This window comes from Pseudomonas sp. Ga0074129 (assembly GCA_001465025.1).
Classification (GTDB): domain Bacteria; phylum Pseudomonadota; class Gammaproteobacteria; order Pseudomonadales; family Pseudomonadaceae; genus Aquipseudomonas.
Genome location: LNDO01000082.1, coordinates 1 through 44,438 on the forward strand (window position 1 = coordinate 1; position 44,438 = coordinate 44,438).

At 60.0% G+C, this 44,438-nt stretch carries 41 protein-coding genes and 2 tRNA genes; 19 read left to right on the top strand and 24 right to left on the bottom strand.

Features of this window, described 5'->3' with window-relative positions; all coding sequences use genetic code 11:
• Positions 1–272 precede the first annotated feature (272 nt).
• The 9 genes from ychF to AUK77_RS11315 form a co-directional block, all read right to left on the bottom strand.
• Positions 273–1,373 (bottom strand): redox-regulated ATPase YchF, encoded by a 1,101-nt coding sequence (gene ychF, locus AUK77_RS11275; RefSeq protein WP_296129649.1) that lies wholly within the window; start codon positions 1,371–1,373, stop codon positions 273–275.
• A gap of 32 nt (positions 1,374–1,405) precedes the next feature.
• Positions 1,406–1,996, bottom strand: coding sequence for an aminoacyl-tRNA hydrolase (gene pth / locus AUK77_RS11280; RefSeq protein ID WP_296129652.1), 591 nt, complete (start codon positions 1,994–1,996; stop codon positions 1,406–1,408).
• A gap of 69 nt (positions 1,997–2,065) precedes the next feature.
• Complete coding sequence (locus AUK77_RS11285) at positions 2,066–2,671, bottom strand: 50S ribosomal protein L25/general stress protein Ctc (RefSeq protein ID WP_296129655.1); 606 nt, start codon at positions 2,669–2,671, stop codon at positions 2,066–2,068.
• Positions 2,672–2,784: 113 nt separating this feature from the next.
• Positions 2,785–3,726, bottom strand: a complete 942-nt coding sequence (locus AUK77_RS11290) for a ribose-phosphate pyrophosphokinase (RefSeq protein WP_296129740.1) — start codon at positions 3,724–3,726, stop codon at positions 2,785–2,787.
• A gap of 46 nt (positions 3,727–3,772) precedes the next feature.
• Positions 3,773–3,847: transfer RNA gene (locus AUK77_RS11295), tRNA-Gln, on the bottom strand.
• 51 nt (positions 3,848–3,898) lie between these two features.
• A tRNA-Gln gene (locus AUK77_RS11300) sits at positions 3,899–3,973 on the bottom strand.
• A 42-nt stretch (positions 3,974–4,015) separates the two neighbouring features.
• Positions 4,016–4,891: a 4-(cytidine 5'-diphospho)-2-C-methyl-D-erythritol kinase gene (ispE, locus tag AUK77_RS11305; RefSeq protein WP_296129658.1), complete on the bottom strand. Its 876-nt coding sequence runs from the start codon at positions 4,889–4,891 to the stop codon at positions 4,016–4,018.
• Positions 4,888–5,490, bottom strand: a complete 603-nt coding sequence (gene lolB, locus AUK77_RS11310; RefSeq protein WP_296129742.1) for a lipoprotein insertase outer membrane protein LolB — start codon at positions 5,488–5,490, stop codon at positions 4,888–4,890. Before lolB ends, ispE begins: the two co-directional genes overlap by 4 nt.
• A gap of 14 nt (positions 5,491–5,504) precedes the next feature.
• A complete protein-coding gene (locus AUK77_RS11315) occupies positions 5,505–7,235 on the bottom strand; it encodes a tetratricopeptide repeat protein (RefSeq protein ID WP_296129660.1) in 1,731 nt (576 codons plus the stop codon).
• 260 nt (positions 7,236–7,495) lie between these two features.
• Here AUK77_RS11315 and hemA point away from each other — a divergent pair, with 260 nt between their 5' ends.
• The 6 genes from hemA (at position 7,496) to AUK77_RS11345 (ending at position 13,001) form a co-directional block, all read left to right on the top strand.
• Positions 7,496–8,791: a glutamyl-tRNA reductase gene (gene hemA, locus AUK77_RS11320; protein WP_296129663.1), complete on the top strand. Its 1,296-nt coding sequence runs from the start codon at positions 7,496–7,498 to the stop codon at positions 8,789–8,791.
• A gap of 9 nt (positions 8,792–8,800) precedes the next feature.
• Positions 8,801–9,883: a peptide chain release factor 1 gene (prfA, locus tag AUK77_RS11325; protein WP_296129665.1), complete on the top strand. Its 1,083-nt coding sequence runs from the start codon at positions 8,801–8,803 to the stop codon at positions 9,881–9,883.
• An 85-nt stretch (positions 9,884–9,968) separates the two neighbouring features.
• Complete coding sequence (gene prmC / locus AUK77_RS11330) at positions 9,969–10,802, top strand: peptide chain release factor N(5)-glutamine methyltransferase (RefSeq protein ID WP_296129668.1); 834 nt, start codon at positions 9,969–9,971, stop codon at positions 10,800–10,802.
• A gap of 19 nt (positions 10,803–10,821) precedes the next feature.
• Positions 10,822–11,577, top strand: a complete 756-nt coding sequence (locus tag AUK77_RS11335) for a molybdopterin-synthase adenylyltransferase MoeB (RefSeq protein WP_296129744.1) — start codon at positions 10,822–10,824, stop codon at positions 11,575–11,577.
• Positions 11,567–12,358, top strand: a complete 792-nt coding sequence (gene murI / locus AUK77_RS11340) for a glutamate racemase (protein ID WP_296129670.1) — start codon at positions 11,567–11,569, stop codon at positions 12,356–12,358. Before AUK77_RS11335 ends, murI begins: the two co-directional genes overlap by 11 nt.
• Positions 12,359–12,485: 127 nt before the next feature.
• Entirely contained in the window at positions 12,486–13,001 is a 516-nt protein-coding gene (locus AUK77_RS11345; RefSeq protein WP_296129673.1) for an acyloxyacyl hydrolase, read from the top strand.
• Positions 13,002–13,111: 110 nt separating this feature from the next.
• On the opposite strand, the gene AUK77_RS11350 is transcribed toward AUK77_RS11345, so the two are convergent.
• The 12 genes from AUK77_RS11350 to AUK77_RS11405 all read right to left on the bottom strand — a co-directional run bounded on the left by AUK77_RS11350 (position 13,112) and on the right by AUK77_RS11405 (position 23,347).
• On the bottom strand, positions 13,112–13,423 hold the full coding sequence (locus AUK77_RS11350) for a YkgJ family cysteine cluster protein (RefSeq protein ID WP_296129678.1): 312 nt from the start codon (positions 13,421–13,423) through the stop codon (positions 13,112–13,114).
• Between the two features lie 175 nt (positions 13,424–13,598).
• Positions 13,599–14,126: a DUF2878 domain-containing protein gene (locus AUK77_RS11355; RefSeq protein ID WP_296129681.1), complete on the bottom strand. Its 528-nt coding sequence runs from the start codon at positions 14,124–14,126 to the stop codon at positions 13,599–13,601.
• Positions 14,119–15,393 carry a cyclopropane-fatty-acyl-phospholipid synthase family protein gene (locus AUK77_RS11360; protein ID WP_296129683.1) on the bottom strand — a complete coding sequence of 425 codons (1,275 nt, stop codon included), beginning with the start codon at positions 15,391–15,393 and terminating at the stop codon, positions 14,119–14,121. Before AUK77_RS11360 ends, AUK77_RS11355 begins: the two co-directional genes overlap by 8 nt.
• Positions 15,380–16,192: a DUF1365 domain-containing protein gene (locus AUK77_RS11365; protein WP_296129685.1), complete on the bottom strand. Its 813-nt coding sequence runs from the start codon at positions 16,190–16,192 to the stop codon at positions 15,380–15,382. The genes AUK77_RS11360 and AUK77_RS11365 overlap by 14 nt, the downstream gene beginning before the upstream one ends.
• Positions 16,192–17,439, bottom strand: coding sequence for an FAD-dependent oxidoreductase (locus AUK77_RS11370; protein WP_296129688.1), 1,248 nt, complete (start codon positions 17,437–17,439; stop codon positions 16,192–16,194). The genes AUK77_RS11365 and AUK77_RS11370 overlap by 1 nt, the downstream gene beginning before the upstream one ends.
• Before the next feature lie 9 nt (positions 17,440–17,448).
• Complete coding sequence (locus tag AUK77_RS11375; protein WP_296129691.1) at positions 17,449–18,216, bottom strand: SDR family NAD(P)-dependent oxidoreductase; 768 nt, start codon at positions 18,214–18,216, stop codon at positions 17,449–17,451.
• Positions 18,213–18,635: a nuclear transport factor 2 family protein gene (locus AUK77_RS11380; protein WP_296129694.1), complete on the bottom strand. Its 423-nt coding sequence runs from the start codon at positions 18,633–18,635 to the stop codon at positions 18,213–18,215. Before AUK77_RS11380 ends, AUK77_RS11375 begins: the two co-directional genes overlap by 4 nt.
• Positions 18,632–20,071 (bottom strand): deoxyribodipyrimidine photo-lyase, encoded by a 1,440-nt coding sequence (phrB, locus tag AUK77_RS11385; protein WP_296129747.1) that lies wholly within the window; start codon positions 20,069–20,071, stop codon positions 18,632–18,634. The genes AUK77_RS11380 and phrB overlap by 4 nt, the downstream gene beginning before the upstream one ends.
• Positions 20,072–20,085: 14 nt before the next feature.
• Positions 20,086–21,012 (bottom strand): MerR family transcriptional regulator, encoded by a 927-nt coding sequence (locus AUK77_RS11390; RefSeq protein WP_296129748.1) that lies wholly within the window; start codon positions 21,010–21,012, stop codon positions 20,086–20,088.
• Positions 21,013–21,023: 11 nt separating this feature from the next.
• Positions 21,024–21,989 carry a 2-thiouracil desulfurase family protein gene (locus tag AUK77_RS11395; protein WP_296129696.1) on the bottom strand — a complete coding sequence of 322 codons (966 nt, stop codon included), beginning with the start codon at positions 21,987–21,989 and terminating at the stop codon, positions 21,024–21,026.
• A gap of 123 nt (positions 21,990–22,112) precedes the next feature.
• The gene (locus AUK77_RS11400; protein WP_296129699.1) at positions 22,113–22,358 is read right to left on the bottom strand and encodes a TIGR02450 family Trp-rich protein; all 246 of its coding nucleotides are present in this window, start codon (positions 22,356–22,358) and stop codon (positions 22,113–22,115) included.
• The gene (locus AUK77_RS11405; protein WP_296129701.1) at positions 22,355–23,347 is read right to left on the bottom strand and encodes an NAD(P)/FAD-dependent oxidoreductase; all 993 of its coding nucleotides are present in this window, start codon (positions 23,345–23,347) and stop codon (positions 22,355–22,357) included. Before AUK77_RS11405 ends, AUK77_RS11400 begins: the two co-directional genes overlap by 4 nt.
• Before the next feature lie 189 nt (positions 23,348–23,536).
• Between AUK77_RS11405 and AUK77_RS11410 the strand changes: the two genes are divergently transcribed.
• The 3 genes from AUK77_RS11410 to AUK77_RS11420 all read left to right on the top strand — a co-directional run bounded on the left by AUK77_RS11410 (position 23,537) and on the right by AUK77_RS11420 (position 26,961).
• Positions 23,537–24,442: a TIGR01777 family oxidoreductase gene (locus AUK77_RS11410; RefSeq protein ID WP_296129704.1), complete on the top strand. Its 906-nt coding sequence runs from the start codon at positions 23,537–23,539 to the stop codon at positions 24,440–24,442.
• Between the two features lie 8 nt (positions 24,443–24,450).
• Positions 24,451–25,473 (top strand): ferrochelatase, encoded by a 1,023-nt coding sequence (hemH, locus tag AUK77_RS11415; protein ID WP_296129706.1) that lies wholly within the window; start codon positions 24,451–24,453, stop codon positions 25,471–25,473.
• 156 nt (positions 25,474–25,629) lie between these two features.
• Positions 25,630–26,961 (top strand): MFS transporter, encoded by a 1,332-nt coding sequence (locus AUK77_RS11420; protein ID WP_296129708.1) that lies wholly within the window; start codon positions 25,630–25,632, stop codon positions 26,959–26,961.
• Between the two features lie 111 nt (positions 26,962–27,072).
• On the opposite strand, the gene AUK77_RS11425 is transcribed toward AUK77_RS11420, so the two are convergent.
• Together AUK77_RS11425 and upp are read right to left on the bottom strand one after the other, a co-directional pair.
• Positions 27,073–28,341, bottom strand: coding sequence for a uracil-xanthine permease family protein (locus tag AUK77_RS11425; protein WP_296129709.1), 1,269 nt, complete (start codon positions 28,339–28,341; stop codon positions 27,073–27,075).
• A 5-nt stretch (positions 28,342–28,346) separates the two neighbouring features.
• A complete protein-coding gene (upp, locus tag AUK77_RS11430) occupies positions 28,347–28,985 on the bottom strand; it encodes a uracil phosphoribosyltransferase (RefSeq protein ID WP_296129712.1) in 639 nt (212 codons plus the stop codon).
• Between the two features lie 258 nt (positions 28,986–29,243).
• Between upp and AUK77_RS11435 the strand changes: the two genes are divergently transcribed.
• Entirely contained in the window at positions 29,244–29,801 is a 558-nt protein-coding gene (locus AUK77_RS11435; RefSeq protein WP_296129714.1) for a hypoxanthine-guanine phosphoribosyltransferase, read from the top strand.
• A 140-nt stretch (positions 29,802–29,941) separates the two neighbouring features.
• On the opposite strand, the gene dauA is transcribed toward AUK77_RS11435, so the two are convergent.
• The gene (dauA, locus tag AUK77_RS11440; protein ID WP_296129717.1) at positions 29,942–31,684 is read right to left on the bottom strand and encodes a C4-dicarboxylic acid transporter DauA; all 1,743 of its coding nucleotides are present in this window, start codon (positions 31,682–31,684) and stop codon (positions 29,942–29,944) included.
• Positions 31,685–31,858: 174 nt separating this feature from the next.
• Between dauA and AUK77_RS11445 the strand changes: the two genes are divergently transcribed.
• From AUK77_RS11445 to hrpA, 9 genes are all read left to right on the top strand, one after another.
• Positions 31,859–32,146, top strand: coding sequence for a PA4642 family protein (locus AUK77_RS11445; RefSeq protein ID WP_296129718.1), 288 nt, complete (start codon positions 31,859–31,861; stop codon positions 32,144–32,146).
• A 154-nt stretch (positions 32,147–32,300) separates the two neighbouring features.
• On the top strand, positions 32,301–32,894 hold the full coding sequence (locus AUK77_RS11450; protein ID WP_296129721.1) for a TetR/AcrR family transcriptional regulator: 594 nt from the start codon (positions 32,301–32,303) through the stop codon (positions 32,892–32,894).
• A gap of 51 nt (positions 32,895–32,945) precedes the next feature.
• The gene (locus AUK77_RS11455) at positions 32,946–34,055 is read left to right on the top strand and encodes an NADH:flavin oxidoreductase (protein ID WP_296129724.1); all 1,110 of its coding nucleotides are present in this window, start codon (positions 32,946–32,948) and stop codon (positions 34,053–34,055) included.
• 171 nt (positions 34,056–34,226) lie between these two features.
• Positions 34,227–35,183 (top strand): alpha/beta fold hydrolase, encoded by a 957-nt coding sequence (locus tag AUK77_RS11460; RefSeq protein WP_296129726.1) that lies wholly within the window; start codon positions 34,227–34,229, stop codon positions 35,181–35,183.
• 88 nt (positions 35,184–35,271) lie between these two features.
• Complete coding sequence (locus AUK77_RS11465) at positions 35,272–35,805, top strand: cytochrome b (protein WP_296129728.1); 534 nt, start codon at positions 35,272–35,274, stop codon at positions 35,803–35,805.
• A gap of 210 nt (positions 35,806–36,015) precedes the next feature.
• Positions 36,016–36,939 (top strand): ABC transporter ATP-binding protein, encoded by a 924-nt coding sequence (locus AUK77_RS11470; protein ID WP_296129730.1) that lies wholly within the window; start codon positions 36,016–36,018, stop codon positions 36,937–36,939.
• On the top strand, positions 36,936–37,670 hold the full coding sequence (locus AUK77_RS11475) for an ABC transporter permease subunit (RefSeq protein WP_296129732.1): 735 nt from the start codon (positions 36,936–36,938) through the stop codon (positions 37,668–37,670). Before AUK77_RS11470 ends, AUK77_RS11475 begins: the two co-directional genes overlap by 4 nt.
• A gap of 8 nt (positions 37,671–37,678) precedes the next feature.
• Positions 37,679–39,514: a Gldg family protein gene (locus AUK77_RS11480; protein ID WP_296129736.1), complete on the top strand. Its 1,836-nt coding sequence runs from the start codon at positions 37,679–37,681 to the stop codon at positions 39,512–39,514.
• 251 nt (positions 39,515–39,765) lie between these two features.
• Positions 39,766–43,833 (top strand): ATP-dependent RNA helicase HrpA, encoded by a 4,068-nt coding sequence (hrpA, locus tag AUK77_RS11485; RefSeq protein ID WP_296129738.1) that lies wholly within the window; start codon positions 39,766–39,768, stop codon positions 43,831–43,833.
• Positions 43,834–44,438 lie beyond the last annotated feature (605 nt).

Genomic DNA, 44,438 nt, shown 5'->3' on the forward strand with positions numbered 1-44,438 from the left:
GGTGTCCGGATGCTCGTGGAATGAGTGTCCGGATCAGCGTGGAATCACTGTCCGGATGTGCGTGGAATGGGTGTCCGAGTCAGCGTGGAATCCGCAGCTTACGCGCTGCGCCACTGTGGTGGGGAGTGTGGCGTCGCTAGCCTGTGCGCTGATTCTGATCCGTCGCAGCGTCATCGTGCGGTATGCAGGCATCGCCAATGAAAAACCCCTTGGACTGGTAAAGTCCAAGGGGTTTGGCGTACAGCAAGATCCGCTAGGATCTGAATGTCTGTTTAGACGTTAAAGCGGAAATGCATCACGTCGCCATCTTTTACGATGTATTCCTTGCCTTCCAAGCGCCATTTGCCAGCTTCCTTGGCACCGGCTTCGCCCTTGTATTGGATGAAGTCGTTGTAGGCGATGACTTCGGCGCGGATAAAGCCTTTTTCGAAGTCGGTGTGGATCACGCCAGCGGCCTGCGGGGCAGTAGCGCCGACTTTGACGGTCCAGGCGCGGACTTCTTCGACGCCAGCGGTGAAGTAGGTTTGCAGGTGGAGCATTTCGTAGCCGGCGCGGATGACGCGGTTCAGGCCGGGTTCTTCGAGGCCGAGGGCTTCGAGGAACATGTCTTTTTCTTCACCGTCGTCGAGTTCGGCGATTTCCGCTTCGATCTTGTTGCACACCGGCACCACAATCGCGCCTTCTTCATCGGCAATGGCGCGCACAACGTCGAGCAGCGGGTTGTTCTCAAAGCCATCTTCGGCGACGTTGGCGATGTACATCACCGGCTTGGTGGTGAGCAGATGGAAGCCACGGATCAGCGCTTTTTCGTCCGCACTCATGTTCTTCATCAGGCTGCGTGCAGGCTTGGCTTCGGTGAAGTGGTTGATCAGCTGTTCCAGCAGGCCTTTTTGCACAACGGCGTCTTTATCGCCGCCTTTGGCGTTGCGGGTGACTTTCTGCAGTTGCTTCTCGCAGCTGTCGAGGTCGGCGAAGATCAGTTCCAAGTCGATGATTTCGATATCGCGCTTGGGGTCGACGCTGTTGGCGACATGGATGACGTTTTCGTCTTCGAAGCAGCGCACTACGTGGGCAATGGCGTCTGTCTCGCGGATGTTGGCGAGGAACTTGTTGCCCAGGCCTTCACCTTTCGACGCGCCTGCTACCAGGCCGGCGATATCGACGAACTCCATAGTGGTGGGCAGGATGCGTTTGGGGTTGACGATGGCCGCCAGCGCCGCCAGGCGTGGGTCGGGCATTGCAACGATGCCGCTGTTCGGTTCGATGGTGCAGAACGGAAAGTTTTCGGCCGCAATACCGGATTTAGTGAGGGCGTTGAACAGGGTGGACTTGCCGACGTTGGGCAGGCCGACGATGCCGCAGTTGAATCCCATGGTGTGTCCCTCGCGCGAATGGCGGTAAAGAGTTAGGAGGTGGCTTTCTGGCTGTGCAGTTTGCGCATGGCGACGGTCCAGTCGCCGGCGAGTATTTCCGGCAGTACATCCAGGGCGAAGCCAATGCTGGTGTCTAGCAGCTCTTGTTCGCTGCGCGGGGCGCGACCAAGCACAAAGTTGGAAACCATACTGCTGTGCCCCGGATGGCCAATGCCAAGCCGTAGGCGGTGAAAGTTATTCTGATTGCCGAGCTGGGCGATGATATCTCGCAGCCCGTTATGTCCGCCGTGCCCGCCACCCTGTTTGAGTTTGGCGACGCCGGGGGGCATATCGAGTTCGTCGTGAGCCACCAGAATGGCTTCCGGCGCGATGCGGAAGAAATTCGCTAACGCCGCTACGGCTTGGCCGCTGCGGTTCATAAAGGTGGTGGGGATCAGTAGACGAACATCCTGGCCTTGATGGCTAAATTTACCCACCAGACCGAAATATTTTTTGTCGAGGCTTAGGTTGATGCGTTGGCTATCGGCCAAGCGCTCAACAAAAAGGGCCCCTGCATTATGCCGGGTCTGGTCGTATTCAGGACCTGGGTTACCCAAGCCAACGATCAGTTGTACGGCAGTCATGTCAGGAACCCTTATGTGGAAATGGCTCGGTAGAATCGCATACCGAGCCGGTTTCCGATGCTGCGAGATTTACTCGGCAGCGCCTTCTTCTTTGGCAACGCGGGAGGCGTGGATGTTAGCCACGGCCAGGTCGTTGCCGTGAGCCAGTGCAACCAGCTCAACGCCTTGCGGCAGTTTCAGGTCGGACAGGTGAACGATCTGGCCAACTTCAACGTTAGCCATGTCGACTTCGATGAACTCAGGCAGGTCTTTCGGCAGGCAAGCTACTTCAACTTCAACCAGTACGTGGGAAGCTTCGCCACCTTGCTGCTTCACGCCAACCGAAGTCTCTTGGTTGATGAAGTGCAGGGGTACGTGAGCGGTCAGTTTCTGGTCGGCCACTACGCGGATGAAGTCAGCATGCAGAACGAAGCCTTTAGCTGGGTGACGCTGCAGGGCTTTGATGATCACGCTTTCGTTGGTGCCGGCTACGTTCAGGTTCAGCACGTGGCTGTACGCTGCGTCGGTTTCCAGCAGTTTGGCCAGTTCTTTGGCCAGCAGGCTGATCGATTGTGGGGCTTTGTCGCCACCGTAAATTACGGCAGGAACCATGGCGACGTTACGACGCAGGCGGCGGCTCGCACCTTTCCCCAGGTCGGAACGCACTTCAGCATTCAGGGCAAATTCAACAGTCATTTCACTTCTCCAAAATAACCAAACCGTCCGTTACGCTTGCGACCAGCGACGGGACGGTTGGTTGTAAGGCCTTGCCATCAGGGCAGGGCGTTTGCGTTCAGGGTGTGTTCCGCTTAACGGAACATCGCGCTGATCGATTCTTCATTGCTGATGCGGCGAACCGCTTCAGCGACTACCGGGGCGATATCCAGTTGGCGGATGCGCGAGCAAGACTGCGCGGCGGCTGACAATGGGATGGTGTTGGTCACCACCAGTTCGTCCAGTACGGATTTTTCAATGTTCTCGATTGCACGGCCGGATAGAACCGGGTGTGTGCAATAGGCGAATACTTTCGATGCGCCATGTTCTTTCAGGGCTTTTGCCGCATGGCACAGGGTGCCGGCGGTATCCACCATGTCATCGACCAAAATGCAGGTGCGGCCTTCTACATCACCGATGATATGCATCACTTCGGAGTGGTTGGCTTTTTCGCGGCGCTTGTCGATGATCGCCAGGTCAACACCCAGGGATTTGGCCACGGCGCGTGCACGCACTACGCCGCCAATGTCTGGGGAGACAATCATCAGGTTTTCAAAGCGCTGATCTTCGATGTCGTCCACCAATACAGGTGAGCCGTAGATGTTATCTACCGGGATATCGAAGAAACCTTGAATCTGGTCAGCGTGCAGGTCGACAGTTAAAACCCGGTCGATGCCTACAACGGTGAGCATGTCAGCCACAACTTTGGCGCTGATTGCCACGCGAGCGGAACGCGGACGGCGATCCTGGCGGGCATAGCCAAAGTAGGGGATAACAGCAGTAATTCGGGTGGCTGATGAGCGGCGGAAGGCGTCTGCCATCACGACCAGTTCCATCAGGTTGTCATTGGTTGGCGCGCACGTCGGTTGAATCAGGAAGACGTCTTTACCGCGGACGTTTTCGTTGATTTCAATCATGATCTCGCCGTCGGAAAACTTACCGACAGAAGCATCACCGAGGGGAATGTGCAGCTGACGTACGATACGTCGCGCCAGATCGGGGTTAGCGTTCCCCGTAAAGACCATCATCTTGGACACGCGCAGTACCTGCCGGCTGAGGGTATACCTGGATGAGTACAGAAAATGGCAGGGGCGGCTGGATTCGAACCAACGCATGGCAGGATCAAAACCTGCTGCCTTACCGCTTGGCGACGCCCCTGTATCCTGTGTAACCAAATGCTTTAAGTTGTGTATCCGCTCCAGGACGGAATGGCAGGGGCGGCTGGATTCGAACCAACGCATGGCAGGATCAAAACCTGCTGCCTTACCGCTTGGCGACGCCCCTACATGTACAACCCGTTGCTCTATTTAACTGCAGAGCATGCATTTACTTCCTGTCCAATATTTCCAGCTTGCGGTGCAACATCGAGATGTTACTGCCTTGGGCAATGAAACTTGGCAAAGTGGCTGGAAGTTGGCGGGCGACTTTATCAGCATCGTCCTCGTTTGGGAAGCTCCCAAACACACAAGCTCCAGTGCCGGTTAATCGAGTTGGAACAAATTTGTTCAACAAGATCAAAGCGTTACGTACTTCTGGGTAACGCTTCATGACCACCGGCTGGCAGTCATTACGACCACCCCCCTCAAGAAGGTTGCGAACTTTAATGGGCGGCGTATCGCGTGTCAACTCAGGGTCGGAGAAAATTTCCGCTGTGCTGACAAGCACTTGCGGAATGGCCACGAGAAACCAGGGTTCTGGCAGGGTCACCGGCTGCAACTTTTCGCCTACGCCTTCAGCAAAGGCTGCGCGGCCACGCACAAATACCGGCACATCTGCGCCTAGGCTCAGTCCTAGAGAGGCCAATAGATCTTCGCTGCAGTTGAGCTGCCACAGGCGGTTTAGGCCGAGCAGGGTGGTGGCGGCATCCGAGCTGCCCCCGCCGATGCCTCCGCCCATGGGTAGGCGTTTGTCTAGCCAGATATCTGCGCCTAATGGGCATTGGCTGTGTTGTTGCAGCAGGCGAGCGGCACGCACGATTAGGTTGCTGTCGTGGGGCACGCCCTCAATGGCGGTGTGCAAGTGGATCTCGCCATCACGGCGCAGCGCAAAACCCAATTCGTCACCAGCGTCGAGAAACTGAAACAGGGTTTGCAGTTCGTGGTAGCCATCGGCGCGGCGGCCCAGGATATGCAGCATCAAGTTGAGTTTGGCCGGTGCCGGCAGAATCAATTCGGCAGCGGCTGGGATTGCTGTGCTGCTCATTGGCCGAGCTGGCGGGGTTGCCAGTCCTTGATCACCAAGGTGACCTGCAGGTCGTAGCCGCTGACTTTGATCCGTTCAGGCAGCCAAAAGCCGTTCTGTTCGGCGTAACTCAGGTATTCAACAAACCAACCATCTTGGCTCAGTTGCGCCAAATGGCTTTGGCTGTCGAGGTTCAGGCGGCTTTTGCTGTTAGGTGAGGGCAGCCCGCGAATCCACCAGAGCAAGTGAGAAACCGGCAGGTTGAGGCCAAGCTGATCCTGCAGTAGCTCCTCGGGGGAGGCGGCTTGGTAGCGGCCTTGATTGGCCACTTCCAGCAGAATGGCGCCAGGGCGGCCGGTCAGGCGTGCTGCGCCACGGCCCAATGGGCCAGACAGGCGAATGTCGTAATAGTCTTGGCGTTGCAGCCAGAACAAGGTGCCGCTGCCGGAATCTTTCGGGGCGCGGATGCCAACCTTGCCATTGATTTGCCAGGCGTCGAGGCGGCTGATTTGCTCTTTGTGGGCCTGCCAGCGCTGTGCATCGCCCTTGCCTTCAAGGGCTTCTTTGGATGTCAGGCCCGCGCAGCCCGCGAGCAGGGTGATCAACCCAAGGGTGATCAGGTAACGAACAGCCTTCAAGGTGTTTCTGCTCCGGTCAGGCGCTGCAGGGTGCTGCGCAGAATTTTACTGTCGGGTTGGGCTTTCAGTGCGTCTCGCCAGACTTGCCGCGCTTCTTTTTGCTTGCCCTGTGCCCACAGTACTTCGCCTAAATGAGCGGCGACTTCTTGGTCGGGAAACTGCTTTAACGCCTTGCGCAGTAAGCGCTCGGCCTCAGTGAGATTGCCTAGGCGATAATTGACCCAACCCAGGCTGTCGATGATGGCCGGGTCATTCGGGTCAAGCTGGTGGGCTTGCTCAATCAGTGCTTTGGCTTCGCTGAAGCGCGTGGTGCGGTCAGCCAGTGTATAGCCGAGGGCGTTGAGCGCCATGGCATTGTCTGGCTCACGCTCGAGGATAAAGCGCAGGTCACTTTCCAGCAGCGCCAGGTCGCCACGTTTTTCGGCCAGCATGGCGCGGGTGTAAAGCAGGTTGAGGTCTTCAGGGAACTGTTCCAGGCCCTGCTTGATCACTTGCCAGGCCCGCTCGTTGTTGTGAGCCTCAGACCACGCCTCGGCTTCGATCAAGAACAGCTGAATGGCGTAATCGGGCTGATTTTCGCGGTTCTTGCGCAGCTGTTCGGCGGCCTCTTCCCCCCGTTGCTGAGCAAACAGCAGCTCTGTTTGTCGTGCTTGGGCTGGCAGGAAGTCATTGCCGGGGCCCACGAGGCCGTATTCGATCAGTGCGCTTTCGCCTTCGCCAAGTGCTTCATAGGCGCGCGCCATGTTGTAGTGCGCTGCATCAACATGACTGCCACGCTCAACCAGTTCTTCCAGATAAACGATGGCCTCTTTCCAGGCTTCAGCTTCCAGGCATACCAGTGCCAACGAGAAGCGCATGTCATCGTCTTCAGGATGCTGTTGCAGCAGTTCAACAAACTCCCCTTTGGCGTCATCAAGGCGATTTTCGCTCACCAGCAGGCGCGCATAGGTGAGGCGCAGGCGCTTATCGCGAGGGTGCTTTTTGATGCCGGCTTCCAGCAGTGGCAATGCCTCTTTATTGCGCTGCAGGCTTTGCAGCAGGCGCGCATGCAGAAGAATGGAGGCGATTGGACGGTCTTTGCTGGGCTGTTGCTCCAGCAGGGCCAGGGCTTCTTCCGGGCGGTCGTCCTGTTGCAGTAACAAGGCTTTGCCAAACTGCAGTTGGCTGTTGTCTGGGTATTTGCTTTGCAGGCGATCAAAGCCTTGCAGCATGCCTGCACGGGTTTCACTGTCGGTTTCTGCCGCCGACAGGGCGAGGAAATCAAAGTGGGTGTTGCCCTGGCGTTGCAGCACGGTCTCCATAAATTTCATGGATTCGTCGTATCGGCCGGCGCGCGCCAGTTGCACGGCGGCGGCGCGCAGTGCATCGATATTCTCGGGGGCGGTTTTGGCCCACAGCAGGCTGGTTTCTAGGGCGGCTTGTTCCGCGCCCAGGTACTCCGCGATGCGGAAACCGCGCTCGGCGACGCCAGCATCTTGGGTGGCATTGGCCTGCTGGAGGTAATTATCCAGGGCAATGTCAAACCGGTTGCGTTGTCCCGCCAGCTCAGCGGTCAGCAGTGCCAGCACGGTTTCCTGACTAAAGGCCCGGTAAACCTGAGGCTGCGCCGGTTGCTCGGTGATGGCGGGGTCTTCGACTGGCGCAACACCGTCAGGCGATGAAGGTGCAAACGTCTGGCAGCCGCTCAGTAGAGCAGCGGCAGTGAGCAAGGCTAAGGATCTGTTCATAGGGGAAATATGTGGCCAACCTGCGTTTTGGGCATCATGACACAAGCGCTGGGGCAAGCCCATGGGCCGTCATGATCCTGATTGAGAGCGGTGTCTGTGCCGTGTTTAGCAGCATGGCAGTGCGTTGAGCCAGCCTTTTTATGCATCTGCGGTTGCTCGGCATGTCGCGTGTGGCTATTGAGACAATAGGCAGCAGTGGTTGTTCTCGCTTTGCCGAAGTAGGACAATTGCCGGCTTCCACTCCCTGTCAGCGATCCTGCATGGCCTTTATTGCCCTTGGTATCAACCACAAGACCGCCTCGGTGGATGTTCGCGAGCGTGTGGCATTTACGCCAGAGCAGTTGGTTGAAGCTTTGCAGCAACTTTGCCAGCGCACCAGCAGCCGCGAGGCGGCGATTCTTTCTACTTGCAACCGCAGCGAACTTTACCTTGAACAGGATGGGTTAGGCGTTGACGAGGTGCTCAACTGGCTGGCCACTTATCATCGCCTGAGTCTGGATGAACTGCGTGCTTGCGCTTACATCCATACCGATGATGAAGCCGTGCGGCACATGATGCGCGTGGCTTCGGGGCTGGACTCCATGGTGCTCGGCGAGCCGCAGATTCTTGGTCAGATGAAGTCCGCGTTTGCCGTGGCCCGTGAGGCTGGCACCCTTGGACCGCTACTCGGGCGGCTGTTTCAGGCCACCTTCAGTACGGCCAAAACCGTGCGCACCGACACGGCTATCGGCGAAAACCCGGTGTCGGTGGCCTTTGCTGCTGTCAGTCTGGCCAAGCAGATTTTCGCTGATCTGCACCGCAGTCAGGCCTTGCTGATTGGCGCCGGTGAGACTATCAGTCTGGTGGCTCGGCACCTGCATGATCAGGGCATCAAACGCATCGTGGTGGCCAACCGCACACTGGAGCGTGCCAGCAGCCTGGCGGAGCAGTTTGGTGCGCATGCGGTGCTGCTTTCTGAAATTCCGGATGAGCTGGTCAACAGCGACATCGTCATCAGCTCGACGGCCAGTCAACTGCCGATTTTGGGTAAGGGTGCGGTGGAACGGGCGCTCAAGCAGCGCAAACACAAGCCGATTTTTATGGTCGATATCGCCGTGCCGCGCGACATCGAGCCGGAAGTTGGCGAGTTGGACGACGTGTATCTGTATACCGTTGATGACCTGCACGAGGTTATTGAGGAAAACCTCAAGAGCCGTCAGGGCGCAGCGCAGGCCGCTGAAGAGTTGGTCAGCGTCGGTGCCCGTGATTTTATGCAGCGTTTGCGCGAGCTTGCGGCCGTTGACGTGCTCAAGGCCTATCGCCAGCAGGCTGAGCGTTTGCGTGATGACGAGTTGAATAAGGCGCTGCGCTTACTGGCCAATGGCAGCAGCCCAGAAGAGGTGCTGGCGCAATTGGCGCGTGGCCTGACTAACAAGCTGCTGCATGCTCCCAGTGTGCAGCTGAAAAAATTCTCTGCTGACGGCCGCGTCGATGCGCTGGGCGTCGCTCAAGAACTGTTTGCCCTCGACGAGGGCGTGCCGTCCGCTTCGTCCCAAAGCGGTTCGGCCAATCAATAAAGGTCTGCAATGAAAGCGTCACTGATCAACAAACTCGACCTGTTGCAGGATCGTTTCGAAGAACTGACCGCACTGTTGGGTGATGCTGAAGTCATCAGCAATCAAACCCAGTTTCGCGCCTACTCCAAGGAGTACGCCGAACTTGAGCCTGTGTATCAAGCGTTCAGCGCCTTTCGTAAAGTGCAGGCCGATTTGGAAAGTGCCCAGGCGCTGCTCAAAGACAGCGACCCGGACATGCGTGAAATGGCCGAGGAAGAAGTCGCGCAGGCCAAGGAACAACTGGTCGAGTTGGAAGCCACCTTGCAGCGCATGCTGCTGCCCAAAGACCCGAATGACGGGCGTAACGTCTTCCTTGAAGTGCGCGCCGGGACGGGCGGCGACGAGGCGGCGATTTTCTCCGGCGATCTGTTCCGCATGTACTCGCGCTATGCCGAAAAGCAGGGCTGGCGTGTTGAAGTATTGTCGGCCAGCGAAGGCGAGCATGGCGGTTTTAAGGAAGTGATTGCGCGGGTGGAGGGCGACAACGTCTACGGCAAACTCAAGTTCGAGTCGGGCGCACACCGTGTGCAGCGCGTGCCGGAGACCGAATCTCAGGGCCGTATCCACACCTCGGCCTGTACTGTTGCCGTGCTGCCTGAGCCGGATGAGCAAATGGCCATCGACATCAATCCGGCGGACCTGCGTGTGGACACTTACCGCAGCTCCGGTGCCGGTGGTCAGCACGTTAACACCACCGACTCAGCCATCCGCATCACCCACATCCCCACTGGCACCGTGGTGGAATGTCAGGAAGAGCGTTCGCAGCACAAGAACCGCGCCAAGGCCATGGCCTGGCTGGCGGCGAAGCTCAAAGACCAGCAGGAAGCCGCCGCGCACAAGGAAATTTCCGACTCGCGTAAATTGCTGGTGGGTTCCGGCGACCGCTCCGAGCGCATTCGCACCTACAACTTCCCGCAGGGGCGGGTGACCGATCACCGCATCAACCTGACCTTGTATTCGCTCAATGAAGTGATCGCCGGCGGCGTTGAGGCGATCATCGAGCCGCTGTTGGTCGAATACCAAGCCGATCAGTTGGCTGCGTTGGGCGATTGATGCGGCTGTTCGCGTAGCCCGGATGCAATCCGGGAGTGACCGCTGAAGCATGTCCCGGATGCATCCGGGCTACGGAATAAATGCCATGGCCACCATTGAATCCCTGCTCAACCACGCCGCCTTACCTCATTCGCCGACCCCACGGTTGGACGCTGAGCTGTTGCTTGCGGACGTTTTGGGTAAACCGCGCAGCTACCTGCACACCTGGCCGGAGCGCGAGCTGGAGGCTGAGCAGCTTGAGCGCTATCAGGCGATGTTGGCGCGGCGACAGGCCGGTGAGCCGGTGGCTTATATCCTTGGCCAGCAGGGCTTTTGGAGCCTGGAGCTGGAAGTGGCGCCGCATACGCTGATTCCTCGCCCCGACACTGAGCTGCTGGTGGAAACAGCTCTGGCGCTGCTGCCGGGCACACCGTCGACCCTTCTGGATCTGGGCACTGGCACCGGGGCGATTGCCTTGGCCTTGGCCTGCGAACGCCCTGCGTGGCGTTTGACCGGGGTGGATCGTGTTCCTGAAGCGGTGGCCCTGGCAGAGCGCAATCGAGCGCGGCTTAAACTGAGCAATGTGCGGTTTATCGAGAGCCAGTGGTTCAGTGCGCTGGCGGGCGAGCGCTATCAGCTGATCGTCAGCAACCCCCCCTATATTGCAGCCGATGATCACCATCTGGCCGAAGGCGATGTGCGTTTCGAGCCGAGCAGCGCTTTGGTGGCGGGCGCAGATGGGCTCGACGATATTCGCCTGATCATTGCGCAGGCTCCGGAACATCTGGAAGCCGGTGGCTGGCTGCTGCTGGAGCATGGCTTTGATCAGGCTGTAGCGGTGCGTGAGCTGCTGAGTGCGCGTGGCTTTAGCGCGGTGGAAAGTCGGCGTGACCTCGGCGGCCATGAGCGCATCAGTTTGGGACGCTTTTTCCATGAGTGAAGCCATGGACACAGAGAACATGCTGAGCGACGAAGAACTGCTGCGCTATAGCCGGCAGATCCTGCTGCAACAGATCGATATCGCCGGGCAGCTGCGCCTGAAAAACAGCCGTGCGCTGATCATCGGCCTTGGCGGCTTGGGTTCGCCAGTGGCACTGTATCTGGCGGCTGCAGGTGTCGGAGAGTTGCATCTGGCGGATTTTGATACGGTCGACCTGACCAACCTGCAACGGCAGATCGCCCACGACACTGCCAGCATCGGTCAGAGCAAAGTCGACTCGGCCAGCAAACGCTTGTTGGCGATCAATACGCAGTTGCGCTTGCACGCGCATCGCGAGGGCCTGGACAGCGACTCTCTGGCGGCAGCCGTGGCGGCTGTCGATGTGGTGCTGGATTGCTCGGACAACTTCACCACCCGCGAAGCGGTCAATGCCGCGTGCGTGGCGGCCAAGGTGCCACTGGTCAGCGGCGCGGCGATCCGCCTAGAAGGTCAACTCTCGGTATTCGACCCGCGTCGTGACGACAGCCCCTGCTACCACTGCCTCTATGGTCATGGCAGTGAAGCCGAGCTGACCTGCAGCGAAGCCGGTGTGGTTGGCCCGCTGGTCGGTCTGGTCGGCAGCTTGCAGGCACTGGAGGCCTTGAAGCTGCTGGCGCAGTTCGGTGAGCCGCTGGTGGGGCGTTTGCTGCTGATTGATGCCTTGAACAGCCGTTTCCGTGAACTGCGGGTCAAGCGTGATCCGGGCTGCGCCGTGTGTGGTGTGCATGCCCAGTAACGCGCCGATTGGCGTATTCGACTCCGGCGTCGGCGGGCTGTCGGTGCTGCGTGAGATGCGCGCGCTGCTGCCCAATGAGTCGCTGCTGTATATCGCCGACAGCGGCCATGTGCCCTACGGCGAGAAAAGCCCGGAATTTATCCGTGAGCGCTGCCGGGTATTGGCTGAGTTTCTGCTCGCCCAGGGAGCTAAGGCGTTGGTGTTGGCCTGCAATACCGCCACAGTGGCTGGTGTGGCCGAGTTGCGAGAGTTATATCCGCAGCTGCCCTTAGTGGGCATGGAACCGGCGGTTAAGCCAGCGGCTGCCGCCACCCAGAGCGGCGTGGTGGGTGTGCTGGCCACCACCGGCACGCTGAAAAGCGCCAAGTTCGCCGCCTTGCTCGACCGCTTTGCCAGTGATGTGCGGGTGATCACCCAGCCGTGTCCGGGCTTGGTCGAATGTATCGAGGCGGGTGAGTTGGATAGCCTCACCACCCGGCAGTTGCTGCAGGGTTTTGTCACGCCGCTGCTGGATCAGGGCTGCGACACGCTGATTCTCGGTTGCACCCATTACCCCTTTATCAAACCGTTGCTGCGCACTCTGGTGCCGGATTCGATCAGCTTGATCGACACCGGTGCAGCGGTGGCGCGGCAGGTGCAACGGTTGTTGGCCCAGGCCGATCTGCTCGCCAGCGGCCCGGCGCAGCCCGCGCAGTTTTGGTCGAGTGGTGATCCGGCCGCCATGCAGCGCATCTTGCCTCTGCTGTGGGGCGAGCCAGGCGCTGTGCGAGCATTGCCTTAGGCCTGGGCGGCCTCGTTTTGCTTGCCCACTATGAAACGCCAACAGCCCATCAGCTCACTTCGCGCTAAAGCTACCTATACTCGTGCTGTTACAAATGGTTTCTAACTTGGCCTGAAAGGAAATTGGCATGAGAAAAGTACTGACCTTGGCCGCTGCGGCGGCGTTGGCATGGGGGCAGTTGGGTGCTGCGCAGGCGATGGACCTGAGTGTGGCCATTGGGCAAACCGGTGACTCGATCATGACCTACCGGCTGGGGGCGCAGTTCGATTTCAAGCGCAGTTGGTTTGCCAGTGATGTGGGTCGCCTGACCGGTTATTGGGATGCCGGCTACACCTACTGGGAAGGCGATCTAACTGCTAGTAACCACAGCGTCTCGTTCAGCCCGGTGTTCGTTTATGAGTTTGCCGGCGAGCGTTTCAAACCCTATATCGAGGCTGGGATCGGTGTGGCGGCGTTTAGCAGCACTGAATTGGAAGATAACGACCTGGCCACTTCATTCCAGTTTGAAGACCGTCTCGGCGTGGGCGTGCGCTTCGCCGGCCAGGAAATCGGTATTCGTGCGCTGCACTACTCCAATGCGGGCATCAAACAGCCGAACCAAGGTGTCGAAAATTACACCCTGCATTACCGCATGAGCTTCTGACGCCTGCAGTCATTAAAAAACCGGATCACAGTCCGGTTTTTTAATGACCTTTTCCCGTCTCAGCGTTCCACTGTCTCCTGGCTGGCGCAATGCTAGGTAGCCCAGCAGCTTTAGCGGTAGATGCTGCCCATGCCTTTGCGCTCGTCGAGGCATTCCGGCGAGGCGGTTTCAAATTCGCGGCAGATCAGTGGGCGAACTTCGTAGATGGTGCAGCGCATGCTGTTACGGTCCAGCGCAGCGCACCAGCCATCGTCCAAGCGCAGCATCACTTCGCCACCCCAGTCATCCGTGTCGATATAGCGGGGCGGTACGCCGGTGTCGGTGATCAGCATGACTTCCAGCTGGCAGCAGCAAGCGGCGCAGTTGGAGCAACTGACGGCTTCTTCGTTAGGCAACTGGGTATGGGGGATGTTCTCGCTCATGCCGCGCAGTTTACGCCAATGGTGTGAGTGCGGCGTAGCGGTCGATGTTGGGTGGATGGGTGAAGCCTCATCCACCCAACCAAGTCACGGGATTTGCGCAGAAGCATAGGACTCAATAGGGAATGCCTGTTTATTGCGCCTTCGTTGCGCTCAACCAATGCGGCCCCAGCTTAGCCTAGGCCGATTGACGGGTTCTCAGCGTCTGCTCGTATTGCGCTCGATAGAGTTTGGCAAAGCCATGCAGCACGGGCATCACCAGCGCCCAAATTACGGCGAGCAGCAGCAGGGTCTGCCAGGTGCCATAGGGCAGGCCGACGCCAGCAATCTGTGCACCCGCGTAATAGGAGAGCGGGGCTACAATCGCGCCAAGCAGGCTGCCACGCCACCAGGGTTGGGCTGTCCAGGCCATGCAGTGGTTTAGAGTGGTGGCCAGCAGCAGCCACAGGCTGGCCAGCCAGAGTGGGACCAGCACGCGTGGTTCACCGAAATCAAACACCCCCATGTTCAGTAAAAAACTGTCCAGGGCGCTGCCAACAATAAACACGCTGACCAGCAGTTTGCCTTCGGCCGCCCAACTGCTGGTCCACAGCAGGTGCACCAGTACGACGGCCAAGGCCACCAACAGCCACAGGCTGTCGCCACCAAACACGCTGGCGAACCAGCCAAGCTGAAACAGCAGGGTGTTGACGATCAACTTAGCCATCAAAGTTTCCTAGCAGAGGGGCAGGGCGCGCGGCGGGTTTGGCCAGCAGCAATTGCGCGGTGCCGATGGTGCGCTCGATAAAGCCGCCCTCGCAATAGCACAGGTAGAACTCCCACAGGCGGAAGAAGTAATCGTCGTAGCCCTGTTGCTCCAGCTTGTGCCGGGCATGGCGCAGGTTGTCGTGCCAGATGCGCAGCGTGCGCGCGTAGTGCAGGCCGAAGTCTTCCATGTGGTGCAGGTTCATGTCGGTCTTGGCAGTGATGATTTCCAGCATTTTGTTTACCGACGGCAATGCGCCACCGGGGAAAATGTAGCGCTGGATAAAATCGACGGCGTTCTTCGCCTGCTCATAGCGCTGGTCACGAATGGTGATGGCCTGCAGCAACATCAGCCCGTCGGGCTTGAGCAGGTTGGCGCATTGCTGGAAGTAGGTGGGCAGGAAGCGATGGCCCACGGCTTCGATCATCTCGATGGACACCAGCTTGTCGTACTGGCCGCGCAGGTCGCGGTAATCCTCCAGCAGCAGGGTGATTTGCCCTTCCAGCCCTTGCTGTTTGATGCGTCGTTCGGTGTAGGCGAACTGCTCGCGTGACAGCGTGGTGGTGGTGACTTTGCAGCCGTAGTGGGTGGCCGCGTAGATGGCCATGCTGCCCCAGCCGGTGCCGATTTCCAGCAGGTGATCACTGGGCTTGAGCGCGAGCTTCTGGCAGATGCGCTCAAGTTTATTCAACTGCGCCTGCTCAAGGCTGTCGTCAGCGCTTTTAAACATGGCCGCCGAGTACATCATGGTTGGGTCGAGGAACTGTTCAAACAGGTCATTGCCCAGGTCGTAGTGCGCCGAGATGTTCTTGCGCGAACCTTTGCGCGTGTTGCGATTGAGCCAGTGCAGCCCTTGGACAAGCGGGCGACCGAGCTGCGCCAGGCCGCTTTCCATGGCGTCGAGTACATCCAGGTTGCTGACAAATACGCGAACCACCGCCGTCAGGTCTGGCGATGTCCAGTAACCGTGGATATAGGCTTCACCCGAGCCAATCGAGCCATTACCCGCGACCAGGCCCCACACTGCACCATCCTGCACGTGGATTTCTGCGCACAGGTTGGAGTGAGGGTCGCCGAACTCCATGCGCTCGTCGCCTTCCACAATCACCAACTGGCCATGACGCAGCTGCTTGAGTTGGCGCATCACGGCGCGGCGCAACAGGCTGGCACCGATACCGCTGCCGGCACGCACAACATGTTTGGCGGAGGTCAGGCTAGAGCTTTTCATGGGATACATCCTTTGATGCGGTGCGGGCAACGCGGAAATCACCTTCTGCGGCCCGATGAGTGAAAAGGGGAATGCGTTTGAGCAGCAGGCGCAGCGCTTGCCAGTAAATGGCGGCGACGGTCTTGCCGGTCATCCAGGGGAACTGCAGCAGGTAGTGATGCAGGCTGCTGCGGTTGAGCGGTGTACGGTGCAGACTGAGGCTGGCATCGAAGAGTTTTTCATCGGCTTGCCAGTCGGCCATGTGAATACCTAAGCGCTCGCCGGCTGGGCTGAAACTCATGCGGTATTCCAGCTCGCGCGGTAAAAACGGCGAAACATGAAACGCCTTGGCCACGGCCACGTGCAGATGGCCATCGCCCTCGGCGGGCAGCACATAGTGGTAGCGCTCACGGAACGGCGTGTTGCTGACTTCGCAAAGAATCGCCGCCAACCGCCCGTCCGCCTCGTGGCAGTAGAAGAAGCTGGCCGGATTAAAACTCAAGCCCCAGCTACGCGGTTGGGTCAGCAGGCAAATCGCGCCCAAAGGCGTGCGGCCAAGCGCTTGAGTCACGCGCTGCCGAACGGCATCGATCAGTGACATGCCAACCGTGGTGAACTGCGGCAGGTAGTCGGTTTCACGAAAGGCAAACGGCGCAAAGCGTCCACGGCCGGCCAGCGGCGACAGGGCCAGCACCGCGTCTTGCTCGCTCAGGTCGAGGTACAGCAAGCCCATGCGATAGCGGAAGTTGTGCTGGCGCGGCGCAAATCGCCGGTGCTGCACCCAGCCGCTGTACAAGGCGCTGTTGACGATCGTGCTCATTACAACGACTCACCAAATTCACGGGCCACGCGCAATGCGCTGACCACGCCGTCTTCATGGAAGCCGCTGGCCCAGTAAGCACCGCAGAAGTAACTGTGGTTGGCGCCGAGCAGTTCTTGCCAGCGCGCTTGCGCCGCCATGCCGTCCAGGCTGTATTGCGGGTGAGCGTAGGTAAAGCGCGCGAGAATTTTGTTTGGGTCGATGGCGGCTGTCTGGTTCAGGCTGACGCAGAAGGTGCTGTCACTCTGGATGCCTTGCAGGATGTTCATGTCATAGGTGACGGCGGCGGGCTGATCCACAGGCCCGCCCAATCGGTAGTTCCAACTGGCCCAAGCCATCGGCCGTTTGGGCAGCAGGCGGGTATCGGTGTGCAGCACCACGTCGTTATCGGCATACGGCAGCGCGCCGAGGATGGATTGCTCGGTGTCGCTCGGCTGCGCCAGCAAGCCAAGTGCTTGATCGCTGTGGCAGGCAAACACCACCTTGTCGAAGCGCTCAATGCCAGCATTGCTGTGCACGATCACGCCATCGGCGTCGCGCTCTACGCGTGTGACTGGGCAGTTGAGGCGGATCTTCTCGCGAAATGACTCGGTCAGGGGCGCGATGTAGCTGCTGGAGCCGCCTTCAATCACACACCACTGCGGCCGGTCGCTGACCGAGAGCAGGCCGTGATTCTTGAAAAAGCGCACGAAGAATTGCAGCGGAAAACCAAGCATGTCCGCCAGTGACATCGACCAGATCGCCGCGCCCATAGGCACGATGTAATGCTGGATAAAACGCTCGCTGTACGCATTGGCCTTCAGGTAGTCACCGAGGGTCATGTCGGCGGCGATGCGCTGGTTGTTGAGGTCCAGCAGGGCTTCGCGGTTAAAGCGCAGGATGTCGCGCACCATGCCAATAAACTTGGGTGAAAACAGGTTGCGGCGCTGGGCAAACAAGGTGTTGAGGCTATGCCCGTTGTACTCCACGCCAGTCAGCGGATCGCTGACCGAAAAGCTCATTTCGGTGTCCTTGAACCCTACGCCCAACTGGCTAAGCAGGCGGATAAAGTTCGGGTAGGTCCAGTCGTTGAACACAATAAAGCCGGTGTCCACGGCGTACCGCTGCCCGTTCACCTCAACATCAACGGTGTGGGTATGACCGCCAATCCAGTCGCTGGCTTCAAACACCGTGATCTCGTGGCGGCGGTTGAGCAGGTAGGCGCTGGTGAGGCCGGCAATGCCGCTGCCGATAATGGCAATTTTCATGGGCTGTCCTTAGGTCTTGGCTTCTGCGCGGGCCATGCGGGCGCCGATGGCCACCTGCATACGCTTGGGAAGATGGCCGAGCAGTTTGAGAATGACAATAAATGGGCCAGGGAAGGCGATTTCAAAAGGTTGCTGATCCAGGCGCTGGGCTATGTAGCCAGCGGCCTTGTCCACCGGCCAGCGCATGGGCATGGGGAAATCATTTTTCTGCGTCAGCGGGGTGTCGACGAAACCAGGGCTGACCAAGGTGACGGCGATTTTTTCTGCCTTCAGATCGATGCGCAGTGCTTCAAACAGGTAACGCATGGCCGCCTTGGATGCGCCATAGGCTTCGGCGCGTGGCAGCGGCATAAAGGTTACTGAGCTGCTAACACCGACCAAGTGCGGACTGTTACCCAAACGCAGCAAGGGCAGGGCGGCCTCGATGCAGTAACTGGCAGAAAACAGATTGGCGCGCATTACACGCTCGACCATGGCTGCTTCAAATGCGCTGACCTCAACATATTCACAAGTGCCTGCATTGAGAATGGCGCAGTCCAGCGCACCCCAGACTTGGGCAATGTGCTCGCCAATAGCGCGGACTTGAGTGGCGTCACTGAGGTCGCCAGCGACTACCAGCACCTGCTGCGGATAGCGCTTGGCAAGCGCTTGCAGCGGTTCGACGCTGCGTGCGCTGAGTGCCAGTCGATGACCTTGGGCGAGCAGTTGTTCGGCCAGTGCCGCGCCAATGCCGCTGCTGGCCCCTGTTAACCAAATACGCCGTGCGTTTGCGTTCATGCCAACCTCCGTTTCAGCCAGCGTATTGCCGAGCCGAGTAAGGGCAGGTGCTCATAGAGCAGGCTGCCGGCGTCGAAATAGTCTCGGTGACGATAGACCTTATCCTGCCACAAGAGGTGCGAGCAGCCTTCAACCCGGATCAGTTGGCCGCCAGCCAAACGCGGATGGCGGTAACTCATGGTCCAGCGCAGGTAGCCTTCACCGTCGCGCACCTGATCAAAGCCATAGAAGTCGAAGCGCAGTTCGCTGACATTGGCGTACATCTCGCCGAAGTAACGCTGCATATTGCTTAGGCCACGCACCTCATGCAGCGGGTCGCAGAACAGGGCGTCGTCGCTGTAGAGCTTGCCGAGTAAATGCAGGTTGTCTTTGTTCAGCGCGGCAAAGTCGTGGGCGAACTGGCGCAGGTAATCGCTCATAACACCTCCTCGCCGGCAAAGTGCGGCAGGTTTTTGAATGCGGCCAGGGCGCGCGCGCGGCTTTTGCTCAGGTCGACAATCGGCGCTGGGTAATCAGCAATGCCAAACAAACCGCCCATGGCCGCAGGATTGTGGATATTGCTTTTGTTCAGGCCAACCAATTCGGGTATCCAGTGGCGGATAAAGCGGCCATCCGGGTCGAATTTCTGCGACTGGCTGAGCGGGTTGAAAATGCGGAAATAGGGCGCTGAATCGGTGCCGGTGGACGAACTCCACTGCCAGCCACCGTTGTTCGCCGCCAGATCGCCATCGATCAGATGACGCATAAAAAAGCGCTCGCCTTCGCGCCAATCGATCAGCAGATTCTTGGTCAAGAACATGGCCACAATCATGCGCAGGCGGTTGTGCATCCAGCCGGTTTCCAGCAACTGGCGCATGGCGGCATCGATGATGGGGAAGCCGGTGCGGCCTTCCTGCCAGGCTTTCAGTTCGCGCGGGGCGTCACGCCAAGCCACGGCTTCGGTTTCCGGGCGAAAGGCGCGGTGCATGGAAACGCGCGGGTAACCCACCAGAATGTGTTTGTAGAACTCGCGCCAGAGCAGCTCGTTAATCCAAGTCACCACGCCACTGCTGCCGGTGTCGAACTCGCCCTGATTCACCTCCAGAGCAGCATGTAGGCACTGGCGCGGTGAGATCACGCCCGCTGCCAGGTAGGCCGAGAGCTGGCTGGTGCCGGGCTGTGCGGGGAAGTCTCGGGCGGTTTGGTAGAAATCAATTTGCTCATCGGCAAACGCAGTCAGGCGGCGCTGCGCCTCAAACTCACCCGCTGGCCAGAGGTCGCGCAGTGCTTGCGAGGGCGTGGCAAAACCGGCGATCTGGCTGGGGATGGCATCGCTGGTCACCTGCAGGGCCGCTTGAGGGTGGGGCGTGGCCACGCGCGCGGGCAGCTGAGTGTGCAGGCGCTGATAGCAGACCTTGCGGAACTGGCTGTACACCTGAAAGTAGCTGCCAGATTTGGTCAGGACGCTGCCAGGGGTGAAGAACAGCTGATCCAAGTGGCTGCTAAAGCCAACATCCTGCGCTGCCAATGCTGCCGCCACCGCCTGATCACGACGGGTTTCGTGTACACCGTATTCCTGATTAACGTGTACCTGCGTGACGCGCAGGGTTTGGCACAGCTCGCCAATTACCGACGCGGCTTCGTGCCAATGATCGGCTTGGCGAACCAGCAGGGGGACATTGAGTTTGCCCAGTTCGACTGACAACTCTTTAAGGTTGCGCAGCCAGAAATCAACTTTGCTGGGCGCGTCGTCGTGAATCATCCACTGCGCCGGGCTGAGCAGGTAGACCGCCACCGTAGGGCCGTTGGCCATGGCCGCCGCCAGTGCGGTGTTGTCTTGCACGCGCAGGTCGGTGCGCAACCACATTAATTGCAGCATGGGGAATCCTGTCAGCTGTGCAGCAAATTAAGGTCGGTAAGGCTGTGCAGCGCGGCCAGCGGGTCGGCGGCCAGGCTTAGCTCGGCATTCTGCTGAGTGATGCCCTGCAGTTCATCCGCGTGGATTTGCACCACCTGGCCGACCAGCAGACATGGGCAGTCGTAACCGCCCAGCAGGCGTTGCAGGTGAGTGCCATTGAGCGCCTGGCTTGAATACAACAGCACTGCACGCGGCTGGATATGCTCAACCGCCAGAGCCAGTTCGGTGGGCGGTAGTGGCCAGTCAAACACATCAACGGCGCAGCCGGCGCTACTGGCCAACCAGGCGGTCAACCACAAGCCGGGGGCCATGGGCAGGTCGGAGACGTTGATCAACAGCAGCGGTGCGCCGTTGTACTGGCGGTTGTTGTGGTACAGGCGTGCGCCGAGTTTGCTGCGCAGCCAGGAGTAAAAAAACACCCGCTCGGCTTGTGCGCCGAACTGGTTTCGCCAGCGCAGTTCAAGGTCTTCGAGCAAGGGCATAAGCAATTGCTGGCAGAGGGTATGCGGCGGGTAGAGTGCCAGCTCGCTGTTAAAGCAGTCGTCGAGGCGGCGCTCATTCAGGTTGCAGATAGCCTGTTGCAACAGCTGGCGCTTGCTTTCCCATTGCGAGCTGGCCTCAGCGGGTGCGGCTTGATTAGAACGCAATAAGCCTTTGACCTGGCTGACGGAAACACCACGGTTAAGCCAGGTGAGGATCGCCTGGATACGCGCTACGTGTTCATCCGAATACAGCCGATGCCCTTTGGGCGTGCGGTGCGGCACGATCAGCCCGTAACGGCGCTCCCACGCACGCAGGGTAACGGCGTTGACGCCGGTAATACGCGCCACATCACGGATCGGCATAAAGCCTTGGGCAATGGCCGCTTGATAGTCATCGGCAGCTGCGCCGTCGATCATTGGTTCAAGACTCATAGGGCATTACGCAGACTGAGGTTTTCCGGGTGCGGTTGCAGATAAACCTGCTGCGCAATGTACGTATCGGGGTGGCGGCGGAAGTGGTGCTTGAGCAGCGTCATGGGCACCACCAGTGGCACCACACCATGGCGGTACTGGCCGATCAGTTGCTGCATTTCCTGCTTCTCTTCGCTGCTCAGCGCTTGTTTAAGGTAGCCGCTGAGGTGTTGCAGCACATTGCTGTGGGTGCGGCGGGTAGCGCAGCTTTTCAGGGCGCTCATCAGTTCGCTGAAGTACCGCGTGGCTATTTCACCGAGGTCTTGCTGGCCGATGTTGCCGAGCATGCGCCCCAGTTGTTTGTACTGCACTGGGTTGGTGGCCATGAGCAGGTATTTGTAGCGCGAGTGGAACTCAATCAAGCCTTTACGGCTGATGCCGTCACGCAGCAATTGTTGCCATTCGGAGTAGGCGAACACGCGGGTGATGAAGTTTTCACGCAGGATTGGGTCGTTCAGGCGGCCGTCTTCTTCCACCGGCAGGTTAGGGTGGCGCGCGCAGAATGCTTGGGCGAACAAACCGCGACCAGGCTCGCTGGGACGACCATTGTCCTGATAAACCTTGACCCGGTGCAGGCCGCAGGAGGGCGACTGCTGCATAAAGATGTAGCCACAAATGTCGGTGAGTTCGCCGGCCATTTGCTCGCCATAAGCCGTGAGCGGGGCGGTAACATCCATCTCACGGTTGACGGTGCCTACAGCGCGCGGAGCGTTCGGGTCGCCGACCAGGCGGATGGGCTCACGCGGCACGCTCATGCCGATGCCGACTTCCGGGCAAACCGGTACGAAGTCAAAGTGCTCTGTCAGGGTGCGGCTGCACAGTCGCGACTCCTTATGACCGCCGTTGTAGCGAACTTCGTTGCCCAGCAGGCAGGCACTGATGCCCAGTTTGGGTTTGGCGGTGGCAGGTAGGGATTGACTCATGGCGACCTCTGATCTCGACTTGTACAGATTCAGATAAATGTACAACTTGAGTTCATAATAGGTCTGTAATTGTACAAGTCAATATATTTGTACAACTACTGTATGGCTTTGTGTGTGGTCGTGTTACGCCCAGCCCATGCGCCAGTGCTCGGGGTTTTCCAAGGTGCGCCAGTCCATTTGCTCGGTGCGTTTGCTGAGCACGGCCTGTAATTCGACAGCAAGCACCGTGCCTTCCTCATCACAAATCAGTTCGGTGACGAGGAAGTGCTTTTCACGGTTCTTGGGCTGCGTGGCTGTCCATTTGGACAGCAGCAGCTTGCGCGGGTTGAGCCGGTGCCGGGCAGCGGCGGAGGTTGCCCGGCCGCTCATTGCAGGTGATCCAGCAGGCGACGTGCCGCCTCATGGCCACTCAGCCAGGCCCCTTCGACACGCCCGGAAAGGCACCAGTCGCCACAGGCATAAATGCCCAGGTCAGCATCCGCCAACACGCCCCACTGGTGTGCGCTGGCTGGGCGCGCGTAAAGCCAGCGATGCGCCAGGCTGAGCGTCGGTGCCAGTACTGTGCAGCCGATCAATTCGGCAAAAGCGCCCAGCAACTGTTCAATCACCGTTTCTTTAGAAAGATCCAGGTGCTGCTTGGTCCATTGGCTGGTGGCATGCAGCACCCAGGTATCAAGCTGGCTGTCGCGGCCGGGTTTGCTGCGGTTGCGCGCCAGCCAATCCAACGGCCCGCCACGTACAAAGCAACCTTCGACCGGGGTTTGCAGCGGTGTGGAGAATGCCAGTGCGACGGCCCAGGTCGGATCCATGGCCACGCTGGCCGCAGCGGCCGCCAGTTTCGGTGCGCTGGACAATAACGCACTGGCCTGAGGGGCGGGCGCGGCGACGATGACATGGCTGAACGGGCCGTGGCTGTTGCCGTTGGCGTCTACCAACTGCCAATGTTGCTCACCACGAAACACCTCGGTGATGCGGCAATCAAACGTCACAGGCAATGCGCCGAGCATGGCGCGAGTGATGGCGCTCATGCGTGGGCTGCCCACCCAGCGCACTTGTTCGTCGGGCGATGCGCCCAAGGTGCCGTCGTGCGAGTTGTAAAGGCTGGGCGACCACTGCGCGACCCAGCCGCGCGTCTGCCAGTCTTGCACCACATCGACAAAACGCCGGTCACGCGCGGTGAAGTACTGTGCGCCCAGATCCAGCGCACCGGCATCGCTGCGTTTGCTGGCCATGCGTCCACCGCTGCCACGGCTTTTATCAAACAACTGCACGCTGTGGCCTGCGGCATGCAGGGTTTGGGCGGCGGATAAACCGGCAATGCCAGTGCCAATAATGGCGATGGGTAGAGCAGTGTTCATGACGTACCTCACTAAGTCTTTCGCTAGGCTACGCTTTAGACAAAAGCTATACAATATGGATTTTATGTATAAGCTGTGCCGTAACGACTCGGCTACCTACAGTTAAGACAATCTGCCGCTGGCTGAAGCCACAAAGGCGCAAACAACGGTGTCGGGCGACGTATGTCGCGGTCTCATGAGGGCATTGTCATGCACATTCTTATCACGGGCGGTACGGGTCTTATTGGTCGCGCGCTGTGTCAGCACTGGTTGCAGCAAGGCCATCAATTAACCGTTTGGAGCCGTCGCCCGCAGCAGGTGTCCAGCCTATGCGGGGCTGCAGTGCGTGGCATTGCACAGCTCGATGAATTGGCCGATGAGCCGCTCGATGCGGTTGTGAACCTGGCGGGTGCGCCGATTGCCGACCGCCCCTGGACGCGCAAACGCAAAGCCATGTTGTGGGCCAGCCGTATCGGCCTGACTGAGCAATTGTTGGCCTGGCTTGAAACCCGTGCACACAAACCCAGCGTGCTGCTCTCGGGTTCGGCGGTGGGCTGGTATGGCGATGCTGGCGAGCGTGAAATGAGTGAAGACTGCCCCCCGGTTAGCGAAGATTTTGCAGCGCAACTGTGCAGCGCCTGGGAAGAAACGGCCCAGCGGGCTGAATCATTTGGTGTGCGCGTAGTGTTGCTGCGTACGGGGCTGGTGCTGGCGCGCGAGGGCGGTTTTCTCAAGCGCCTGTTGTTGCCGTTCAAGCTGGGCTTGGGTGGCCCGCTGGGTAATGGCCGGCAGTGGATGCCTTGGATTCACCTGGCCGATCAAATAGCCCTGATTGATTTTCTCCTCACCCATGAGGCCGCCAGCGGCCCTTATAATGCCAGCGCGCCCAACCCGGTGCGCAACCGCGAATTTGCCCAAAGCCTGGGCCGCGCGTTGCACCGCCCCGCGTTTATGCCAGCACCGGCGTTTGCTTTGCGCCTGGGCTTAGGCGAGCTTTCCGTGCTGTTGCTGGGTGGCCAGCGCGCTCTGCCCAAGCGCTTGCAGGCGCAAGGTTTCACATTTCGTTTCACTCACTTGGATGCGGCCCTGGCAGACCTGCTAGGCCAACCGGATTAGGATTGCGCATGACCGATCACGCCTTGTTACTGGTAAACCTGGGTTCGCCGGCCTCGACCAAAGTGGCTGATGTTCGCAGCTACCTCAATCAGTTCCTGATGGACCCTTACGTCATTGATGTGCCCTGGCCGCTGCGCCGGTTGATCGTGTCGTTGATTTTGATCCGTCGCCCGGCGGCCTCGGCGCACGCCTATGCCTCGATCTGGTGGGAGGACGGCTCGCCGCTGGTGGTCATCAGCAAGCGTCTGCAAGAGGCGATGAAAAGCAGTTGGAAACAGGGCCCGGTAGAATTGGCCATGCGCTATGGCGAGCCATCATTGACTACCGTGCTCAATCGATTGGCGTCGCAGGGCATCACCCAAGTGACCCTCGCGCCGCTTTATCCGCAGTTTGCCGACAGCACCACCACCACGGTGATTGAAGAAGCGCGCCGCGTGGTGAGTGAGCACAAGTTGCCGATCCGCTTCTCGCTGTTGCAGCCGTTTTATGATCAGCCGGAATACCTCGACGCCTTGGTCGACAGCGCCAAGCCTCACCTCGAACAGGGCTTTGATCACTTGCTGCTGAGCTTTCATGGCTTGCCCGAGCGTCATCTGCACAAACTCGACCCAAGCGGTCACTGCCTCAAGGGTGATGACTGCTGCCGCATGGCTTCGCCTGAAGTGCTCGCCAAATGCTACCGCGCGCAATGCCTGCGCAGTGCTGAGCTGTTTGCCCAGCGCATGGGCCTTAAGCCTGAGCAGTGGTCGGTGTCGTTCCAGTCACGTCTGGGCCGCGCCAAGTGGATCGAGCCCTACACCGAAGCGCGCCTGGATGAGCTGGCTGCGCAAGGCGTGAAGAAGTTGCTGGTGATGTGCCCCGCGTTTGTCGCTGACTGCATCGAAACCCTGGAAGAAATCGGCGACCGTGGCCGCGAGCAGTTTGTCGAGGCCGGTGGTGAAAGCTTGCAGTTGGTGCCGTGCCTGAATGACCACCCCAGCTGGGTGGCGGCACTGAAAACCCTCAGCGAGCGGGCGCCGTTGATGCTGTAAACGCAGGCCTTGTTACAGTCATTCGTGCGGCGCGACAGTGCGCATTCGGCTGACTGATAACAGCGCTGGGCAATATTCTTTGCCCAGCATGTCGGCCTAAGCTGGTAGTTCTTTCAACCGTCGTGCACCGCACCAGCGGTGCCGAGGAGACTGCCAGTGAACAACAATAATAACGGCTACCCCTCACCCACCCGCGCCTGGGTGACTGTCGCCATTTTGATGGTGGCGTATGTGCTGTCGTTTATCGACCGGCAGATTCTCAACCTGCTGGTGGGGCCGATCCGCCGTGATCTGATGATCAGCGACACGCAGATGAGTCTGCTGATGGGGCTGTCCTTTGCCCTGTTCTATACCGTGTGCGGTATTCCTCTTGGGCGTTTGGCGGATACCAAAAGCCGTCGCGGCTTGATCGCCATCGGCATCATCTTCTGGAGTGCGGCCACCGCCGCGTGTGGCATGGCCAAGCTGTACTGGCAATTTTTGCTATGCCGCATTGGCGTCGGCGTGGGCGAGGCGGCGTTATCGCCTGCAGCCTATTCGCTGATTGCCGACAGCTTTCCAGCGGAGCGTCGCGCCACGGCCATTAGTGTGTATTCCATGGGGGTTTACCTGGGCTCGGGCTTGGCGTTTTTGCTCGGTGGCCTGGTGATCCAGTTCGCTTCGGCGCAAGGCGACGTGACGCTGCCGGTGCTCGGCGAAGTGCGTCCGTGGCAACTGATCTTCCTGATTCTGGGCGCGGCCGGGATCGTCTTCACCCTGCTGATGCTGGCCGTCACTGAACCCACACGGCGTGGCGCTGGTGCTGGTGTGGCGGTGCCGCTGGCTGATGTGGGGCGCTATATTCGCGCCAACCGCCGTACCGTGCTGTGCCATAACTTCGGCTTTGCCGGTCTGGCGTTTGCGGGCTATGGCAGTGCAGCCTGGATTCCAACCTTCTTTATCCGCACCTATGGTTGGGATGCCGGCCAGGTGGGGATTATTTACGGCAGCATTGTTGCCGTGTTTGGTTGCCTGGGCATCGTGTTTGGTGGCCGCTTGGCGGACTGGATGGCCAAGCGCGGCAGCACCGATGCCAACATGCGCGTCGGCTTGTATGCGGCCATTGGCGCGGTGCCTTGTGTGCTGGCCTTCCCGTTGATGGAAACTGCGCTGTGGGCGGCGATTCTCACCGCGCCGGCGGTGTTTTTCCTGAGCATGCCGTTTGGCGTGGCTCCGGCGGCGATTCAGGAGATCATGCCCAACTCGATGCGCGGCCAGGCCTCGGCGATCTACCTGTTTGTCATCACGCTGATCGGTCTGGGCATCGGCCCGACGGCGGTGGCCTTGGTGACCGACTATGTATTCGCCGATGACATGGCGCTGCGCTACTCGCTGCTGATCGTCACCAGCATCGCCGTGTTCAGTTCAATCGTGCTGCTGAGCATGAGTCTCAAGCCCTATCGTGAGAGCGTTGTGCGGTTGCAACAATGGTCGGCTAACCCGGTGTAGGGGCTTGTCTAGGGTCTGTTGCGCGTAGGCCCTGCTGCGTTAAAAGCCGGCTTTAGAGAGTTAGCGGCAATAAAAAGCCCCGCATCTGCGGGGCTTTTTTGTGGGCGCGATTTACAGGTCTGGATCTTCCAAAACGGTTTTCTTGTTCCAGCCTTGCCCGCCTGGCAGAACCAGGTTGAGCACTAAGGCGCAAATGGCGCACAGGGAAATGCCGGACAGGGCGAAATCGCCATTGCCGATGACCATGCCGCCGATGCCGAACACCAGCGTAACCGAGACAATAATCAGGTTGCGCGCCTCGGACAGATCGACCTGATGGCGGATCAGGGTGTTCAGACCGACCACCGCAATAGAGCCAAACAGCAGGCACAAAATGCCACCCATTACCGGCACTGGAATGCTTTGCAGGGCCACGCCGAACTTGCCGATAAAGGCCAGGGCGATGGCAAAGCACGCGGCCCAGGTCATGATTTTCGGATTGTAGTTTTTGGTCAGCATCACCGCGCCGGTCACTTCCGCGTACGTAGTGTTGGGCGGGCCGCCAAACAGGCCAGCGGCCGAGGTGGCCAAGCCATCGCCGAGCAGGGTGCGGTGCAGGCCGGGTTTTTTCACGAAGTCTTTCCCGGTCACGCTGCCGATGGCGACAACCCCGCCGATGTGTTCGATGGCCGGTGCTAGGGCGACCGGTACGATGTACAGAATCGCGCCCCAGTGCAGTTCAGGGGCAACAAAAGCAGGGATGGCCAGCCAGGGTGCGGCGGCGATATTGCTGGTGTCGATCACGCCGCAGAACGCCGCTACAACGCAACCGACGGTGATGCCCGCAAGAATCGGCAGCAGGCGCAGCAGGCCACGGCCCATGGCTGCGACCAGCACAGTGGTGATCAGCGCCGACATGGAAATCAGCAGGGCAATTTCATACGGCACCAGTTGCGCGCTGCCGTCACCGGCCTTGCCCATGGCCATGTTGACGGCAACGGGCGACAGGGCCAGGCCGATGGAAATAATTACCGGGGCAATCACCACGGGCGGCAATAGACGGTCGATAAAACCTGCGCCCTTAACCTTCACCACGGCGCTGAGCAGGATATACACCAAGCCCGAAGCGACGATGCCGCCCAGTACCGCTGGCAAACCAAACTCACCTTTGGCGGCCAGAATCGGCGCAATAAAGGCAAAGCTGGAGGCCAGGAAAACCGGCACCTGACGGCCAGTGACCAGTTGGAACAACAGCGTGCCGATACCGGCGGTAAACAGCGCTACGTTAGGGTCCATGCCGGTGATCAGCGGCATCAGCACCAGTGCGCCAAAGGCCACAAACAGCATTTGCGCGCCGGAAATGCCCTGGCGCCATAGGGGGTCGTTGTATTCAGGTTGCATGGGGCTCAGGCCTCTTTTTGTTTGGTGCCAAAGATTTTGTCGCCGGCATCGCCGAGGCCGGGAATGATGTAGCCGTGTTCGTTCAGGCACTGATCGATGGAAGCGGTGTAGATGATCACGTCAGGATGGGCGTCGTTGACCACCTTGATACCCTCAGGCGCCGCGACCAGCACCATGGCGCGGATCTCTTTGCAGCCGGCTTTTTTCAGCAGGTCGATGGTGGCGACCATCGAGCCGCCGGTGGCGAGCATCGGGTCGATGATCATGGCCAGGCGCTCGTCAATTTCCGAGGCGAGCTTTTCCAGGTAGGTGTGCGCTTGCAATGTTTCTTCGTTGCGTGCCACGCCCACGGCGCTGACCTTGGCACCGGGAATCAAGCTGAGAACGCCTTCGAGCATGCCAATGCCAGCACGTAGGATCGGCACCACGGTGATTTTTTTGCCGGAGATTTTTTCCACCTGCACGGTGCCGCACCAGCCTTCGATCTCGCAGTTTTCCAAGGGCAGATCCTTGGTCGCCTCATAGGTCAGCAGCGCACCCACTTCCTGGGCCAGCTCACGGAAGTTTTTCGTGCTGATGTCGGCGCGGCGCATCAGGCCGAGTTTGTGGCGGATCAGCGGGTGGCGGATCTCGTGGATGGGCATGGGCAAGAGTCTCCAGCAGGACAGGCGAAAAAAGTGCGTTAGATTAAAGCATTGGCCATAGCAAATGCTGGGCAAAAATGGCCTAAAGTCGGCAAAAAGCAGGCAAAGTGCCGGGTATAAACCGGGCTTCAAGGCATTTTTTGCAATTGGTCTGGCGGGGCTTGCTCTGCTGCATGCAGATGCGTACCTTTGCCGGCTTTTATTTTGACGCATTGATCAGCTTTTGGCTGCAGCGTCCCGCTCTCAAGAGGAAACAGCATGTCCGTCGATCTCGCGCATATCCGCCAAGTAATGGCCGAAGCCGATTGTCTGCACAGCAATGCCGAGGTCGAGATGGCTATCGATACCATGGCGGCTGCCATTAACAATGAGATGGCCGAGAGCAACCCCGTGGTGTTCTGCGTAATGAACGGCGGGCTGATCTTCTCCGGCAAACTGCTGCCCAAGCTCAACTTCCCGTTGGAACTGTCCTACCTGCACGCCACGCGCTACCGCAATGAAACCAGCGGCGGCGAGCTGTTCTGGAAGGCCAAGCCGGAAATCTCCTTTATCGACCGCGACGTGCTGATCATCGACGACATTCTCGACGAAGGTCACACCCTGGGCGCGATCATCGATTTTTGCCGTCACGCCGGTGCCAAGAACGTGCGCATTGCCGTGCTGGTAGACAAGACCCACGACCGCAAGGCGCGACCTGACCTCAAGGCGGATTACGTCGGCATGCCCTGCGTTGATCGCTACGTGTTTGGCTACGGCATGGATTACAAGGGCTACTGGCGCAATGCGCCGGGCATCTACGCGGTCAAAGGGATGTAAGTAGCGCCTCTGTAGGGTGGAAAGCCGCGCAGCGTTTTCCACCGTCAAAGGCCATGGAGCATGCGCGCGTAATCTATGTAGCCCGGATGCAATCCGGGAGCGGCTTGTACGGCGCTAAATTGCCCCGGATTGCATCCAGGTTACACGACCTCTAATGCCGCATCGGTCTTGGGCGTCAGCCAGCGCAGCGCCTTGGCTTTGGCGTGGGGCAGGTCGCGGACATAGGCCAGTTGGCCGTCCACCTGCTCCATCCCCGCGCGGCGCAGTTGCAGGCGCACCCTTGGCGTCGGCCCGCTCAGCACCAAACCCACCTGTTGTGCGCGGTAATCACGCAGCACGTTGTCCAGCGCGGCAATCGCGGTCATGTCCAGCAGCGGCACTGCGCTGATATCGACAATCACCACCTTCACCCCAGGCGTAAAGCGGCGCAGCACGCTCAGGGCTTTTTCCGCAGCACCAAAGAACAGCGGGCCGCGAATTGCATAGGCCAACACATGCTCGGGCAAGTCATTAAGGGCCTGATGAAAGTCTTTCGGCAGCGCGGCGGTGTCGGTCAGGTCGCTCATGCGTTTGATAAACACCCCAGCCGCCAGCAGCAGGCCGACGCCCACAGCCAGCACCATGTCGAACAGTACCGTGAGGATCAGGCAGGTCAGCAGCACCATCACGTCGCTGCGCGGGGCGATGCGCAAGGTGTGCTGTACGTGGCGCGGCTCACTCATGTTCCACGCCACCACCAACAGCAGGGCGGCCAGTGCGGCCATGGGCAGGTAGCTGAACAACGGCGCAAGAAACACGATGGCGATCAGCACCACGCCCGCATGCACGATTGCCGCAACGGGGGAATAGGCGCCGGCGCGCACATTGGCGGCGCTGCGGGCAATCGCTGCGGTGGCGGTAATGCCGCCGAACAGTGGCGCGATCATGTTGCCGATACCCTGGCCGATCAGTTCGCCGTTGGGGTCGTGCTTGCTGCCGGTCATGCCATCGGCGACCACCGCGCACAGCAGCGACTCAATTGCACCGAGCATGGCGATGGCAAACGCCGGGGCGAGCAATTGGCGGAATAACTCAAAGCTCACTGCCAGCGGTTGGCCATCGGCACCGGGTAATTGCCACGGCCAGACGAAGGCCGGCAGAAACGGCGGTATGCCGGGGTGCTCAACGCCGTTGAGGCTGTAGCTGAAGCGCTCACCCAAGGTGGCCAGCGGAATGTGCAGGTTTTCCAGCAGCAGGCCCAACAGCGCGCCAACCGCCAGCGCGACCAAGTGCCCCGGTATTTTTGGCACCCAGCGCGGCCAGATCAGCAGCACTGCAAGGCATACCACGGCGACCAGGCTATCGCCCAGTTGCAGGCTGGGCAGGGCGTGCCACAAACCGCTGAGTTGTTCGAGGTAGTTGTTGGCCGGGCCGGCCAGTTGCAAGCCGAGCAGGTCCTTGATCTGCAAGGTGGCGATCACAATGCCGATGCCAGCGGTAAAGCCAAGGGTCACCGGGTAGGGGATGAACTCGATCAGCCGTCCGGCGCGCATCAGGCCCAGAACGATCAGAATCCCCCCCGCCATCAGCGTGCAGAGCAACAAGCCACCTAGGCCGAATTGCTGGGTAACGGGCAGTAAAATCACCACAAATGCTGCAGTTGGCCCGGTGACGTTAAACCGCGAGCCGCCAAACAGGGCTGTCAGGCTGCCGGCCACAAGGACGGTGTAGAGGCCATGCTGCGGCGCAACGCCCACAGCAATCGCCAGGGCCATGGCCAGCGGAATAGCAATAATGCCCACTGTCAGGCCAGCGCTGAGGTCGCCGCGCAACTGCCCCCAGCCGTACCCCGCGCGCAGTGTTTGCCGCAGGGCGCTAAACAAGGGCGGTAGTGACACCGACATAAAAACTCCTGTGAGTTGGCGCGCAGTATAGGCTTCGTGCAGCGTCGGCTGGTTTGACCTAAGTCGGCTGGGCAGAGTTCGGTGAGCATGTTAGCGACGTGGCATGCGTTGAGCCGCTGCCCGCCGCAGAGGTACACTGCCGGCCCCGTGTGGCCTGGTTAGCTGGAGTGAGTGATGCGTAAAGACAAGAAACAGGTGATTGGCGATGAGATTGGTGACGAGCCGATCAAGCTGTTCCTCAGTGTTGAGCCGGCCGATGCCACGCCGCCGTCGCTGCACAAGCTGGTTAAGGCCTACCGTGGCCTGCGCATTGATGACTTCGAGCGCTTTGTCGGCTTCTTTGTCGAAGCCGGGTACGACCTGAATGCCAAAGACGCCCAAGGCAATGATTTTGTCGCACTGATTCAGGACCAACGTTTTGCCGAGCCCTACATTGACGTGATCAAAGCCGCTCGCGGTTAACCGTTCAGTCAGCGCGCGCAGCGCTGATTAAGCCCCAAAGGCCGCGACCCGTTCGCGGCTTTGTTGTTTCTGAAACTCGCTCTACTTTTTGCCGATAATCACGCAAATCAATAGTGGTGGATGAGGCGAGACGACCGGTCATATTCTTGTCGGCATGAACTCAAGCATTCGACTCGACAAGCGTGACCTGATCCTCGCCAAAGGCGCTGAGGTGATGACCCGTCGCGGTTATCACGGTGCCGGCGTGCAGGAAATCGTGCAGGCGGCGGGGGTGCCGAAAGGCTCCTTCTACCACTACTTTGCTAGCAAAGAAGACTTCGCCCTGCAGGCCTTGCAGCATGTCTACCAGCCGCGTCTGGCGCGTTATGCCGAAGCCCTGAGCAACCCGGCACTCAGCCCACGCGAGCGCATCCTTGGTTACTACGCCGAACTGGTGGAGCACTTCGCCCGCCAAGAGCGTCTGGAATACCACTGCTTTATTGGCAGCTTGAGTTTTGAGATGGCCGAACTGTCGCCAACCTTGGGCGCACAGGTGGATGTGATTTTGCAAACCTCGGCGGACATCCTCCAGCGCTGTCTGGAGCAGGCGCAGGCCGCCGGTGAACTCGCGGCCGATGAAGACTGCCGCAACCTGGCGAGCTTTATCGCCAACGCCTGGCAGGGCGCACTGACCCGGCTCAAGGTGGCCAATAACACCCGCGTCCTGAGCGACTTTATCCACCGCCTGCAGCGGTTGCTGCAGGCCTGATTCCCCTGTTCTTAACCCATTGCGGTGCTCCGCGCACCCCGAGGAATGATGATGACCGATCCCGTTAAAGCGCTGTTCCAACCCTTTACCCTGGGCAACCTGGAGCTGCCGACCCGTGTGGTCATGGCGCCGATGACCCGTTCCTTCTCTCCGGGCGGCGTGCCGAACAGCAAGGTCATTGAGTACTACCGTCGCCGCGCCGCTGCCGGTGTTGGCCTGATCGTCACCGAAGGCACTACCGTCGGCCACAAAGCCGCCAATGGCTACCCGAACGTGCCACGTTTCTATGGCGAAGACGCCCTGGCTGGCTGGAAGAAAGTCGTAGACGCCGTACACGCTGAAGGCGGCAAGATCGTTCCGCAACTCTGGCACGTGGGTAACGTACGCAAGCTCGGCACCGAGCCGGACGCCAGCGTCCCAGGCTACGGCCCAAGCGAAAAAATCAAAGAAGGCACCGTGGTTGTTCACGGCATGACCCAAGACGACATCAACGAAGTGATCGCCGCCTTCGCCCAAGCGGCCAAAGATGCCCAGTCCATTGGCATGGACGGCGTGGAGATCCACGGCGCTCACGGTTATCTGGTTGATCAGTTCTTCTGGGAAGGCAGCAACCAGCGCACGGATGAGTACGGCGGTGATCTGGCCCAGCGCTCGCGCTTTGCCATCGAGCTGATCCAGGCTGTGCGCGCTGCCGTGGGCCCGGACTTCCCGATCATCTTCCGCTTCTCGCAGTGGAAGCAGCAGGATTACACCGCGCGTCTGGTGCAAACCCCGGAAGCGCTGGGTGCCTTCCTCAAGCCGCTGTCGGATGCTGGCGTGGATATCTTCCACTGCTCGACACGCCGCTTCTGGGAGCCGGAGTTCGAAGGCTCGGACCTCAACCTGGCCGGTTGGACGCGCAAACTCACCGGCAAGCCAACCATCACTGTCGGCAGCGTCGGCCTGGATGGCGAATTCCTCCAGTTCATGGTCAACACCGACAAAGTGGCGCAGCCCGCCAGCCTGGAAAACCTGCTGGAGCGTCTGAACAAGCAGGAGTTTGACCTGGTGGCCGTCGGCCGTGCGCTGCTGGTGGACCCGGACTGGGCCGTGAAAGTGCGTGATGGCCGCGAGCAGGACATCCTGCCGTTTAGCCGTGAGGCGCTGATGAGCCTGGTTTGATTGATCGCTTTACCCGTGTTGCGCCGCACAACGGCGCAACACGTCTCAAGCCCCGGCACATCGGGGCTTTTTTATATCCGCAGGTTGGCGCGTAAAACCAGCGCTTGGTCTGGTCTGCGTGCGCAGGCAGCTTGGCTAGTATGAGCAAGGCTTCGTTAAAAGGAATCGAGCATGAACCGTCTTGCGCAGATCGCAGTATCTCTGGTGTTGCTGGTGCTGGTCAGTGGGGTGGGCGCGGTGGCCTGGAATTGGGCACCGGATCGCCCGGTGGCTGAACTCAAGCCGCGCTGGGCGTTGCCGCCTTCGCAGTTTGTCGCCCTCGACGGCATGCTGGTGCACCTGCGCGACCAAGGTCTGCGCGATGATCCCGCGCCAATCGTGCTGCTGCACGGCACCTCGGCCAGTCTGCACACCTGGGAAGGTTGGGTGGCGGCGTTGCAGACTAAACGCCGGGTGATCAGCCTCGACTTGCCGGGTTTCGGCCTCACCGGGCCATTCCCCGATGGCGATTACCGCATGGCGCACTACAGCGCGTTTCTGGCGAAGGTGCTCGATCATCTGCAGGTTGAGCGCGCCGTGCTGGCCGGCAACAGCTTTGGTGGGCAACTGGCCTGGCACTTTGCGCTGGATCACCCGCAGCGCGTTACCCAGTTGGTGCTGGTGGACGCCGCCGGATACCCGCGCAATGCCACCTCGGTGCCCATCGGCTTTCGGTTGGCGCAAATTCCTGCACTGGCGCCGTTGATGGATAACCTGCTGCCGCGCGCCATGATCAGCTCAAGTATTCGCAACGTCTACGGCGACCCAAGCCAGGTCAGCGACGCGCTGATTGATCGTTACTACGAGCTAACCCTGCGTGCAGGTAATCGTGAGGCGTTGCGCCAGCGGTTTATCCAGGCCGACGATGGACAGGCTTACACGCGCATGGCCGAGATCAAGGTGCCGACCCTGATTCTGTGGGGCATGCGTGACCAGCTGATTCCCCCGGACAACGCCGAGCGCTTCAAACGTGACATCACGGGCAGCCAACTGATGACATTCGACTCGCTGGGCCATGTGCCGCAGGAAGAAGACCCGGCGTCAACCGTCGCGGCGCTGCTGGCTTTTCTTGACGCGACTGAACGCTAATTTAAAAAGATGCTCAGAGAGCTTGGATGCCAATAACATCCGCCTCTTGAACCTGACCCTTTCACATAACTTATAAGAGATGCTCAGCATGACCACGCAATACTTGGATAACCCTAAACGCTACGGCCTGATCACCCGAGCTTTGCATTGGTCGATGGCGCTCGTGCTGGGCTGGCAGTTCCTCACCACCGTGGTGCGCGTGCTGATGGAAGAATCCGCCCTGGATGAATTTATGTGGGGCACCCACCGCGCTGCTGGCGTGCTGCTGATGTTGATGGTTGTGCTGCGCCTGCTGTGGGCGTTATTCAACCTCAAACAGCGCCCCGCCTCGCTGGGGATGGCGGCCAAACTTGGGCATTTGGCGCTGTACGGGCTGATGCTCGGTGTGCCGTTCTTTGCCTTGCTGCGCCAATACGGCTCAGGCCGTGAGCTCACGGTGTTCGGCCTGCAACTGATGCCGGGTTTTAGCGGCGAGAAAATCGAATGGCTGATGCTGCCCGCTAACCTGTTCCATGGCTGGGCTGGCTGGTTGATGCTGGTGCTGATCGTCGGCCATGCGCTGATGGTGATGGTCCACCGCCGCCAAGGCCAGGACATTCTGCCGCGCATGCTGGGCAAATAAGCTCGATACAGGCCTGCAGGCTCGGTTCATAGCCGCTGTATCTCCCGGATTTCAGGCGTTTTTCTACCTTGTAGTGAACGGATACATGACTTCCCGGTTCTTGGCTTGCGCTGGCTGCGCGTGACTCCTTATAGTCCGCCGGCACTTAAGCGCCCGGCTTGCGTCTGCAGCGGCTGCAAGCAGGGCCTGTTACCGCAATGGTGAGAGGCCATGATCGAAATAAAAAATCTAAGCAAACGTTTTGCGCAGCACACCGCCGTGGACAATTTGTCTTTCAGCGTCCGTCCCGGCGAAGTGCTGGGTTTTCTCGGCCCCAACGGTGCCGGTAAATCCACCACCATGAAAATGCTCACCGGCTTTCTGGCTCCCAGCGCCGGCACGGCCAGCATCCTGGGTTTTGACATTCAGAAAGACACCCTCAAGGCCCAGCGCGAGATTGGTTATCTGCCCGAAGGTGCGCCGTGCTACGGCGACATGACCGTGCGCGGTTTCCTCGGATTTATTGCCGAGATCAGAGGCTTCAAAGGCGCGCAGAAGCACGAACGTGTAGCCAAGGCTGTGGCGCAGGTTGAGCTTGAAGCCGTGCTTGATCAGTCGATTGAGACGCTGTCCAAGGGCTTTAAGCGCCGCGTTGGCCTGGCTCAGGCGATTCTGCACGACCCTAAAGTGCTGATCCTCGACGAGCCCACCGACGGCCTCGATCCGAACCAGAAGCACCAAGTGCGCAAGCTGATCCAAAGCCTGGCGCACGACAAGATCGTCATCATCTCCACCCACATCCTCGAAGAAGTCTCGGCCGTGTGCACCCGTGCGGTGGTCATCGCCCACGGCAAGCTGCTGGCCGATGGCACGCCGCTGGAGCTGGAAAGCCGTTCGCGCTATCACCAAGCGGTGACCCTGGTGGCCGATGAGGCGCTGGATCAAGCCGCGCTGGCGGCATTGCCGGGCGTGGCCGGGGTGGAAGAAAACGCTCTGGAACATAGCTTGAGCATTTTGGCTAAGCCGGGCGAGGTGATCTTCCCGCAGGTTAATGCGCTGATCGCCGAACGCGGTTGGAAGGTGCGTGAATTGAATGTTGAGCGCGGGCGGCTGGATGAAGTGTTCCGCAGTCTGACCCGTGGGGAGGTGGTATGAGTCAGTTGTCGGTGGTCTTCAAGCGCGAGTTGGCGAGCTACTTCGCCACGCCGTTGGCCTACGTGTTTATCCTGATCTTCCTGGTGCTGTCCGGGGTGTTCACTTTCTACCTCGGTGGCTTCTTCGAGAGCGGCCAGGCCAACCTGTCGCCGTTTTTCAACTTCCATCCTTGGCTCTATCTGTTCCTGGTGCCGGCAATTGCCATGCGCCTGTGGGCCGAAGAGCGCAAGAGCGGCACCATTGAATTGCTGATGACCCTGCCCATCACCCGCTTTGACGCGGTAACCGGCAAGTTCCTCGCCGCTTGGGTGTTTGCCGGCTTGGCGCTGCTGCTGACCTTCCCGATGATCATCACCGTCAACTACCTCGGTGAGCCGGACAACGGCGCGATCATCACCGGCTACATCGGCAGTTGGCTGCTGGCCGGGGCATATCTGGCCATTGGCTCGTGCATGTCGGCATTGGCCAAGAATCAGGTGATCGCCTTTATCCTGGCCGTCAGCGTGTGCTTCCTTTTTATCGTCAGCGGCTTCCCCATGGTGCTCGACGGTTTCAGTGGCTGGGCACCGCAATGGCTGGTGGACGCTGTGGCCTCGCTGAGCTTCCTGACCCGTTTCGATGCGATCAGCAAGGGCGTGATCGACCTGCGCGACCTGCTGTATTTCCTCACCCTGATTGCCGCCTGGTTGGCTGCAACGGCGGTGGTTATCGACCTGAAGAAAGCTGACTGAGGACGCCCATGAAAAAGCTGATGGTTTCCAGCGCCGGGCTTGTGCTCATCGCCCTGGCGTTTCTCGCCTTCAACCTGTTTTCCAGCCTGAGCCTCAGTGGCCTGCGTCTGGATTTGACCGAGCAGAAGCTCTACACCCTCTCAAGCGGCACCAAGCAGATTCTGGCTGAGCTGGATGAGCCGGTGGAGCTGAACTTCTTCTACTCCGACACGGCCACCCAAGAGCTGCCAGCCCTGCGCACCTACGCCAAGCGCGTGGAAGAAATGCTCAAGGCCTACCAGCGCGAAGCGGGCAGTAAGCTCAAGCTGAACATCATTGATCCCGCGCCGTTCTCCGAGGATGAAGACAAAGCCGCCGAGTTTGGCCTGCAAGGCATTCCGCTGCAGCAGGGTGGCGACTCGATCTACTTCGGCCTGGCCGGCAAAAATGCCGAAGGTCAGACCCAGGTGATCCCGTTCTTCGCCCTCGATCAGGAAGAGTTCCTTGAGTACGAACTCAGCCGTCTGGTGCAAAGCCTGGCCAAACCTGAGCGCCCGGTGGTGGGCGTGCTGTCTGGCCTGCAGGTCAATGGCGGCTTTGACATGGCCGCACGCCAGCCGACACCGGCCTGGATGCTGATCGAAGAGATTCGTCAGCTGTTCCAGATCGAAAGCCTCAAGCGCGATGTCGATTTGATCCCCGAGAATGTCTCGGTGCTGCTGCTGATTCACCCCAAGCATTTGCCTGAGCAGACGCTGTACGCGATTGACCAGTTCGTCCTACGCGGCGGCAAGTTGTTGGCCTTTGTCGACCCGTTCAGCGAGGCCGATACCCAGGCCGAAATGCCCGGCGAGATGGTCATCGACAAAGCCTCCGACCTGCCGGAACTGTTCAAAGCCTGGGGCCTGCGCATGGTGCCGGATCAGGTGTTGGGCGACGGCGCATACGCCATGTCGGTCAGCATGGGTGAGGGGCAGCGTCCGGTGCGGCATGCCGCGTGGTTAACCCTGCCGAAAAACGCCTTGGATGCCGACGATGTCAGCACCGCCTCCCTGGAAACCCTGACGGTGGCCACCGCCGGTATTCTGGAGCCGCTGGAAGGAGCAAAAACGCAGTTCATCCCGTTGATCAGCAGTTCGCCGTACGCCATGCCGTTTGATGTGAAGCGTTTCGGCATGCTCGCCAACCCGGAAGAGCTGATCCGCGACCTGGAACCGACCGGCGAGCGCTACACCTTGGCCGCCCGTATCAGTGGTCCGGCGCAAACGGCCTTCCCGGACGGCATCGAAGGGCAGAAAGACGGCCTCAAGCAAGCGGACAACATCAACGTGATTGTCGTGTCCGACACCGACATGCTCACCGACCGCATGTGGGTGCAGGTGCAGGAGTTCTTCGGCCAGCGCATCCCGCAGCCGTGGGCGGACAACGCCGGGTTTGCGATCAACGCCCTGGACAACCTGGCCGGTTCCGAAGCGCTGATCAGCGTGCGTTCGCGCGGTCGCTTTACCCGTCCGTTCGACGTGGTGGATGACATCCAGCGTGAAGCCGAAGTGCGTTTCCGTGAGAAAGAGGAAACCCTGCAAGCGCAACTGGCCGAAACCGAGCAAAAACTCGCGGCCCTGCAGCAGAGCGACGAGCCCGGCAAAGAACTGGAAATGACCCCCGAGCAGGAAGCCGCCGTGCAGCAGTTCGTGCAGCAAAAGCTGGCTATCCGCAAGGAACTGCGCGACGTGCGCTACCAGCTCAATGCCGACATCGAAGCGCTGGGCGGCACGCTCAAGTTCCTCAACATTGCCCTGGTGCCGTTAGTGCTCACCCTCGGTGTGCTGGCGCTGTGGCTGTGGCGTCGGCGCAAACACGGCTGATCCCATTAGTACCTGCAAAGGGCCGCTCTAAGCGGCCCTTTGTTTTGGTGCTGACGTTTTGCCCGTGTGAGAGGGGCTTTCGGCTCTGGCGGAGTCCGTGGGAGGGGCTTTAGCCGCGACAAAAGACCTAAAAAGCTCGCCGCTAAAGCGCCTCCCACGGTGTGTCGCGGCCATCGGCTTGATGGGGTTCTGACCTCACCCGGCAAATCTGCGACAATCACCGGCTTTGAAATTCCCCTCGCGATTGCCCGATGACCGACGCCACGCCTGCTTTTGATCAACTGTTGAAAAACCTCGACCAGACCCTGCTGGGCGACCGTCATCGCCTGCGCCGCCAGTTGCAGGAACTGCGCAAGCAAACGCCGGTTGATCAAGCCAAGCTGGCGCAATGGCTGCAGCGCTTTGAGGCCTCCAAGGCCAAAGTCGAGGCGCGACGTTTGAGCGTGCCGACCATGCGCTACGACGACGCGCTGCCAATTGCCGCCAAGCGCGACGAGATCAAAGCCGCCATCGCCGCGCATCAGGTGGTGGTCATCGCCGGCGAAACCGGTTCGGGCAAAACCACCCAGTTGCCGAAAATCTGCCTGGAGCTGGGCCGCGGTGTGCACGGGCTGATCGGCCACACCCAGCCGCGCCGCCTGGCTGCGCGCAGTGTGGCCACAAGGGTTGCCGAGGAGATTGGCACGCCGCTGGGCGAACTGGTCGGCTATCAAGTGCGCTTCGAAGACCAGAGCAACGAACGCAGCCTGATCAAACTGATGACCGACGGTATCCTGCTGGCGGAAACCCAGCACGACCGTTATCTGGAAAAGTACGACACGATCATCGTCGACGAAGCCCACGAACGCAGCCTGAACATCGACTTCCTGCTGGGCTTTCTGAAAACCCTGTTGGTGCGCCGCCCTGACCTCAAGCTGATCATCACCTCGGCAACCATAGATTTGCAGCGCTTCTCCGAGCACTTTGACGGCGCGCCGATTGTTGAAGTGTCCGGCCGTACCTTCCCGGTGGACACCTGGTACCGGCCGCTGGCCGCCGAGCAGGATGAAGACGGCAACCGCGTTGAGGAAGACCTCTCGGTCGATCAGGCGATCCTCGCCACGCTGGATGAAATCAGCGCCTTTGAAAAGGCCGAAGGCAAGCGCCCCGGCGATGTGCTGGTGTTCCTGCCCGGCGAGCGCGAAATTCGCGACGCCGCCGAAGTGCTGCGTAAAGCCAACCTGCGCCTGACCGAAGTGCTGCCGCTGTATGCGCGGCTGACCCCGGCCGAGCAGCAGAAGATTTTTGCACCCATGGGCGCGCGCAAAATAGTGCTCGCCACCAACGTCGCGGAAACCTCGCTCACCGTGCCGGGCATCCGCTATGTGATCGACAGCGGTACGGCACGGATCAGCCGCTACAGCTACCGCGCCAAAGTGCAGCGTTTGCCGATTGAGGCCATCAGCCAGGCCAGCGCCAACCAGCGTAAAGGCCGTTGTGGGCGGGTCGAGCCGGGCATCTGTATTCGCTTGTTCAGCGAGGAAGATTTCAACGGCCGCCCAGCCTTTACCGACCCGGAAATCCTACGTACCAACCTCGCGGCGGTGATTTTGCAGATGCTCCATCTGCGCCTCGGTGAGATCGACGCCTTCCCGTTTATTGAGCCGCCGGATGGCAAGGCCATCAGCGACGGCTTCAACCTATTGCAGGAACTCTCGGCGGTTAACCGCGAAGGTCAGCTCACGCCGCTGGGTCGCCAGTTGGCGCGCCTGCCGGTGGACCCGCGCCTGGGTCGCATGGTGCTGGAAGGTGCCAAGCAGGGCAGCCTGGAAGAAATCCTGATCATCGCCAGCGCGCTCTCGGTACAGGATGTGCGCGAGCGCCCGTCCGACCGCCAGCAAGCCGCCGACCAGGCCCACGCGCAGTGGAAGGATGTCGATTCCGACTTCGCTGCGTTGATCAACCTGTGGCGCGGCTTCGAAGAACAACGTCAGGCCCTCGGCTCCAGCGCACTGCGCAGTTGGTGCCGGAAGAACTTCCTGAATTATTTGCGCCTGCGCGAATGGCGCGACGCGCACCGTCAGCTGGTGCTGATTAGCCGTGATTTACAGCTGTCTGCAGGCGACAGCGCGAAGGGTAGGAGCCAGCTTGCTGGCGATCCGGGCGCTCAGGCAACTAAGCCTGCGAGCCCAGAAAATGATCGCCGGACTGCCACACCCCAGCTCTCCGCTGTGCAGAAAGAAAAAGAGCTGGCCGAAAAAGATCAGGCCGCCCAACAGGCCAAAGGCTACGCCGCCGTGCACAAGGCGATTCTCGCTGGCCTGCTCAGCCAGATCGGCCAAAAGACCGAAGACGGCGACTACCTTGGCGCACGCCAGCGGCGCTTCTGGGTGCATCCGTCCTCGGTGATCGGCCGCAAGAAACCCAGCTGGCTGATGGCCGCTGAATTGGTGGAAACCACCAAGCTGTTTGCGCGCATGGTTGCCAAAATTGAACCGGACTGGATCGAGCCGCTGGCCAGCCACCTGATCAAGAAAAACCACCTCGAACCGCACTGGGAGAAGAAGCGCGGCCAGGTGGTGGCCTACGAGCAAATCAGCCTCTATGGCCTGATCGTGGTCGGTCGCCGCGCCGTGCATTTTGGCCCGGTTGACCCGGTGGCCTCGCGTGAGCTGTTTATCCGCGAAGGGCTGGTGGCGGGGGAAATCAACTCCCGCGCCAAATGCCTGACGGCCAACCGCGAACTGCTGGAGAAACTCGACGAGCTGGAAGCCAAGGCGCGCCGCCGCGACATCCTCGCCGATGAAGAAACCCTGTTTGCCTATTACGCCGCGCGTCTGCCAGCCGACATCTACCAGAGCGCCAGTTTCGACAGTTGGTACAAGCGCGAGAGCGCAAAAGATCCGCACCTGCTGATCATGCGCGAAGAAGACGTGCTGGCCCGCGACGCCAAGGAAATCACCGCCGCGCAGTACCCCGACACCCTGCGCCTGGGCGAATTGAGCCTGCCGCTCACTTATCACTTCGAGCCCAATCACCCGCGTGACGGCGTGACCCTGCGCGTGCCTGCGCCGCTATTGCCGCAACTGCCGCCCGAGCGTCTGGAATGGCTGGTGCCGGGGCTGCTGGAAGCCAAATGCATGGCCCTGGTGCGCGGCCTGCCCAAGGCCCTGCGCAAAAACTTTGTGCCGGTGCCAGATTTTGTCGGCGCGGCGCTGAGCAAACTGACCTTTGCCGAAGGAAGCCTGCCCGAAGCTCTGGGCCGCGAGTTGACGCGCATGACTGGCGCGCGCGTCAGCGGCGAAGCCTGGGCGGAGTCTGCGGCGCAGCTTGAAGGCCATTTGCGCATGAACATCGAAGTGGTCGACAACCAGGGCAAGCCCTTGGGTGAAGGCCGCGACCTGGCTGAGCTGACCGCACGCTTTAGCGAAGCCACCCAAGCCGGGTTGGCCTTGCCGAAAACTGCCAAGAGCCAGCAGCCGGTGGAGGCCAAGGCGTTTAGCGAAGTAGCGGCCAAAACCCAGCAGCAGGTCGCCGGCCTGTCCATGACTGTCTACCCGGCGCTGGTGGAAGAGGGCGGCGTGGTCAAGGAAGGGCGCTTCCCAACCTTGGCCGAAGCCGAGTTTCAGCATCGTCGTGCCCTGCAACGCTTGCTCTTGCAGCAACTGGCTGAACAAGCCAAGTTCCTGCGCGGCAAACTGCCGGGGCTGACCGAACTGGCGCTGCTCTATCGCGACATGGGCCGCGTTGACGCGCTGGTTGAAGACATCCTGCTGGCCAGTCTCGACAGCTGCATCCTCGAAGGCGCTGAGCCGCTGCCGCGCGACGGCGCAGGTTTAGCCGCGCTGGCCGAACGCAAGCGCAGCGACTGGACAGCGGAGGCCGAACGCCTGGCCAAGCTGACGCTGGAGATTCTCAAGCTCTGGCACGGCCTGCAAAAGCGCTTCAAAGGCAAAATCGACCTGGCCCAGGCCATGGCGTTGAACGACATCAAGTTGCAGCTGAGCAATCTGGTGTATCCCGGTTTCGTCCGCGAAACCCCGGCGCAATGGCTTAAAGAAGTGCCGCGCTACCTCAAAGCCATCGAACAACGTCTGGACAAAATCGCCGCGCAGGTGCAGCGCGACCGCGTCTGGAGCGGTGAGCTGGCAGGCTATTGGGAGCAGTACCAAGCGCGCCTGGCCAAACACAACCAGGAAGGCAAACGCGACCCACAACTGACGCTCTACCGCTGGCTGCTGGAGGAATACCGCGTGTCACTCTTCGCCCAGCAACTGGGCACTAAACTGCCGGTCTCCGACAAACGCCTGAGCAAGCAGTGGAACAGCGTTGAGGCATAGCGGTTGAGCGGGTCGTGCTGTCGGCGCTTAGCGCCGATAGCAGCTTCGTTCCAGCGTGGCAGCAAGTCTCTGACGCTCCGCGTTACGGCGTTCTAGGAGCACTCAGGTGGACGCCGGAGCGTCGAGGGCTGCATTCCCAAGCAGACGGTTCGACGCCTCGACGTGGGAACGACCTGAAAAGTAGCCAATTAGCCTTAACCCCGTAATCGGGTTTGTGCACCGACGTAGGATGGGTGGAGTGAAGCGATACCCATCAGGCAAACAAGCGGGCCAAGGTGTTTGGCCGATAGCAGCATGGGTATCGCGATGCTCAACCCATCCTACGAGCTGTTGGTATCGATAGGCAGTTAACGGCCAGAAGCGGACATTCACAGTGACTGAGGAATGAGGGGCGGGTCACTTTTGCTCGGATAACCTAACGTTGGAATTCAGCGGCTGCCGTAGGCAGTCCGCTGGAATGACTTGTTAGGCAACAACTCCACTGCCTATGGGTTTATAGCGGATTTACTTAGGGAAACTCTGAAAAAGACTTCCTGATTTTGGCAAAATACCCGGATTCCACCCGCTGAGTTTTCCGATGAAGCAGATGACCTTCGCCGACGCCG

What these genes read in the sequence shown, in the direction of transcription:
- AUK77_RS11465 (WP_296129728.1), top strand. Translation starts at nt 35,272, where the DNA reads ATGACCACGCAATACTTGGATAACCCTAAACGCTACGGCCTGATCACC.
- AUK77_RS11355 (WP_296129681.1), bottom strand. Translation starts at nt 14,126, where the DNA reads ATGGCTAAGTTGATCGTCAACACCCTGCTGTTTCAGCTTGGCTGGTTC.
- AUK77_RS11455 (WP_296129724.1), top strand. Translation starts at nt 32,946, where the DNA reads ATGACCGATCCCGTTAAAGCGCTGTTCCAACCCTTTACCCTGGGCAAC.
- hrpA (WP_296129738.1), top strand. Translation starts at nt 39,766, where the DNA reads ATGACCGACGCCACGCCTGCTTTTGATCAACTGTTGAAAAACCTCGAC.
- AUK77_RS11470 (WP_296129730.1), top strand. Translation starts at nt 36,016, where the DNA reads ATGATCGAAATAAAAAATCTAAGCAAACGTTTTGCGCAGCACACCGCC.
- hemA (WP_296129663.1), top strand. Translation starts at nt 7,496, where the DNA reads ATGGCCTTTATTGCCCTTGGTATCAACCACAAGACCGCCTCGGTGGAT.
- AUK77_RS11435 (WP_296129714.1), top strand. Translation starts at nt 29,244, where the DNA reads ATGTCCGTCGATCTCGCGCATATCCGCCAAGTAATGGCCGAAGCCGAT.
- AUK77_RS11395 (WP_296129696.1), bottom strand. Translation starts at nt 21,989, where the DNA reads ATGAGTCAATCCCTACCTGCCACCGCCAAACCCAAACTGGGCATCAGT.
- AUK77_RS11335 (WP_296129744.1), top strand. Translation starts at nt 10,822, where the DNA reads ATGCTGAGCGACGAAGAACTGCTGCGCTATAGCCGGCAGATCCTGCTG.
- murI (WP_296129670.1), top strand. Translation starts at nt 11,567, where the DNA reads ATGCCCAGTAACGCGCCGATTGGCGTATTCGACTCCGGCGTCGGCGGG.
- AUK77_RS11315 (WP_296129660.1), bottom strand. Translation starts at nt 7,235, where the DNA reads ATGAACAGATCCTTAGCCTTGCTCACTGCCGCTGCTCTACTGAGCGGC.
- AUK77_RS11450 (WP_296129721.1), top strand. Translation starts at nt 32,301, where the DNA reads ATGAACTCAAGCATTCGACTCGACAAGCGTGACCTGATCCTCGCCAAA.
- AUK77_RS11400 (WP_296129699.1), bottom strand. Translation starts at nt 22,358, where the DNA reads ATGAGCGGCCGGGCAACCTCCGCCGCTGCCCGGCACCGGCTCAACCCG.
- AUK77_RS11475 (WP_296129732.1), top strand. Translation starts at nt 36,936, where the DNA reads ATGAGTCAGTTGTCGGTGGTCTTCAAGCGCGAGTTGGCGAGCTACTTC.
- ispE (WP_296129658.1), bottom strand. Translation starts at nt 4,891, where the DNA reads ATGAGCAGCACAGCAATCCCAGCCGCTGCCGAATTGATTCTGCCGGCA.
- AUK77_RS11445 (WP_296129718.1), top strand. Translation starts at nt 31,859, where the DNA reads ATGCGTAAAGACAAGAAACAGGTGATTGGCGATGAGATTGGTGACGAG.
- AUK77_RS11480 (WP_296129736.1), top strand. Translation starts at nt 37,679, where the DNA reads ATGAAAAAGCTGATGGTTTCCAGCGCCGGGCTTGTGCTCATCGCCCTG.
- AUK77_RS11460 (WP_296129726.1), top strand. Translation starts at nt 34,227, where the DNA reads ATGAACCGTCTTGCGCAGATCGCAGTATCTCTGGTGTTGCTGGTGCTG.
- hemH (WP_296129706.1), top strand. Translation starts at nt 24,451, where the DNA reads ATGACCGATCACGCCTTGTTACTGGTAAACCTGGGTTCGCCGGCCTCG.
- AUK77_RS11345 (WP_296129673.1), top strand. Translation starts at nt 12,486, where the DNA reads ATGAGAAAAGTACTGACCTTGGCCGCTGCGGCGGCGTTGGCATGGGGG.
- dauA (WP_296129717.1), bottom strand. Translation starts at nt 31,684, where the DNA reads ATGTCGGTGTCACTACCGCCCTTGTTTAGCGCCCTGCGGCAAACACTG.
- prfA (WP_296129665.1), top strand. Translation starts at nt 8,801, where the DNA reads ATGAAAGCGTCACTGATCAACAAACTCGACCTGTTGCAGGATCGTTTC.
- AUK77_RS11410 (WP_296129704.1), top strand. Translation starts at nt 23,537, where the DNA reads ATGCACATTCTTATCACGGGCGGTACGGGTCTTATTGGTCGCGCGCTG.
- pth (WP_296129652.1), bottom strand. Translation starts at nt 1,996, where the DNA reads ATGACTGCCGTACAACTGATCGTTGGCTTGGGTAACCCAGGTCCTGAA.
- ychF (WP_296129649.1), bottom strand. Translation starts at nt 1,373, where the DNA reads ATGGGATTCAACTGCGGCATCGTCGGCCTGCCCAACGTCGGCAAGTCC.
- AUK77_RS11405 (WP_296129701.1), bottom strand. Translation starts at nt 23,347, where the DNA reads ATGAACACTGCTCTACCCATCGCCATTATTGGCACTGGCATTGCCGGT.
- AUK77_RS11365 (WP_296129685.1), bottom strand. Translation starts at nt 16,192, where the DNA reads ATGAGCACGATCGTCAACAGCGCCTTGTACAGCGGCTGGGTGCAGCAC.
- prmC (WP_296129668.1), top strand. Translation starts at nt 9,969, where the DNA reads ATGGCCACCATTGAATCCCTGCTCAACCACGCCGCCTTACCTCATTCG.
- AUK77_RS11360 (WP_296129683.1), bottom strand. Translation starts at nt 15,393, where the DNA reads ATGAAAAGCTCTAGCCTGACCTCCGCCAAACATGTTGTGCGTGCCGGC.
- upp (WP_296129712.1), bottom strand. Translation starts at nt 28,985, where the DNA reads ATGCCCATCCACGAGATCCGCCACCCGCTGATCCGCCACAAACTCGGC.
- AUK77_RS11285 (WP_296129655.1), bottom strand. Translation starts at nt 2,671, where the DNA reads ATGACTGTTGAATTTGCCCTGAATGCTGAAGTGCGTTCCGACCTGGGG.
- AUK77_RS11390 (WP_296129748.1), bottom strand. Translation starts at nt 21,012, where the DNA reads ATGATCGACGGCGCAGCTGCCGATGACTATCAAGCGGCCATTGCCCAA.
- AUK77_RS11350 (WP_296129678.1), bottom strand. Translation starts at nt 13,423, where the DNA reads ATGAGCGAGAACATCCCCCATACCCAGTTGCCTAACGAAGAAGCCGTC.
- AUK77_RS11370 (WP_296129688.1), bottom strand. Translation starts at nt 17,439, where the DNA reads ATGAAAATTGCCATTATCGGCAGCGGCATTGCCGGCCTCACCAGCGCC.
- AUK77_RS11425 (WP_296129709.1), bottom strand. Translation starts at nt 28,341, where the DNA reads ATGCAACCTGAATACAACGACCCCCTATGGCGCCAGGGCATTTCCGGC.
- AUK77_RS11380 (WP_296129694.1), bottom strand. Translation starts at nt 18,635, where the DNA reads ATGAGCGATTACCTGCGCCAGTTCGCCCACGACTTTGCCGCGCTGAAC.
- AUK77_RS11375 (WP_296129691.1), bottom strand. Translation starts at nt 18,216, where the DNA reads ATGAACGCAAACGCACGGCGTATTTGGTTAACAGGGGCCAGCAGCGGC.